Consider the following 57,671-nt stretch of genomic DNA (forward strand, 5'->3'; position numbering starts at 1 on the left):
AGTCTTCGAAGCTGTACTGGCCGATGCCGGTCGGATCCGGCGTGATGTTGGTGGAGTACACCGTACCGATCGGCGTTTCCATCGGTAAGCCGCCGGCAAACGGCTTGCCGCCCTTGGCGGTGTGACAGGCCACGCAATCACCGGCTCGCGCCAGGTATTCGCCCTTTTTGACAAGCGCGTCGTCGTCGGCTGCCAGCACGCACGTACTGGCGCTGAACAGCACAGAGGCGATCAACAGTGTTTTCATGCTCATCGCTCCTTAAGCCTGCACCAGCGGGCCGGGGTTTTTCAGGTACTGCTCGCGGATCGCCCGGGCAGACCAGTACGTCAGCGCCGCCACCAGGCCAGTCGGGTTGTAACCCAGGCCTTGCGGGAACGCGGAAGCGCCCGGCACGAACACGTTGTGCACGTCCCAGCATTGCAGGTAGCGGTTCAGCGCACTGGTCGTCGGATCGGTGCCCATGATCGCGCCGCCGTTGAGGTGGGTGGTCTGATAGTTCGCCGTGTTGAAGTGCTCCTTGACCTTCTTGCCAAGCACCGCAATGGTTTTCGGATTCATGGCCTGAGCCACCTTGGTCAGCTTCTCGACCATGAACTGATTCATCTTGATGTCGTTTTCCTGCCAGTCGAACGTCATGCGCAGGAGAGGCTGGCCATACGCGTCGCGATAGGTCGGATCGAGGTCCAGGTAATTGCCGCGGTAGGACTGATGCGCGCCATGGGCGTCCATCGACAATTGATGGGTGTAATAGTCGATGGTCGCTTTCTTCCAGCCGCTGCCCCAGGTCGGGGTGCCGGGCGGGTTGGCGACACCGGCGATAGGACGACTGCCGGCCTGGTTGACCCACATCGGCGAACCGCCGACGAAGCCGTGGGGGCCATGATCGAAGTTGTCCGCGTTGAAGTCGTCGATCGCAACGCCGTTGCCGCCCGCGCCGATGAAGTTGTTGGTGTAGGTGTCCTTGTCGAAGAACGCCTTGACGGTGCCCATGTTCTGGTAAGCAAAGTTGCGGCCCACGACGCCTTCGTTCTTGATCGGGTCATAAGGCTTGCCGATGCCCGACAGCAGCATCAGACGGACGTTGTTGAACTGGAACGCGGCGAGGATCACCAGATCGGCCGGCTGCACGACTTCGCGCCCTTGGGCATCGATGTAGGTGACGCCGGTGGCCTTGCGCCGGGTGTCGTCCAGATTGACCCGCAGCACGTGGGCGTTGGTGCGCAGCTCGAAATTCGGCACCTGGCGCAGCGCGGGCAGGATGTTGACGTTCGGCGAGGCCTTGGAATACATGTAGCAGACATAGCCGCTGCAGAACCCGCAAAAGTTGCACGGCCCCATCTGCGCGCCATACGGATTGGTGTAGGGCCCCGAGGTGTTGGCCGACGGCAGGTTGTAAGGCTTGTAGCCCAGTTCGGTGGTGGCCTTCTGGAAGATCTGCGCGGAAACCACGTTTTTCTGCGACGGCAGCGGGAACGGATTGGAGCGGTCGGGCGCGTAAGGATTGCCGCCCTTGCCCTCGCCGACGACCTGGCCGTTGACGGTCCAGGCCTGGCCCGAAGTGCCGAAGACCTTTTCCGCGAAATCGAAATACGGCTCCAGCTCTTCGTAGCTGACACCGAAGTCCTGGATGGTCATGCCTTCGGGTATGAATTTCTTGCCGTACCGTTCCTCGTAGTGGCTGCGCATGCGCAGTTCGATCGGATCGACACGAAAATGCACGCCCGACCAATGCAGACCTGCGCCGCCCACGCCCTTGCCAGGCAGGAAAGCACCCAGTTGGCGGTTGGGCAGGGCCACATCATTGACGCTGTGGCGGATGGTTACGGTTTCCTTCGAGACGTCGACGAACAGTTTCTTGCGCACGCTGTAAGTCAGCTCATCGATGACCTGCGGGTAGTTGCCGTCTGGATAGGTGTCCTGCATGGGACCGCGTTCGAGGGCGACAACCTGCAAGCCGGCTTCAGTAAGCTCTTTGGCCATGATCGCGCCAGCCCAGCCAAATCCGACGATCACCGCGTCCACTTTCTTCATTTCATTGGCCACGACTCAAGCCCTCTCGCCACGGATGGACACGGGAGGGAAGGGATACGCTTCGTTGCGCTCTACCCAGTCCATGAAGTCGGCGCGCGCGCCGGGAAAACCGATCTGTCGCCAACCGACCATGTCCTTGTTGCCGCCGTGAACCGGATCGCAGAAGAACCCTTCGCGGGTGTTCTGCACCAGCAGGCTGAAGAACGCTTTGGCCGGGAGCTCATCGAAATGCAGCTCTCCTGCTTCGATCTTGCCGAGAATCTGGTCTCGGGTAGCGCTGTCTTGCGCGGCGAAATTTTTTTTCATCTGCGTCAGGCACCACGCATCTGTCGCGGCGATGCCGAGGCGATAGATCTGTTGCGGGTTCAATTGCAGCTGATAACCCATTTCGGCGGGCGCATCGGTCACGAACGGGCCTTGCATGTACCACTGCGCACCGGTGGCGTAGGGCGTGTTCATCTGGCGATCAATGTACTCCGCTGCGCCGGCTTCCAGCGCTCCCGGGCCGTGTTCGTCGGCCGGGATGATCCTGGACACCGCAGCCTGCAGAAACGCCCATTCCTCGGCGGTGAAGAATGCCGGGTGATAATCGCCAGACGCGGGCGTCGCGGGCACATGAGCGTTGGCGGGGGCCGGAGCTGTCGGCGCAGCCATGAGTTGTTGGGCTGTGACGCCAAGCCCTGTACTGGCCAGGGTCACCGCCGGAATCATCGTCAGGCCTTTGCGCAGAAAGTCCCGGCGGCCTCCGTCGGGGATGGAGTGGCTGTCGTCCATTTGATCCTCACAGGTCATCGTATTGAAGTGAAATGCTGGTCGTGGAGCGGCATCCCGCTGCACGTCACGGCTTGAATCGATCGGGGAAATACGGGTTCTGCCGATTGCAGGGACGATATTATGACTGAATGTGAAACCGGTTTCAGGGCTATTGGTCAGCCGTGCTGATTCTTGAAGTATGAGTACGCATAGAGGGCGATAATCCGCGCGTCGGTCACCCCATTGTCCTGTTAATGGAACGATCTATCGCAGTTTCGCTGACTAATCAGCCATTGACTTGCAAGGTAGGATGATCGCCATTCAGTCGCCCCGTCGCGATTCTTCACTTGGGAAGCACGTTATGAAACTGTTGCACATTGATTCCAGCATCCTTGGCGATCACTCCGCTTCGCGTCAGCTGAGCCGCAGCGTGGTCCAGTCGTTCACCGCAACGACGCCTGACACTCAGGTGGTCTACCGTGACCTGGCCAACGACGCACTGAGCCACTTCTCCGGCGCCACACTGGCCGCTGCCGGCACGCCGGCAGAAGGTCGCGACGCGGCGCAGAAGCTGGAAGTGGAAACCAATGAAGCCACGCTGGAAGAATTCCTGTCGGCGGACGTCGTCGTCATCGGCGCACCGATGTACAACTTCACCATCCCGAGCCAGTTGAAAGCCTGGATCGATCGCATCACCGTTGCAGGCCGCACGTTCCGCTACACCGAAGCCGGTCCGGAAGGCCTGTGCAAAGGCAAGAAAGTGGTGATCGTGTCCACCGCCGGCGGCCTGCATGTCGGTCAGCCCACCAGCGTCGGTCACGAAGACCTGCTCAAGGTGCTGTTCGGTTTCATCGGCGTGACTGACCTGCAGTTCGTGTTCGCCCACGGCCTGGCCTACGGCGACGAGCCACGTGTCGCAGCCATGGCCGCCGCGCAGAAACACATCGACGAAACACTGTTCGCCTGATGCCGTGAGACGTGCCGCTGATCGGCACGCTTGAGCGCGAGCCAGACTGTAAGCCCCGTCATCCAGGCCCCAAGCCCCGGTTGACGGGGCTTTCGTCGTTTAGGCAATGCGTCTTTCGGTTTGCCGTCGATGTGTTCAGTCAAGCGACAGACTTTGCGATTTCTTTGCGAGTAACCTTGCTCCCAGGGCAGTAAAATCGCCGCCGATCCTGCCGGCAAAGTGACAAGCCCGGCCGACGCGCCCGTTTTTCTGAGCTTGGCCCGCCTTGTGCACTATTGATCTAACAACGTTTCTGAATGTTATCGATGCCGCTCGGTCAGATAGCCACAGACACCGTTTTATAGGGAACTCAGACCCGCTGCGTCTGATTCGACAAGCACGGATTGATAAGGTGAGGGGCATTGCAATGATGCGTCTTTGTGCAGTGATGATAATCAGCCTGTTCAGCGGCATGATTTCGGTGCAAGCCGCAGAGTCGGACGCGTGGAGCGTGGGCTTCCACGAGCTGACCTTTCTGGATCCGCTGGATTCCCGGCCCATGCATGCCTTCGCCTTTTATCCGTCGACCGACGAAGAACACGTGACCCGCGTTCAGGGGTATCCGATTGAGGCCACCGAAGACGCCCGCATCGCCATGGGCCGTTTTCCGCTGCTGATGCTTTCCCATGGCAATACCGGCACGCCGCTGGCCCAGCATGATCTGGCGACGTCGCTGGCGCGCAAGGGGTTTGTCGTGGTGGCGGTTTTTCACCCCGGTGACAACTACCTCGATCACAGCCGGCTGGGCAGCCTGAGCAATCTCTACGGCCGGCCGCTGCAGATTTCCGAAGCGATCAGCGCGGCGCTGCTCGATCCCATGCTGTCGCCTTACATCAGTGCCCGCCGCGTCGGTGTCATCGGTTATTCGGCGGGTGGCGAGACCGCATTGATCCTCGCGGGTGCTCAGCCGGATCTGCAGCGGTTACGCCATTACTGCATGGAACGCCCGCAGGACAGAGACGCCTGCAAAACCCAGGGTGAACTGCTCGCCGATCGCGATGACCTGCACGCTCAGGCCGATCCACGGGTCGGCGCGCTGATGCTGATGGCGCCGCTGGGGCTGATGTTCGGTCGTCACACGCTGTCCGACGTGCATGTGCCGGTGTTGCTGTACAGCGGCGATGGCGATGAATTGCTGGCCATCGACAAGAACGCAGAGGCGCTGGCGCGCAAGCTGCCCGAAGTCTCGGATTTCAAATTACTGGCCGGGGCCGGGCATTTTGTCTTCATGGCGCCGTGCGATGACGAACAGCGCGCCACTCAGCCGGGTCTGTGCACTGATGCACTGGGCGTCGACCGCGAGGATATTCACCGCAACCTCAGTGCCGAGGCAGTGGAATTCTTCGGCAGCACGCTCGGCGCGCCAATGAGCACGGCAGGCATGCAGACCGCGGTGCATCAACAATAAGCGCCTGACGTCAGGCATTACCCTTGATGACCTTGCCGCGGCGCTCGCCGATCTGCTTTGCCTGACCATCCCGTTGCTTGCCGGTGCGCGCTTCACTGATAAGCGCCGGGATCAACGGACCTTCGGGCAGGTTTTTCCAGAACCGTGTTGGCAGATGGCCTTGCATGACTTTGGGATTGAGTCGCGCAGGGTTGAAGATGTGGCTGTAATACGTCAGCCACAGTTGCCCGTGTGGGTCCTCGGCGTTACGCGCCAGGGCTTGCCAGGCCGGCGGGCATTCACGCTGATGGATCAACCGCTGCCCGTCGTAGAAGACGCCGTCTTTGGGGGTCGCGATCATCCAGCGGTGTCGGCCCATGCGGCCGATGAAGTGCTCGCTGGCGCTGCGCAGAATGTCGTGGGCCGGTTCGTGCCAGGCCACGTATTCGGGCAGCGTTTCCATTTCCAGCAACGCGGCCTTCGCCGCCAGGTCTTCGGCTTCCTCGCTGACCGGCAGGGCGACGAAACGCAGAAACGCATGAAGATGATGCGCTTCACGGCTGACTTGCTTGAGCCGTCGATGCAACTCGCTGCCGAGTTTGTCACCCGCCAGCATGGCGGTCCGGTCACCGTGACTCACGCGCCAGAGCACTTCATACAACAGGCTCCAGCGCTGATCGCCGCAATATTGCCCGGCGTTCTGCAGCAGCTCCAGCAGCGCCAGAGGAATACGCGCCTGAAACGGACCGGCTTGCTCGGGATAATGCGTGTCGCTGGCGAAGAGATCGGCGTCCTGCGCCACGCTCCAACTGACCTGATCCGGATCGATCTGATGACTGAGCAACCAGCGCGCCTGCTGTCGCCAGGTGTCGAAGCGGTCCTCGCAATCGAGAATGATCATGCCCAGAGCGCCATCTGCTGTGGTTGCGGACGGTCGCGCAACTGTTCGCGCAGGGCCACGCTGGAAGTTTCTGCCTGACGAGGGTGGTAGTCGCTGGTGATGATGAACGGACGTGCCTTGGCCAGCACGCAGCGCAGGCGCGTCAGGTCTTCATAACGGATGCGCCGCTGACGGCGCAGCTCGATCAGGCGTTTGGTGGTGCGAATGCCGATCCCCGGAATGCGCGCGATCATCGCCGGTTCCGCGCGATTGAGGTCAAGCGGGAAAACCTCTCGATGCTCCAGCGCCCAGGCCAGTTTCGGATCGATGTCCAGCGCCAGATCGCCGGGACCTTGAAGCAGCTCGGTTGCACGATAGCCATACCCGCGCAGGAGAAAGTCTGCCTGATACAGGCGATGCTCGCGCAGCAGCGGCGGGGCGGCGAGTGGCACGCTTTTCGGACTGTTGGGGATCGGGCTGAACGCCGAGTAGTAAACCCGCTTCAGGCGGAAGTCGCCGTACAGCGACTCGGCAGTGTGCAACAGCGTGCTGTCGTCGGTGGCATCGGCGCCTACGATCATCTGCGTACTTTGCCCGGCAGGCGTGAAGCGCGGCGCCTTGGGTTCATTGAGAATGGTCTGCTGACCGGTGTAAATGGTCTGCATGGCCTGTCTGATCGAACCCATTTCTTTCTCGGGGGCCAGGGTCTGCAAGCCTGCCTGCGTCGGCAATTCGATATTGACGCTGAGGCGGTCAGCGTATCGGCCAGCTTCCTCGATCAGCGCCGGGTCGGCTTCGGGGATGGTCTTGAGGTGAATGTAGCCGCGAAATTCGTGCTCTTCGCGCAGCAGTCGGGCGACACGCACCAGTTGTTCCATGGTGTAGTCGGCCGAGCGAATGATGCCGGAGCTGAGGAAAAGCCCGCTGACGCAGTTACGGCGATAGAAATCCAGAGTCAGCGTGACCACTTCTTCAGGGCTGAAACGCGCTCTCGGCACATCGCTGGAGCGTCGGTTGACGCAATACTGGCAGTCGTACAGACAGAAGTTGGTGAGCAGAATTTTCAGCAACGACACACAGCGGCCGTCAGGTGTGTAGCTGTGGCAGATTCCCATGCCGGTGCTCGATCCGATGCCGGACTTGCCTTCGGAGCTGCGTTTAGGCGCTGCGCTGCTGGCGCAGGAGGCGTCGTATTTGGCCGCGTCAGCGAGGATGCTCAGCTTGTCGATCAGCTGCATGGATTTTCTCGATACTGTTTTTATGTACAGTATCGAGTTCCGGGGCGGCGAACAAGCGCCGTATGAGTGGAAGTTCGCGCGCGGTCATGCCAGATGCGCGGAATGACGACTGGAACGAAGAAGACCCGGCGTTCAGACCGGTCGGGTGCTCAACTGATGCGCTGCACCAGATCCTTCAACTCACCGAAATCTTTCACCGGATGAAAGTTGGCGTGACCGAGAAACGCCGAAAAGTCGGTGTCGCCATAGCCTGCGACCTGAGCGCCCGCGCCCAGCCCGGCCTGTACACCCGGAATGCTGTCTTCGACCAGCAGGCATTCAGCTGCACAGAGCCCGAGCAGCCCGGCAGCGTGCTCGATCAGAACGGGCGAGGGCTTCCACGCTTCAACCTCATACGCACTGACAATCAAACCATGGAACACGTCCAGCAGGCCTACCGTGCTCAGACAGGTTTCGATTTTACTGCGCGGGCCGTTGGAGGCCACGCACTTGGGCAGCGTCAGCCCGCGCACGAACTCCACGGCGCCCGGCATTTCTTCAAGTTGATCCTGCAGCAGCGGCAGCGTGCGGGCGCGGAAGGCGTTGACGATCTCGATGTTGGGCAGCCACGGATAATCGCGGCACAGGCCTTCCATGCACAACGCGAACTGCACGCCACGAAAGCGCTGCAGTACCTCATCGAGGGTCAGGGAGACTTCATGCTCCAGCAGAATGTCCCGCAGAAGCCCGGCCGCGAGGCGTTCGCTGTCCACCAGGGTTCCGTCGCAGTCGAAAATGACGCCGGCAATATTCAAACAGGGCTCTCCCGTAAAGCGTGATCGTGTTCGGGGCGGTTGGACCGGCATTATCCGGAAAAGTTGAGAAGGGGGTGTGAAGACTGACCTACGGTCGTGTTACAGAAGGCCGTTGTGAGCGCAAAGGATGACATGAGATCCAGTCAATCTGCCGACCGGCAACGAAGCGCACACCGTTGCCGTCGACAGGCTGAATTGTTGCAACGTGGCTTACAGCGAAACGGGTGTCACCAGCGAGCCGTCGGCGAAGAAGGCGCTGATGTTGGCAAACACCAGATCGGCCATGGCCTGGCGTGTTTCGTAAGTGCCCGAACCAATGTGCGGGGTCAGCACCACGCTGTCCAGCGAGAGCAGTTCGGCGGGCACGTTCGGTTCGTCTTCGAACACGTCCAGGCCCGCGCCGGCGATTTCCGACTCCAGCAGCGACGCCACCAACGCCTGCTCGTCAACCACCGAGCCCCGTGCGACGTTGATCAGGTAGGACGACGGGCCGAGCGCCTTGAGAACGTCGCGGTTGATCAGATGCTGGGTGTCCGGGCCGCCCGGCACGATCACGATGAGGTAGTCCGACGCCTTCGCGAGCGCTTGCAGGTCGGCGTAATGTGTGTAGGAAACGTCGGGATACGCCTTGCCGCGTCGATAGTAGGCGATGTTCATCTCGAACGCTGCCGCGCGCTTGGCGATGGTCTTGCCGATCTTGCCCAGGCCGACGATGCCGCAGGTTTTGCCACACAAGTCATTGCCCAGCGGGAATTTGCCGGACGGCCATTTGCCTGCCCGTATGAAGCGTTCGGCTTCGCTGATGCGCCGCGACACGCACAGCATCAGCGCCATGGCAGTTTCCGCGACGGCGTTGTTCAGCACGTCCGGCGTGTTGCTCAACTGAATGCCGCGACGCGCGAGATATTCGGTATCGACGGCGTCGTAGCCCACGCCAAAGCTGTTGACCACTTGCAGATTGGGTAAGCGGTCCAGAATCGCGTTGTCGGTGCCGTACACACCACTGGTGATCACGCCGCGCACCTTGTCGCCATGCTCGGCCGCCCAGGCGTCGAGGTCCTTGATCTCCCAGCGGTTGTGCACCGCGAAATCGCGATCCAGATTCTGCGTCAATGCCGCATGCATCGGGCCCCAGACCAGAACATCGGCTTTCTTGTCGCTCATTGTTTCCTCCTTGCGCTGCGGCTCCGTCGACCGGGCCGCAGCCTGATTGCACGTGCGGATGACGTCTTCAGCCGTTCTTGTTTAACACAGGTTGCGCCTCGGAGCGGCCCGATTTGAGCAACTCGGCGATGGCCATGGTCAGCAGTGGCGCGAACAGGGCGAAGTACGAACTGTCGATGCCGTAAGGGTTGCCGGCCAGGAACCAGCCGATCGTAGAGATCACCGAGAGGATCACACCCGCCAGTGCGCCGCCTCCGGTGCCGAACTTTGGCGCGTAGAAGCACATCAGCACGATCACCGCGAGGGTGGCGCGCAAGGCTTTGCCGAGGAAAGCGATCAGCAGGATCTTGTCGGCGTACAGCGCCAGGATCAGGGGCAGGAAGCCGATCACAACGATCGCCAGGCGAATGAAAATCACCGATTTCCGATCGCTCTTTTCCTTGTTGAAGAAGGGGTCGTAGAAGTCTTTCATCGCCAAAGTGGCAGACGCGAGGGTGTTGGCCGAAATGCCGCCGAACAGCGCGCCGGCCAGGCCGATGACCACAAGGCTCGCCGAGAAGGTCGGCATGTGGGCGATCAGGGCAGGGAAGGCGTCAATGGATTTGATTCCCGGATACAGGTAGGCGCTGCACATGCCGATGCCAGCGGCCATGATGCCAAATGGAATCATCAGCGAGGACACATAGAAGCAGGCGCGCTTGGCGGTTTTCTCGTCTTTGGTGCTGACCAGCGCCTGAATCACGTATTGGGTCGCGAAGATCGAGCCGACACCGCCGATCATCCACGCGAAGATCTGGCCCCAGCCCACGCCTGTGAAGTCAAACATGGTTGCCGGAAGCTTCGCTTGCAGCGCACCGATGCCGCCGCTGGCGTTGAGCGCGAAAGCGAGGGCCAGGACGATGCCGATGTACTTGATCACCGCGTGCACGAAATTGGTGTAGACCACCGAGCGCATGCCGCCGACGCTGACGTAAAAGACCGTGATGACGCCGACCAGCAGGATCGCCAGGGTTTTGTCGATATTGAGCACGGCTGCAAGGACCGCGCCGCCGCTGGCGTACAAGGCCACCGACACAATACTCAGCGCGCAGATGGTGAGGACCGATGCGGCGTAGCGTGTGCCTTGGCCGTAGTTCTGCGCCAGGATCCCGGAGATGGTGTTGAGGCCAGTGTCGCGGTATTTCTTGGCCAGCACCAAAGCGAGCAACAGGAAGCCCAACGACAGCGCCACCAGGTTCCAGGCCGCCGAGATTCCGGCTTCGAAACCTTTCTGCGCGGTGCCGATGCTGACCGAGCTGCCGATGAACTCCGACAGCAGCAGGGCGCCGATCAGAAAGGGAGGAAAACTGCGTCCGCCGCCGGTGAAGCCATCGCTGCTTTTAGCGTGTTTGCGCACGCTGTAGCCGATGTAGGACATGACGATGAAGTAGCCGGCGGTCAGGCAAAGGATGATTGTTATTCTTGGGTCCATGGTCTCTCCGTCCCCTGATGGCAGGGTGCGTGGAATGGTGGCGCGAGCGCGAAGGCCCGAGCGTGGGACTGAGTTGTCAGACGACGTTTGAAATCAGACAGCGGCGAGGCATGGGCATGGGCTGCCAGGCATCACAATCTTGTCGTGCGAAGGCGTCTTAAAGCGGCTGGAAAATCGGGAGGGGTTGATGCAAAGGCATGTACAGCGCGGGGGAGTGTGTGTCTTTTCATTTTTATTAGAGGCTCGTGATGAATGTTGAAAGGCAACTCAATACGAAGCATTTGTTATACGTCATCGTACAACGTCACGCAATCGTACTCTTTCAGGAGGACGAATCAAGGGCCGCTGATCGTGATCGAAGGTGCCACGGCTGCGCTGCACAGGAATCAGGGCGACGCTGTTGAAGCCGTTCGTTCCGAGGTTGGAGGCAGTCAGCCTCGCTGCAGAACGGAAGAGGCGGTCCGTTTCCAGGCTGCTTGGGCTGTCAGGGCTTAACAGACTCAGCGCTCGACTGAGCCGCAAATGAGTCACTTATCGCGCCACGCTGTCCATATCCCGCCACCCACTTGAGCGAACAGCGAGGACTCATGCCCGCGAAAGGATTCTTCCGACACATTCCCGCCGCGAGCAGCCTGATCATGGTCACGCTGCTGGCGGGTTGCAGCTCGCGGCCCGATCAAGCGCCGCCGCCGGCGCCCGAGGTGGTGCGCAGCGAGATCGTCCGGTTATTGCCTGCCAGCGTGCCCGACCGCCAGGGCTGGGCCACCGATATCTATCGCGCGTTCGAAGCGCAGAACATCGACCCCACCGTCGAAAACCTGTGTTCGGTGCTGGCCGTGACCGAACAGGAATCCAACTTTCAGGTCGACCCTGCGGTACCTGGCATGGGCAAGATCGCGCAGGACGAAATCGATCGCCGGGCGAGCAAGCTGCACATTCCCAACCTGATTGTGCGCAGTGCGCTGGACATTCGCTCGTCCACTGGCAAGACCTACAACCAGCGTCTGGCGGCGGCCCGTACCGAAAAAGACCTGAGCATGATCTTCGACGATTTCATCGGGCTGGTGCCGTTGGGCCGTACGTTGTTCGGCAACCTCAATCCGGTGCACACCGCAGGGCCGATGCAGGTCAGCATCGAATTCGCCGAGCATCAGGCACAGGATTACCCGTACCCCGTCGAAAGCTCGATCCGCCATGAAGTGTTCAGCCGTCGCGGCGGCATGTACTTCGGGATCGCCCATTTGCTGGGCTACCCGGTGAGTTACGACAAACCGCTTTATCGCTTCGCCGACTTCAATGCCGGCTGGTACGCCAGCCGCAACGCTGCCTTTCAAAGCGCAGTGGCACGGCTTTCGGGCAAGCGTCTGGCGCTGGACGGCGACCTGATCAGCTACGGCTTCACCCCGTCGCTGGGGCAAACGGAACTGGCGGTGCGCAGCCTTCATGAACAGTTGAACATGCGCAATCCGACCATTCGCAGCCAGTTGGAGAAGGGTGAAACCTTGGAGTTCGAGGAGACCGATCTGTACCGAAAGGTCTTCGCGCTGGCCGACAAGGCTGCAGGCAAGCCGCTGCCGCGGGCGATCCTGCCGGGGATCGTGCTTGAAAGCCCGAAAATCACCCGCAAGCTGACCACCGCTTGGTTCGCCCAGCGTGTTGACGAGCGTCGGGTGCGCTGCATGGGGCGCGCATCCGGAAGGCTCAAATAGATGAAGCCGGACGCCGTCCGTCCATTTTTCCGCACGCCTTCGCCTTAAGTGCCTCAAAGCTGCAACGCCCGGATTTTCCGGGTTCGTCCCGAGGAGGTGTTTATGCCAGTCGATCCTGCCATGCCCGTGGATGTTCCACCGGTTACGCCATCGTCCCCTGCCGAAGCCGATCTGGATCCGGATGCGCTTGAAGACGAGGATTACCGCGAAGAACTCAGGGAGCATGAACAGCACAAGGACCAGCGACCTGATGACTGGAACGAGCCGCCGTCGGCACAGGCGCCCAAGCCAGACCAGCCGACACCGCTGTCGGACGATCTGCGTTGATTTCACCGTTTCTGCGCCGGGCCGGAAATGAGATCCGGTCCGGCGCTGCTTATCTAACGCTCAGGAGCCTCAGGTTTTGATTGGTGATTCCCCCGCATCCAATATCATCACGAGCAGTACCCCTGTTTCCGACAGCCAGACCGCTGACGCGCTTTTGTTTGGCTCGCCAAAAGATCGCCTGGATTTCTATCGAAAGGAAATCCAGTACGAAACCGCGATCCTCTCCAATCGCACCAACGCCTATCTGTCAGCTCAATCGTTTCTGGTCATTGCCTTCGCGTCATCGATGGCAAACCTGAATCCCGAGTGGGGCAAGCTGTTCACGCTGGTGGTCCCGCCGTTTCTGACGTTGCTTGGGCTGATCAGCTCGATGCATGCCTGGCCCGGTATCCGCGCGGCGTACGAGATCATCGATCATTGGCACTTCAAGCAGAGCCAATTGCTGCGCAGCCAGCCGGCAATGGGGTTGGCCTATGACGATTCACCGTTGTTTTCGGAGCACGAGTCAAGCGAGAAAGGCTATCGCAAGTCGCTGCTGTTCTCTATGCGCACGCCCTGGCTGTTCAGTGCGTTCTGGTTTCTGCTTGGCGCGTTTTCGATCTACGCCCAGGTCACAGACAGTCTTTTGTGACGCAGCGCACAGCGTGATCGCCTGGGCGTCCCGACATCTCACCGCCCACCTTCACTCAGCCATCGGCCTGCGCACTTTGACGGTCCGCCGACTTCGATCACAAGGAGGGGATTCGATGCTGCTCACCCCAGAGCTGCGCAGGACGCTGGAGAGCAATTTCTGCCGCTGGCCTGTGAGTGAACGGTCAAGCCCAACGGGAAGCCGATGCTGAAAATCTTCGACCGTAGCACCGGGCCTGTCGCGGTGCCGGTCGACGATCAGTCCATCGCGGACTTGACGACCGTGCGCACCGTCGCTGAACTGATTGCGCAATTGCATTGCATCGGTGCCTTTTTCGATGTCGCTCGGATCTCCGACTATAGTTCCCGCGAACACCTCGCGCCCTCACAGTGACGACGGCCTGAAATTGTTCCGTTGATCGGGAGGAATAATGGAACCATTCCCGTCGGGTGATGTTACCTTGACACCAAGTCGGCGACCGCGTATTTCGTCACGCCTGTTCGCGCCCGCGAAAATGCTTTGCATTTAATGGTTTAGAACCCCGATCTGGACGCATCCGGATCGACTTCCCCGTACTTTCGTAGGTCCGCTGTTGTCGATCAGAGCCATCGACGCGCAATCATCTGGAGCCAACCTCATGGCAGCACTGCAACAAACCACCGTGGACTCTCTCAAACGTTCCGAGTCGCAATTGGCCTCTCACTGGCAAGCGGACCTGGAAGCGAGCGGTGCAACGCGCAATCTTAAAGCGGACGACATTCGTCAGCAGACAACCGAATTCTTGCGATTGCTTATTTCAGTTCTGGAAAAACGCAGCACGCATAACATCACCACCGCCGAATGGGATGAAATCCGTCAGTTCCTCGAAAAGCTTTCGCAGCAGCGCGCCATCGCGGGTCAGGACTCCCAGCAGACCGCGAGTTTCATCTTTGCCCTCAAAGGTCCGGTATTCGCTCAGTTGCAGGCGCAATACGCCGACCAGCCTGCGTTGCTCGCCGAGCAGCTGTGGGAAATCTCGCAACTGCTGGACGTGCTCGGCATGCACACCATCCGCACGTACCAGAAATCCCGCGAAGCGGTGATCAAGCGCCAGCAGGAAGAGCTGCTGGAGCTGTCCACGCCGGTGGTGAAGCTGTGGGAAGGCGTGCTGGCGCTGCCGATGATCGGCACCCTGGATTCCCAGCGCACGCAGGTGGTGATGGAGTCGCTGTTGCAGCGCATCGTCGACACTGGCTCGGAAATCGCCATCATCGACATTACTGGCGTGCCAACCGTCGACACCCTGGTCGCTCAGCACCTGCTCAAGACCGTGACGGCGATTCGCCTGATGGGTGCCGATTGCATCATCAGCGGCGTGCGCCCACAGATCGCCCAGACCATCGTCCATCTGGGTCTGGATCTGCAAGGCGTGGTGACGAAAGCCAACCTGGCCGATGCGCTTGCACTGGCCTTGCGCCGTCTGGGCGTGACCGTCACCAAGGCGGTATGAGCCAATGGAGCGAATTCCTATTCTGCAGATGGGTGACTTTCTGCTGGTCACGATTCAGGTCGATATGCATGACCAGTTGGCGCTGACGCTGCAGGACGACCTGTCCGAGCGCATCAGCCGGACTTCGGCACGCGGCGTGTTGATCGACATCTCCGCACTGGACATGGTCGACTCGTTCATCGGCCGCATGATCGGCATGATTTCGGGCCTCTCCCGGATCATGGACGCCGAAACCGTGCTGGTCGGGATGCAGCCGGCGGTGGCAATCACCCTGGTCGAACTGGGCATGACGCTGCCGGGTGTCAGCACCGCGTTGAACGTCGAACGCGGCATGAAACTGCTGCGCGAGCGGGCCTGTTCCCAATGAACGTGCGCAGCAGCGGCACTCAGAGCATTCAGATCGAACAGGACGTCGTGCTTGCCCGGCAAACGGCACGCAAGCTGGCGCAGGACTGTGGCATGCGCCTGATCGACCTGACCAAGCTGGTGACAGCGGTCAGCGAGCTGGCACGCAACACGATGGTCTACGGCGGCGGCGGTGACATGGACTGGCAGATCGTCGAGGAAGGCACGCGCACGGGTCTGCGCCTGACCTTTCGCGACGAAGGGCCCGGCATTCCCGACCTCAAGCTGGCCATGACCGATGGCTGGACGTCGGGCGGAGGGCTGGGCCTGGGGCTGACCGGCGCCAAGCGTCTGGTCGATGACTTTGAACTGGACACGGCGCCGGGCGAAGGCACTCGTGTGACGATCTGTAAATGGACTTGAACCTGCACAGCAGCCTGACGCTTGTATTGCCGATTGAAGACAGCAGCCAGGTAGGACACGCACGGCGAACCGCGCAAAAACTGGCCGAGCAGCAGGGTTTCGATGCCACCGACGCCGGTCGCGTGGCATTGGTCGTCACCGAACTGGCCAGCAATATCCTCAAGCATGCCAGCAATGGCGAGCTGCACCTCCGGACGCTGCCGGGTTCAGCCCCGGGCGTTGAGGTCATTGCCATCGATCGGGGGCAGGGTTTCGATCTGCAGGACTGCCTGGCCGATGGCTTTTCTACCCGCGGCACGCAAGGTATCGGCCTGGGTTCGATCCTGCGTCAGGCGCAGGTGTTCGACGTGCACACCGACAGCCGCGGGACCGTCCTGCTGACCCGGTTCTATCCCCGCGCCGCGCGCTTCAATGACCTGCGTCTGGGCATCACCCAGCATTCGTTGCACGACGATCCTGCCTGCGGAGATGTGTGGGAAGTCGCGATGGCGGGTCGGCGTGTCAGTGTGCTGATGATCGACGGCCTGGGTCACGGCCCTGAAGCCGAAGATGCGGCAATGGCGGGCGCCAGGGCGTTCAACCGGGAGCCGTTCGCCGATCCCGGCGTGCTGCTCGACGACATTCACCATGACATGCGCGGCAGCCGTGGTGGTGCCGTTGCACTGGCGCAGTTCGACGGTGAGGCAGACAGACTGCGCTTCATCGGCATTGGCAACATCGGCGCGACGCTGCTTGGCGAGGACCGCCCGCGCGGCCTGCCATCGCACCCGGGCATCGTCGGCCTGCAATACCGGAAGGTGGCTGCGGTGGACTATCCCCAGTGCGCGGGGCAGTTGTTGATCATGTACAGCGATGGCCTGCAATCGCGTTGGAATCTTCGCGACTATCCGGGTCTGATGTACCGACACCCCGCGATTATCGCAGCAGTGCTGCACCGCGATTATTGTCGGGGCAGGGATGATGTAACGGTATTGGTGATGGTTCTGGAGACGCTCGATGACTGACAACCCCGCCCGCAACGCTCCCGAAACGTCGGCCGAGCTTTCACGGCTGCGTGCAGAGGCTGATGCGCTGCGCGCCGAACTGGATGAAACCAACCAGGGCGTTCTGGCCTTGTATGCCGAACTGGACATGCAGGCCGACCAGTTGCGCCAGGCCTCGGACCTGAAGAGCCGTTTCCTGTCTTACATGAGCCACGAGTTCCGCACGCCGCTGGGCTCGATCCTCAGCATCGCCAGCCTGCTGTCGGATGAACTCGACGGCCCGTTGAGTCCTGAGCAGCACAAGCAGGTGTCGTTCGTCAGCACCGCGGCGCGCGAGTTGAGCGACATGGTCGACGACCTGCTGGACCTGGCCAAGATCGAAGCCGGGCGGATCAGCATTTCGCCTGCCTGGTTCGACATGTTCGACCTGTTTTCGGCGTTGCGCGGCATGTTCAGGCCCATCGTCGACACGTCCGCCGTGGACCTGATTTTCGAAGAGCCGGTCGGCCTGCCGAGGTTGTATACCGATGACAAAAAGCTCGCGCAGATCCTGCGCAATTTTATTTCCAACTCCCTGAAGTTCACCCAGCGGGGTGAAGTCCGGGTGTCGGCGCGACTGGAAAATGAGCAGGCGATCAGATTCGCAGTGAGTGACACCGGCATCGGCATCCCGGAAGAACTGCACGGCGCGCTGTTCGAAGATTTTGTCCAGGTCGATTCGCCGCTGCAGAAACGCCTGCGCGGAACCGGACTGGGGCTGTCACTGTGCAAGCGCTTCGGCGAACTGTTGGGCGGCCGTGTGGGCGTCGAGAGTCAGCCTGGCGTCGGTTCGACATTCTACGTGGTCATCCCGCTGGCGCTGGCTCAGGAGCACATTGATGAAAGCTGAGACACGGCTGCTGATCGTCGATGACAACGCTGCGACCCGCTACGCGCTGCGCAGGCGCATGGAGCGTCAAGGCTTCACTGTGCTGGAAGCGGGGACAGGTACCGAGGGGCTTGCACTGATCGCTGCGCGGATTCCCGATGCGTTGATCCTGGACGTCAATCTGCCGGACATGAGCGGCTTCGACATCGTTCGCCAGCTGCGCACCGAACCGCGGACCGCGCTGTTGCCAGTCGTACACGTCTCGGCAGCATCGATTCAGACCGGCGATATCGTGACCGGTCTGGAAGCCGGCGCCGACGCCTATCTGGTCCATCCGGTCGATCCTGATGTGCTGCTGGCAACGTTGCGCACGCTGCTGCGCGTGCGCGACACGGAATTCGCGTTGCGCGAAAGCGAGGAGCGTTTTCGCGAGATTTTCGTCAACGTCTCTGCGCCGATTGCGGTCATGGACGGCGATTTTGCGGTCCACGAATGCAACCACGCGTTCGCTCAGTTGATCAGTCAGGGCCCTGAAGAACACAGCCTGATGCAGTGTTTCAGCGAGGATCAGGAGGCAGTTCTCGCCGGCCTTCGCGAAGCGCTGGTCGCGGGCGAACGCTGGAAAGGCACGCTGAGCATGCGCGTCAAGGGCGACGTGCGGGAAACCGAGTGGCAAGTGTCGCCTTACCGTGCCACCGGGCTGAGCCTGGTGTTCATCGAAGACGTCACCGAGCATCGGCGTCGCGAACAGTCGCATCTGCGTCAGCTCGATTCAGTCAACAGTCAATTGGCCCATGAAGTCGCCGAGCGCGCCAGGACCGAAGAACAGCTGCTGCAGGCGCAGAAAATGGACGCCATCGGCAAACTGACCGGCGGCATCGCTCACGACTTCAACAACTTGCTGACCGGCATCGTCACCGGACTTGAGCTGATCAAGAAACGCACCGAAGACGCCCGCCCGGAAAAAGTGCTGACTTACGCCGATGCAGCGCTGGCGTCAGCCAGAAGTGCCTCGGCGTTGACTCAACGGTTGCTGGCCTTCGCTCGTCAGCAGCCGCTTGACACGCAACCTACCGACATCAATCAGCACGTGCGCTCATTGGAGGATCTGCTGAGCCGGACCATCGGCAAGCGTATCGGCCTGACCCTCGAACTGACCTCACGCAGCGCGATTGCGATGGTCGATTCCGGGCAACTGGAAAGTGCCGTGCTTAACCTGGTGATCAACGCGCGCGACGCGCTGCCCGAGGGCGGCAATATCTGGATCAGCACGTTCGAAGCCTACTCCCAGGGCCACTCGCGCATGGAAGACGGCGCCTACATCGCCCTCACGGTGCGCGACGATGGCGTGGGCATCGAACATCACCTGATCGATAAAGTGTTCGACCCGTTCTTTACCACCAAGCCAATTGGCGAGGGCACCGGGCTGGGACTCTCGACCATCTATGGATTCGCCCGTCAGTCCGGCGGCGACGTGAACATTCGCAGCGTCGTTGGCCACGGCACTGAAGTGACCCTGATGCTGCCGGCCGCCGTCGAGCAGAGCGTGCCGCCGCAGCTCGCGCCCGTCCCGGCCGAGCTGGGCGCCGGGGAGCATATCCTGATCGTCGAGGACACTGCTTCGGTGCGCATGTTCGTCAATGAAGTGCTTACCGATGCCGGGTATCGTTGCACGCAGGCCGCGGACGTCAATACCGCGCTGTCGATCATGGAGCAGGATCGGTCGATCGACCTGTTACTTACCGACGTCGGCATGCCGCAGATGAATGGCCGCGAGATGGCCCGCCTGGTGCGTGGCTGGCGTCCGGAACTGCCTGTGCTGTTCATGACGGGCTACGCCGAAAACGCCCTGAACCGGCAACACTTTCTCGGCGAAGGGATGGACATGATCATCAAACCTTTCCAGCTGGTCGAGTTCTTGTGCAAGGTGCGGGCAATGCTCGATGGTGGGGCCGCCCACTAGAAATTTTCTTCCGCCAACGGGCATCCGGGTGTACTGGTAGGCGCCTGTTTTTGTTACCGTATATGCCAATTCATTCAGTGCCGTCCCCCTTGGGCACACACCGCTGATGCCTGAAGATGCTGAAAGGGCGCGGTGAAGGAGATCTAGTTTTGACCCTCAGCCAGGAACTCCATCAGAGCGCGATCGATAATTGCGCACGAGAGCCGATCCAGATTCCCGGCAGCATTCAGCCGCAGGGCTTCCTGCTGGTGATCGATGAGGCGGCGATGAACGTCGTCCAGGTCAGTGTCAACGTGCAAAACTGGCTCGGCCTGGATCCGCAGGTGCTGATCGGTGCGGCATTGAGCACGGTATTCGCGGACTGCGAGCTGCTGTTCAAACGCCTGCAGGCATTGCCCGAAGACGACCAGAATCCGTTTCACGTGGGTGACGTGCGCTTCCTCGAAGGGTCGCGCGCCGGCCTGCCGATGGCGATGATGGTGCACCGTCACGACAAGGTCCTGATCGCCGAATTCGAACCGGCCGGTGACATGAGCTCGGCTTACAACAATGTGTATCCGCTGATGCGCGGGTTCATCAGTCAGATGAACGAGCACGAAACCATCGAGGCGCTGTGTCAGCGCTCGGCGGCGGAGGTCAAGCGCATCACCGGGTTCGGCCGGGTCAAGGCCTATCAGTTCGACGCCGATGGCAACGGGCTGGTCAACGCTGAGGTGGCCGATGAGGGATACGCGAGTTTCCTGGGCCTGAGTTTTCCGGCGACCGACATTCCCAGGCAGGCGCGTGCCTTGTATGTCGCGAACCGTATCCGCGTCATCGAAGACGCCAACTACCAGCCCTCGCCGCTGGTGCCGGTCAACAATCCGCTGACGGGCGCGCCCCTGGATCTGAGTTTCGCCACCCTGCGCAGCGTCTCCCCGGTGCACCTGCAATACATGCGCAACATGCAGACGCTGGCCTCAATGTCGATCTCGATCGTGGTGCGCGGTGAGCTTTGGGGCTTGATCTCCTGCCATCATGCCTCGCCAAGGCCGGTCAGTTTTCAGACCCGCACGGCCTGCGAACTCCTTGGCAGCGTGCTGTCCCTGCAGATCGAGACCAAGGAGGCCCAGGTCAAGACGCAGCGCATGCTGAGCCTGCGTCGCCAGATCGTGCAGATGCTCGCGGCGATGGCGGATCTGGACAGCGTGGTGGGCGGCTTGCGCTCGGTGCCCGAGGTCTTGCTGGCCTTCGTGGAAGCCAGCGGTGCGGCGGTGATTTCCGAATCCACTATCGACACCTATGGCGATACGCCGGATCACGAGCAGATCAAGGCATTGACCCAATGGCTGAGCCAGCGCGGCAGTCACGAGGTCTTCCAGTCCGATAACGTCGGCCGGGACATTGCGCAACTGCCCGAACTGGCATCGTCGGTCAGTGGCGTGCTGGCAATGGCGATCTCTGAGTTGCATTCGAACTACATCATCTGGTTCCGCCCCGAGCAGACGCGCGTGGTGAAGTGGGCGGGCAAGCCGGATAAAAGCGTGGGGGAGGCCGGCGCGCTGAATCCTCGCAACAGTTTCGAAATGTGGCAGCAGACCGTCAGCGGCTTCTCGCGCCCATGGGACGAGCTGGATTGTGAAGGCGTCATCGAATTGCGCGCGGCCGTGCTGGGCATTGTCCTGCGCAAGGCCGAGGAAATGGCGTCGCTGGCCGAAGAGCTGAAGAAGTCCAACAAAGAACTCGAAGCCTTCTCCTACAGTGTCTCTCACGACCTGCGTGCGCCGTTGCGGCACATCGCCGGGTACGCTGAATTGCTCAGCGACATCGAGGGCAGCAAACTGTCCGATCGCGGCGTGCGCTTTCTGGAAAACATCGGTGAGTCGGCGCGCTTCGCCGGCACGCTGGTGGACAATCTGCTGAGCTTCTCGCAGATGGGCCGCTCGGCCATGCGTTATTCGGAAGTCGACCTCAATGCCATGGTCGAGGCGATCCGTCGGGAAATGCTTCCCGATTATGAAGGTCGGGATTTGCAATGGCGGATTTCCGAGCCGTTACCGGTAGTGATTGCCGACGCGGCGTTTCTGCATTTGGCGATGCGCAATCTGCTGTCCAACGCTATTAAATACAGCCGCACGCAAAGCGCTGCGGTGATCGAAATCGGCAGCTATGAAGAAGACGGCAAGGTCGTGGTGTACATCCGCGACAACGGCGTGGGCTTCGACATGGAATACGCCGGCAAGCTGTTTGGCGTGTTCCAGCGCTTGCATCGCATGGAGGAATTCGAAGGAACGGGGATCGGCCTTGCCAGCGTGCGCCGGATCATCGAGCGTCATGACGGCTCGGTCTGGGCGCAAAGCCAACTGGGGCAGGGCGCCACCTTTTATTTTGCGCTTCCAAAGCGCAGTCTCACAGTAACCCTTTGAGTGTCCGAGGAGACGCCCAATGCTCAAACCCATTCTTCTGGTGGAAGACAATCCGAACGACCTCGAGCTGACGCTGGTCGCGCTGGAGCGTAGCCAGTTGGCCAACGAGGTGATCGTGCTGCGCGATGGCGCCGAAGCGCTGGATTACCTGCTGCGGCGAAACCAGTTCCATGACCGCGTGGCAGGTAATCCTGCGGTGTTGCTGCTGGACCTGAAACTGCCGAAACTGGACGGCCTTGAGGTACTCAAAGTCATCCGTGAAACGGACGAGTTGCGCAGTATTCCAGTGGTCATGCTGACGTCGTCGCGCGAGGAACCGGATCTTCAACGCGCCTACGCCCTCGGAGTGAACGCTTACGTGGTCAAACCGGTCGAATTCAAGGAATTCGTCTCGGCTATCTCCGATCTGGGGATCTTCTGGGCCGTACTCAACGAGCCACCACCGGGTTCATTGCGACTGTCACGCCGTCCGGGCTCCTGACCCCTACGACTTTCGGCCTGCGTCGTCATGCACACTGCTGGCGGCACAGGCCTTCGAAACAATCGACGATTATTCATGCCGCTATCGCTGCTCAAGTTGCTCCTGGTTGAAGACAGTTCGCACGACGCCGAGCTGACCCTGCTTACGCTGGAAAACAGCGGGCTGAAAATCGACGCCACCCTGGTCTACAACCATCAGGATGTGGAGCGCGAGCTTTCAGCCTCACGTTTTGATCTGATCCTCAGCGATTACCTGCTGCCCGGGTCCTCCGGCGCCGATGTCCTGAACTGCGCGTTACGGCTCGCGCCACAGACCCCGTTCATTTTCCTGTCCGGCATTTTCGGCGAGCAGCATGCGGTCGAGATGATGCGCATGGGCGCCATCGACTACGTTCTTAAACAGAACTTGAAAATGCTGCCCAAGGCCGTCATGCGCGCCGTGTCCGAAGTGCACGAGCGGGAAAAGCGCCTGCACGCCGAGCAGACGCTGCAAGATGCGGAAGTGCGGGCGCACCTGGCGATCGAGGCGGCGGACATGGGCGTCTGGACCTACGACCCGCGTACCGACACGCTGCTCTGGGACGAGCGATGCAAGGCGCTTTATGGCGTCGCGGCCGATGCTCAGGTCAGCATGGCCTTCATGTTCTCGCGCTGCCATCCGGACGATCGCGACCTGTTGCAAAGCCGGGTCAAGTCTGCACTTGAAGCCGACACCGGCTTCCAGATCGAGCATCGCCTGCTGACCGATGACGACAGCGAACGCTGGGTGTTTTCCAACGGTCGTTCGTTGTTCGAGGACGGCAAGTGCGTGCGCTTCACCGGTGTCATGCAGGACATCAGCGAGCGCAAACAGGCGACTCAGGCGCTGCATCAGCTCAATGAAATCCTCGGCGAACGCGTCGTGCAGCGTACCCGCGAGCGCGACCGGACCTGGGAGCTGTCCCGCGAATTGCTCGGCGTGCTGCGTTTCGACCTGACCCCGATCGCCCTCAACCCTGCGTGGGAGGCGACGCTGGGCTGGGCGCGAGGCGATCTGAACGAACGGCCGTTGGGCGCGTTGATCCATCCTGACGATCTGGATGCGACGCTGCACGAGACGGCCAGCGTCGCCAAGGGCAACGTCTCGACGCGCTTCGTCAATCGCATGCGCCACGCCGACGGCGGCTATCGCTGGTTGTCCTGGACCATCGTTCCCGACGAGGGGCTGATGTACGCGGCGGTCCGCGACATCACCAGTGAGCGGGCAGTGGTCGATGAGCTGGCGGCGACCAACAAGCGGTTGCGCGACCAGATCCGGGAACGTGAGCGCGTCGAAGCGGCGTTGCAGCAGATGCAGCGTCTTGAAGTGGTCGGCCAGCTCACCGCTGGCGTCGCCCATGACTTCAACAACCTGCTGACGGTCATCCTCACCAGCGCCAATTTCCTTTCTCGCGACCTCGAAAAGGGTGTTTTCACCAAGTCGCCGCAGCGCTTGCAGAACATCCGGGAGGCCGGTGAACGCGGCGCCAAACTGACCAGCCAGTTGCTGTCTTTCTCACGGCGTCAGCGTCTGGAGCCGGTGGCGCTGAACCTCAATGACACCATTGCAGGGATGCGCGAGCTGCTCGGTCGTGCGCTGGGTGGCAGTGTCTGGGTGGAGACGCAGTTAGCCGACGATTTGTGGAGCGCGCTGGTTGACCCGACCCAGACTGAAATGATCATCCTGAACCTTGCGATCAACGCTCGCGATGCGATGGCGCAGGGTGGGCAATTGCGCCTGAGCACCTGGAACGAGATGGTCTACCGCCTGCCGCAACGGCCCGAGGATCCGGACCCGGGCGCGTACGTCGTGCTGTCGGTCAGCGATTCGGGCTGCGGCATGAGCGAAGAAGTACTGGCAAAAGCGTTCGAACCGTTTTTCACCACCAAGGCGGTGGGCAAGGGCTCGGGGCTGGGACTTGCGCAGGTTTTCGGCTTCGCCAAACAGTCGGGCGGCGGGGTGAGCATCGACACCGCCGAAAACGCCGGCACGACGATCCGGGTGTACTTGCCCAGCGTTGCACGGAGCGCCACCCCGGTGGTCAGCGTGTCGGACATGCCGGGTGATGCCAACGCCGATGACCTGCACCGCACCATCCTGCTGGTTGACGATGATCCGGATGTGCGCTCGGTGACGTCGATGATGCTCGGGTCGCTGGGTTATTCCGTGGTCGAGGCGGAGAGCGGTGACGATGCGCTGAAGAAGATCGACACCGGGATCGAGCTGGTTCTGACTGACTTTGCGATGCCGAACATGACCGGCGCTGAACTCGCTGAAATCATCAAGCGCAATTACCCGGAGCTGCCGGTGATGTTCATCACCGGATTCGCCGACATCGATATCCTCGACGTCGACCAGCAACTGATCGTGCAGAAGCCCTACAAGGAAGAAGAGCTCGCGCGCAAGCTGGCAAACGTGCTGATGAAAAACGGCATGGGCGTCGCCTCCTGATCAGCCTTTCGCCGAAAGTCTTCGGCGAGAGGCTGCTGGTTTCGGTTTCGCGAGCAAGCTCGCTCCCACAGGGCTTGTGGCCTGTTCCTGGTACCCACTTGACCCTGTACGAGCGCGCTTGCTCTGGGCCGCACTCGGACGATCGGCTGCGCAGCAGTCGTAAAACCGGCCGCCGCGTTGTGCCTGTCACACCACATGCACCGGATTTGCTGCCAATCCCCGGCACTGCGGCGTCAAGACAGACTCCCGGTAGCTTTTTACCCATCAACCACCGCTGATCTCAACCAGCACCGTTCCCTCACTGACCATGTCGCCCTCTGCGCAATACAGCGCGGCGACGGTTCCAGCCTGGCTGGCGCGGATGCTGTGCTCCATTTTCATGGCTTCCAGTACCACCAGCGGTGTCCCGCTGTCGACCGTGTCGCCGACGTTCACCAGCACCCGCACGATGCTGCCGTTCATGGGCGCGTTGAGCCCGCCTTGCTGGACATGACTGGCGGCGGCGTCCGCGATCGGGTCAACCCGTTGAACCGCGTGCAACTCGCCGTGCCAGCGCACATACAACGTGTCGCCACGACGCAGGGCCAGAGTCTGCCTGCGCACCCCTTGCTGTTCCACCGTCAGTTGCTCGCCCTGCAAGGCAACGGCATGGTCAAGGCCGCGTAACCGCACGCTGCGGATCTGGCCCGCGCATTGAAGATGAACGTCCACTTCGCTCGGTGCACCCAGGCGCAGGCCATCGACGCGGGACCATGGCGAGTACGGATCATCCTCACGCACCCGGTTCGCTGTGCTTTGCTGCCAGGCGAGCGCAGCGGCGTTCCAGAAGTCATCAGGAAAAGATTCGGCCTGCGGCAACAGGTCTGCCTGATAGCGCGGGATGAAATCGGTGTCCAGTTCGGCCCTGGCGAAGGCGGGGTGGGCGATGATCCGGCGAAGAAACGCAAGGTTCGTGCGCACGCCGCCGACGGCAAACTCGTCGAGCATGGCCAGCATTCTCAGTCGTGCCTGTTCGCGATCCTCGCCCCAGGCAATCAGTTTGCCGAGCATCGGGTCGTAGAACGGCGACACTGCATCGCCCTCGGCCACACCGCTGTCGATGCGGCGCCCGGCGCTTGTGCTGGATTCCCTGTACACCTGCAGCGTGCCGGTTGCCGGGAGGAAATCATTGGCCGGGTCCTCAGCGTACAGCCGCACTTCGATGGCATGGCCCTCGAGCGGCACCTGATCCTGCGTCATCGGCAGCGGTTCGCCCTGGGCCACGCGGATCTGCCAGGCGACCAGATCCAGTCCGGTGATCGCCTCGGTGACCGGGTGTTCGACCTGCAGGCGGGTGTTCATCTCCATGAAGAAAAATTCGCCGCGCGCGTCCAGCAGAAACTCGACCGTGCCGGCGCCCACATAACCGATCGCCTGCGCCGCCCGCACCGCCGCTTCACCCATCGCCCGACGCAGCTGCGCGGTCAATCTCGGCGCAGGGGCTTCCTCGACGACTTTCTGGTGGCGCCGCTGAATCGAACAGTCGCGCTCGTTGAGGTACAGGCAATGGCCGTGTTGATCGGCAAATACCTGAATCTCCACGTGGCGGGGTTTGAGAACGTACTTCTCGACAAGCATGCGTGAATCGCCGAACGATGACTGCGCCTCGCGCTGTGCCGAAGCAAGTGCGTCGGCGAGGTCTTCATCACGCTCGACCACTTTCATGCCTTTGCCGCCGCCCCCGGCGGTCGCCTTGAGCAGCACCGGATAGCCGATCCGCGCGGCGGCTTCGCGAAACGTTGCCGCGTCCTGGGCGTCGCCGTGATAGCCGGGCACCAGCGGGACACCGGCGGCCTCCATCAAGGACTTGGCCGCGGACTTGCTGCCCATGGCCTCGATGGCTGACGCAGGAGGGCCGAGAAATATCAGCCCGGCTTGCGCCACGGCGCGGGCGAAACCGGCGTTTTCCGAGAGGAATCCGTAGCCCGGGTGAACGGCCTCGGCGCCACTGGACTTTGCCGCGGCGATCAGTTTATCGATCTTCAGGTAACTGTCCGCGGCCTTGCTGCCACCCAGCGCGACGGCCATGTCGGCCTCGCGCACATGCCGGGCATCGTGATCGGTGTCGCTGTACACGGCAATGGTGCTCAATCCCATGGCCTTGGCGGTGCGCATGATGCGGCAAGCGATCTCGCCTCGGTTGGCGATGAGTACGGACGTGAGTGAGGTGCCTGACGCGCCGGTCATGATTGAGATTCTCCTGATGGTGTCGGTCCGGCGTCTCGCCAGGCCGGCTCGCGTTTCTGCAGGAACGCCCGCAGGCCCTCCTGCCCCTCGGCGCTGACGCGAATCCGCGCGATGGTGTTCTCGCAGTAGCGGCGCAGCGCAGGGCTGAGCTCGCCGTGGGCGGTTTCGCGCAGCAAATCCTTGCTCACGCGCATGGCCTGCGGGCTGTTGAGCAGCAGATTGGCCACCCACTGCTGCACGTGGGATTCGAGCTCGGCCGCCGGGTAACACTCGGCCAGCAGGCCGATCTCCCGTGCCCGTGTGCCGTTGAAACGCTCGGCGGTGAGGGCGTAGCGGCGGGCATGACGCTCGCCGATTGCTTGCACCACGAACGGGCTGATGACCGCAGGCGCCAGGCCGATCTTCACTTCCGACAGGCAGAACTGCGCGTCGTCGCTGCCGATGGCCATGTCGCAGCAGCTGATCAGCCCCAGCGCGCCACCGTAGGCAGCACCTTGCACGACGGCGAGCGTCGGGCATTTGAGCTTCGCCAGGTTGTACATCAATTCGCCCAGTTCACGGGCGTCACCCAGATTGGTGTTGAAATCCAGGTTGGCCGATTCCTGCATCCACGCCAGGTCCGCGCCCGCGCTGAAATGCCGGCCTCGGCCGCGCAGCAGCACGAAGCGCAGGCTGGCGTCGCTTTGAATCCGGTCCAGGGCGATGATCAGTTCGCGGATCATCTGCGCGTTGAAAGCGTTGTTCTTCTCGGGCCGATCGAGCCAGAGCGTGACGAACCCTCTCGGGTCGCGCTCAAGCTCGAGCGTGGCGAAATCGTTCATGGGGGCAGTCCTCGGTCACATCCGGAACACGCCGAAGCGCGTCGTTTCAATGGCAGCATTGAGCGAAGCGCTGATGGCCAGCGCCAGAATGTCGCGGGTCTGGGCCGGGTCGATCACGCCGTCGTCCCACAGCCGGGCGCTGGAATACCAGGGATGGCCCTGATGTTCGTACTGATCGAGAATCGGCTGCTTGAGTGCGGCCTCTTGCTCGGCGCTGAACCCTTCGCCACTGCGCTGCGCCTGTTCGCGCTTGACCTGGACGAGTACGCCGGCGGCCTGTTCGCCGCCCATCACGCCAATCCTTGCGTTGGGCCACATCCACAGGAAGCGCGGGTCGTAGGCGCGCCCGCACATGCCGTAATTGCCGGCGCCGAAGCTGCCGCCGATGATCACCGTAAATTTCGGCACTTTCGCGCAGGCCACGGCGGTGACCAGCTTGGCGCCGTGTTTGGCGATACCGCCGGCTTCATATTTCTGGCCGACCATGAAGCCTGTGATGTTCTGCAGAAACAGCAACGGGATGCCGCGCTGACACGCCAGCTCGATGAAGTGCGCGCCTTTCTGCGCGGCTTCGGCGAACAAGATGCCGTTGTTGGCCAGAATGGCGACCGGGTAGCCGTGCAGGTGCGCGAAGCCGCAGACCAGCGTGGTGCCGAACAGCGCCTTGAACTCGTCGAACACCGAGCCGTCGACCAGCCGCGCGATGACTTCGCGCACGTCGAAAGGCTGCTTGGCGTCAGCCGGAATCACGCCGTACAGCTCATCGCTTGAATACAGTGGCGCAGCAGGCTGCCGTACCTGCAACTGGCCGTGCTTGCGCCAGTTCAGATGAGCGATGCTGCGCCGCGCCAGTTCCAGCGCGTGAGCGTCGCTGTCGGCGTAATGATCGGCTACACCTGAGACCTTGCAATGCACATCGGCACCGCCCAGGTCCTCGGCGCTGACCACTTCACCGGTCGCCGCCTTGACCAGCGGTGGGCCAGCAAGAAAAATCGTGGCCTGTTCGCGAACCATGATGGTCTCGTCCGCCATCGCCGGTACGTAGGCGCCGCCCGCGGTGCACGAGCCCATGACCACCGCGATCTGCGGCACGCCTTCAGCGCTCAGGTTGGCCTGGTTGAAGAAAATGCGACCGAAGTGCTCGCGGTCCGGAAACACCTCATCCTGGCGGGGCAGGTTGGCACCGCCCGAATCCACCAGATAAATACACGGAAGGCGGTTTTGTTGCGCAATGGTCTGCGCACGCAGGTGTTTCTTCACTGTCAGCGGATAATACGTGCCGCCTTTCACCGTCGCATCGTTGGCGATGATCATGCATTCCACGCCCTCGACGCGCCCGATGCCGGCGACGATGCCCGCCGCTGGCACGTCTTCGCCATACACCTGATAGGCCGCCAACGGGCTGATTTCCAAAAGCGCCGAGCCGGTGTCGAGCAGGCGATTGATACGCTCGCGGGGCAGCAGCTTGCCCCTCGACGTGTGGCGCTCCTGCGCCTTGATACCGCCGCCTTGCTGAACCTGGGCGAGGAGGGTGGAGAGCGCATCCAACTGACCCCGCATGGCCTGGCTGTTGATCGCGAACTCCGGCGAGCGCGGGTTGATATGAGTCGTCAAAATGGCCATTCGAGCCTTACTCCTGAGGGCGTCCATTCTCCGAAACGTCGGCGTGGGAATGTCGCCAGTGCCTGACACTCGTTGTGCGCGAGGGCGTCATTTCGTTTCGTTGAACAGTTCGCGGCCGATCAGCATCCGGCGGATTTCGCTGGTGCCGGCGCCGATCTCGTAGAGCTTGGCGTCACGCAACAGCCGGCCTGCGGGAAATTCGTTGATGTAGCCGTTGCCGCCAAGAATCTGGATGGTGTCGAGGGCCATCTGCGTGGCCCGTTCGGCGCTGTAAAGGATGACGCCGGCCGCGTCCTTGCGCGTCGTCTCACCGCGTTCGCATGCCTGAGCGACGGCGTACAGATACGCGCGGCTGGCGTTGAGCTGGGTGTACATGTCGGCGACTTTGCCTTGAATCAGCTGAAACTCGCCGATGCTCTGGCCGAATTGTTTGCGGTCGTGGATGTAAGGCAGCACGAGGTCCATGCAGGCCTGCATGATGCCGGTCGGACCTCCCGAGAGCACGACGCGCTCGTAATCCAGCCCGCTCATCAACACCTTGACGCCGCCATTGAGCGTGCCCAGCAGGTTTTCCTCGGGGACCTCAACGTCATCGAAAAACAACTCGCAGGTGTTCGAGCCGCGCATGCCCAGCTTGTCGAACTTGTTGCCGCGCGAAAAACCCTTCCAGTCGCGCTCGACGATAAAAGCGCTGATGCCGTGAGGTCCTTTTTCCAGATCGGTCTTGGCATAGATCACGTAGGTGTGAGCGTCCGGCCCGTTGGTGATCCAGGTCTTGCTGCCATTGAGGACAAAGCGATCGCCGCGTCGGTCGGCCCGCAGTTTCATCGACACCACATCGGAGCCTGCGTTGGGCTCGCTCATGGCCAGGGCGCCGATGTGTTCGCCACTGATCAAGCTGGGCAGGTAGCGCGCTTTCTGCTCGGGATTGCCGTTGCGATTGATCTGGTTGACGCAGAGATTGGAGTGAGCGCCGTAGGACAACGCCACTGACGCCGAGCCGCGGCTGATTTCTTCCATGGCCACGACATGCGCCAGATAGCCCAGCCCGGCACCACCGTATTGCTCATCGACCGTGATGCCGAGCAGGCCCATCTCGCCGAACTTGCGCCACATGTCGGCCGGGAAAAGGTTGTCTTTGTCGATCTGCGCGGCGCGGGGCGCCAGTTCTGCCGAGACGAAGGCCCGAACCTGATCGCGCAGCATGTCGATGGTTTCACCGAGGCCGAAATTGAGCGTGGGGTAATTCATGAGACTGCGTTCCCTTATTGTTTTTGGAGGAGCTGTCAGGGGTCATAAAATGTATCACCTTTACGTTAACGTAAACCTGCGACCACAGGCCTGTCAACGGAGGATTCATCGACGCAGGCGGGGGTTGCAGGTTGACTCAGTGTCCAAGCGATACTGCATTCAGCGCCAGCCCGATCGATCGGGGGCACATCGTTGAAGGCGGGAGAGGCGGGTGGTTGAACGGCAGATAGCACGAAGGGGAGCCTGGGCTCCCCTTCAAGTTCAGTTGCATGCTCTTTTTTGTTTTCAGGTGGCCTGTTGTTGTTTTTGGCAGCCATACCTTTCTGGTTTTCCGAGCGACCCCCATCCGGGATCCAAGAGCAAACGTATTTTTTTGAGCGCTGATACAGCTTCGATCTGTCGATCCAACCGGTCGGGTCGCTGCCTGAAGGCAGTTTTATTGTTCTCTGTCCGGTCGTGGGGCCTGAGCCTCACAAAGCAATCCACTCCAAAAAAATCAGTTAGCTGCGCCTCTGTCCGTGTTGTTCTTGTTATGTCAGAGCCGATACGTCTTGTTTTTATTGGGTTGCTGCATTTTGTTATTTTTGTTGTACGTAAGACATAGCAGAAGCCATGCCAATTTTTTAGAAGTGCCGGAATCCGGGGCTTTAAGGGATATCCACGTGCTGACGAGTCCTGCGATTCGTTGCCAAGTGTTTCCGTGTTACCCGTTTCCATCACCACAATGCCGAGCAGGGTAACACTGTGTGACAACATGTCGCACATCAGGCCGACAAACGTGCCCTTGCCACCCGCGAACCATTGCTGCGGCCGACGGCTTCGCTGATCCGTTGGCCCGCGGCAATCAGCTTGTCCAGGTCGATCGACGTGGCGATGCCCAGCCCATTGAGCATGTAGAGCACGTCTTCGCTGGCGACGTTGCCGGTCGCGCCCTTGGCGTATGGGCAGCCGCCCAGGCCTGCGACGGAGCTGTCGAACACTTGGATGCCTTCCAGAAGCCCTGCGTAAATATTCGCCAGCGCCTGACCATAAGTGTCGTGAAAGTGCCCGGCGAGCTTGCCGCGCGGGATCTGTCCGGCGACCACGTCGAACAGCCGGCGGGTCGCGCCAGGCGTGCCGATACCGATGGTGTCGCCGAGGGACACCTCATAACAGCCCATCGCATAAAGCTCATTGGCCACGGCGGCGACCTGTTGCGGCGAGACATCGCCTTCATAAGGGCAGCCCAACACGCAAGACACATAACCGCGCACCTGCACACCGTGCAGACGCGCGGCCTCCATGATCGGCAGGAACCGGTCCAGGCTCTCACTGATCGAGCAGTTGATATTGCGTTGGGAAAAAGACTCGGAGGCCGCCGCGAACACCGCGACCTCTTTAACGCCTGCGGCCAGTGCATCCTCGAATCCGCGAAGATTGGGGGCAAGGGCGGCATAGGTGACCCCGTCCTTGCGCTGAATGTTGGCGAACAGCTGGGCAGAACCGGCCATCTGCGGGACCCACTTGGGAGACACGAAACTGCCGACTTCGATGTAGCCGACGCCTGCGTCGGTGAGATCGTTCACCAGCCGCACCTTGTCTTCCAGACTCACAGGCCGGGCCTCGTTTTGCAGGCCGTCACGCGGGCCGACTTCTACCAGACGTACACGTTGAGGGAGCAGCATGGCAGGGGATATCCTGAATAAGCCTATAAAAGACATGAACAAAAAACGCTAAACAGCTGACTTCACGCAGTTTTTTCCAGCGCCGCTCGACAGCGTTCCTCAGCAGTGTCCAGCTCGAGTTGCATCTGTTGAATGTCCAGCAACTGCTGATCGAGTTGCGCGCGGCGCTCGACAATTTTCTCCAGCATCGTATTCAGTTGCTTCTGATTGCCGCCGGATGGGTCGTACAGGCCGATCAGATCACGGCACTCGGCCAGGGAGAAGCCGATGCGTTTGCCTCGCAGAATCAGCTTGAGCGTGACTTTGTCGCGGGCCGAGTAGATGCGCTCAAGGCCGCGTCGCTCGGGGCTCAGCATGCCTTGTTCTTCGTAAAAGCGGATGGTGCGGGTGGTGATGTCCAGCTCACGGGCCAGATCGGAAATGCTGTAGGTCGGGTTGCTCATGAGGAAGCTCGAACGAGGAAGGCGTCGAGCTAACCTACGGCGACCTTGACGTAAACGTCAAGCAGGCTTATCGAATGGCTTCTTCCAGTTCTTTCTCCAGCTTGCGCTCATGGGCGGTGACCAGTTGGCACAGCTCGATGATCTGCTCGCGCATCCAGCGGTTGGCCGGGTCTTGGTCGGTGCTTTCGTGCCAGTACAAATGGGTCTCCACAGTGGGCACGTCGTGCACCGGCAGGTAGACGAAATGCAGATCGTTGCGGCGGGCGAAGCGCTCTGGAACGGTCATGACCATGTCGGTCTGCTGCAGCACCTGCGAGGCCATCAGATAATGCTGCGAACGCAGCGCAATCTTACGCTGAATGCCCATTTTGCCCAGCGCCAGGTCCACATAGCCCAATCCGCTGCGTCGGCTCGAGATATGGATGTGGGCGACGCCCAGGTAATCGTCCAGGGTGATGGATGACTTGTGCGCGAGCGGGTGCCCCTTGCGCATGGCGCACACGTAGTTGTCTTCCATCAGCTTGACGTGACGCACCTGCGGGTCGGTATTGAGTGGCGCGTCGACGGCGAAATCCAGACGCCCGGCGGCCAGTTCCTTGGTGGTTTCGCGACGCTTGGACAGGAAGCTCTCGATGGTGACCGCCGGCGCCAGGCGACGCAGGCGCTGAAACAGCGCCGGCAGAATCACGGCTTCAGTGAGGTCGGTCATGCTGATGCGGTAATTCTTGCTCGCCTGCAGCGGGTTGAAGATACGGCTTTCCTGCACCGACACGCGAAGCAATGAGAGCGCGTTGCGCACCGGGCCGATGATGTTCTGGGCCATGGGCGTCGGCACCATGCCCTGCGCGGTACGCACGAACAGCGGGTCGTTGAAGGTCTCGCGCAGACGGGCCAGTGCGTTGGACACAGCGGGCTGGGTGATCCCGACGATCTGGCCGGCGCGGGTCAGGTTGGCCTCGGTATAGATGGCGTCAAACACAATAAAGAGATTGAGATCGACCTTGCTCAGGTTCATTGCTGTGCGCCTCGTGCTGTTTTTTTTGTTCGGGGTGCGCCGATCATATATCGGTTATGAATGTTTATACACGCTGAGAATAGGTTAGATAAATGAAAGGCACTGTTCTAGCATCGGTTCACGCCTTAACAACACCTCATAGAAGGTAGTCGCCCGATGGATTTCGCTTATTCTCCGAAGGTTCAGGAACTGCGCGAGCGCGTTACCGCGTTCATGGATGCCCATGTGTATCCGGCTGAACCGGTGTTCGAACGCCAGGTTGCCGAAGGCGATCGATGGCAGCCGACCGCGATCATGGAAACGCTCAAGGTCCGCGCCAAGGCGGAGGGGTTGTGGAACCTGTTTCTCCCCGAATCCGAACTGGGTGCAGGCTTGACCAACCTCGAGTACGCGCCGTTGGCGGAAATCATGGGCAGGTCACTGCTGGGGCCTGAGCCCTTCAACTGCTCCGCCCCTGACACCGGCAACATGGAAGTCCTGGTCCGCTACGCCAGCGAGGCGCAGAAGCAGCAATGGCTGGAGCCGTTACTGCGCGGCGAGATCCGCTCCGCATTCGCCATGACCGAACCGGACGTGGCGTCGTCGGACGCCACCAATATGGCCGCCACCGCTACTCGCGAAGGTGATGAGTGGGTGATCAACGGGCGTAAATGGTGGACATCGGGCGCGTGCGACCCGCGCTGCAAGATCATGATTTTCATGGGGTTGAGCAATCCGGAAGGGCCGCGCCACCAGCAGCACTCGATGATCCTTGTCCCCACCGATACACCGGGCGTCAGGATCGTGCGCCCGTTGCCGGTCTTCGGCTACGACGATGCGCCCCACGGCCACGCCGAAGTGCAGTTCGACAACGTGCGCGTGCCATACGAAAACGTCCTGTTGGGTGAAGGACGCGGCTTCGAAATCGCTCAAGGCCGCCTGGGCCCGGGGCGGATTCATCACTGCATGCGTTCGATCGGCATGGCTGAGCGTGCGCTGAAATTGATGTGCAGACGCTCGGTGCAGCGCACCGCGTTCGGCCGCCCGCTGGCGCGGCTGGGCGGCAACATCGACAAGATCGCCGACTCGCGCATGGAGATCGACATGGCGCGGCTGCTGACCCTCAAGGCTGCGTACATGATGGACACCGTCGGCAATAAAGTGGCGAAGAGCGAAATTGCGCAGATCAAGGTCGTCGCGCCCAATGTCGCGCTGCGCGTGATCGACCGGGCGATCCAGATTCACGGCGGAGCAGGCGTGTCGGGCGACTTCCCGTTGGCCTACATGTACGCCATGCAGCGGACCTTGCGCCTGGCTGACGGCCCGGACGAGGTGCATCGGGCGGCCATCGGCAAATACGAGGTGGGCAAATACGTGCCTGAAGAGCTGCTGCGCAGCGAGCATCGCTGATTCGCCAACAGCGACCGGCATCGTTCATGGGCGTGACGTTCACCCGCGGTTGGTGCATCCAGAGCCTGTTCACAGGATGCACCTAGGCTCTGGCGGACTCGCGCTCGAACGCCGTCGTTTTAACGATCACGCCGATTTGCGAAGACCCTATTCCACCCACACCTCGACACGCCGGTTCTTGATTCGGCCTTCGTCGCCATCGTTGGTCGCTACCGGCATTTCGTCGCCGAAACCGCGCACATCGCGCAGGATCACCTGACGTTTCATCAATTCCCGGCGAACAGCCATCGCTCGCAGCCTGGACAGCAATTGCGCGCGGGCCGAATCGCTTTTGGCGTCGCCGAATCCCACCAGCGTCACTTTCCGATCCAGCTTGTCATGGGCTTTCAGGTAATCCGCCACCCGCTTGAGGTCGAGCCTGGCTTTGTTGTCCAGCGTCGCGCTGCCTTGGGCGAAGCGAAAGTTCACCGAGAGACGTTCCGCCTGCCGCGCCAGATTCTGGTAGTCGGCCGGCATCTGCGAGGTCGCGTGCACTTTGACCGCATGAACGGTCTGCGCCACAAAGCCGCTCTGCGCAACGATCGACTGACCTTGCGGGCTTTGGGCGAATCGCACCAGCGCCTTGGCCCAGCGCTGTTCGGTGCCCGGCGGCAGGTAAAAATACAGGCGGCGTGACAGCGGGTAGTCCTCGGTGGCGATGAGGCTGGTGCTCGGCAGCATGGGTTTGGAGTCGCCGTCGATGATCGCGACGGCTTTCGCGTTGTGTACGTAGGGCAAGCCGATGAAGCCGATGCCCTGACGATCCTGGCTCACTTCATCGGAGAGCGTTTCGCTGGCCTCGAAGCGCTTCGCAGCCGAGGCCAGTGTTTTTCCGGCTTTGGTCAGCACTAGCTCGTTGAACGTGTCGAAGGTGCCCGATTGCTGGTCTCGCGCATATAAATGAATGGCGCCTGCCGGGCCGCCCAGTTGTTCCCAGTCGTGGATGTCGCCGGAAAACACCTTCGCCAACTGGTCAGTGCTCAGTTCGCGCAATGGATTGCCCGGATGAATGATCACCGCGACGCCATCGATGGCAATCACCTGCTCGGCCTCGGCGCTGTGCAAGTCGCCCAGCGCCGTCAGCTCGCTGGCTTCGCCGGGTTTGATGGGTCGGGATGACGCGGCGAGATCGGCTTGTCCGGTTTGCAGCGCAGAGAAACCGGTGCTGGAGCCATGTGCGGCGATATCGACGCTGACGGTTTGTCCGGTAGGTAGCTGGCCGACGATGCGGGTTTCGTTGGGCCGCGCGCCGGCGTGTTGGGTGATGGCTTGAGCGCCTTGCTGCTCGAGCAGGCCTTTTACCAGCGCCGGGCCCAGCTGCGCGCCGATGGTGTTGGAGCCTTGAATGCGTAACACAGGGCTGCCGTCGGGTGAGGCGGGCAGTGCGCTCGCAGCCGAACACAGCGAGCAGAACAGCGCCGCGAAAGCAACAAACATGAGCTGAAAGAGGCGGGTGCGCTGCATGGCGACATCTTCTTATGGCCGGAAGTCGCCGGAGAATAAGACAGATGAATGACAGTCATGTGACGGGCACGGGCTCGCTGAGACCGGTTCAACGCCTCAGCTCATCGGCGGCAGCATTCCGGGCCCGCCACTGCCGAAGAGCCGTGTTGATGCAGTCAGCCTGCTTATTCGAGTTCGAGCCAGATGGGCGCGTGGTCCGATGGTTTTTCCATCGCACGCAGGTCGTAATCGACACCGGCCGCCTTGATGCGCGGTTGCAGTCCGTGGGAGGCCAGAATCAGGTCGATGCGCAGCCCGCGCTTGGGCTCGTCCTCGAAACCGCGGCTGCGGTAGTCGAACCAGCTGAACTGATCGATCACTTCCGGGTACAAGTGGCGGAAGCTGTCAACCAGCCCCCAGTTTTTGAGCTTGGCCATCCACTCGCGCTCTTCCGGCAGGAAACTGCACTTGCCGGTTTTCAGCCAGCGTTTGGCGTTGTCCGGACCGATGCCGATGTCGCTGTCCTCGGGAGAAATGTTCACGTCACCCATGACCACCAGTGGCTGGTCGTTGCTGAAACGGGTTTCCAGCAACTGCTGCAGGTCGGCATAAAAGCGTAGCTTGGCGGGAAACTTGGTAGGGTGGTCGCGGCTTTCACCCTGCGGAAAATATCCGTTCATCACGGTGACCGGCAGGCCGTTGCGGTCGGCGAACGTGCCCCAGATAAAACGCCGCTGGGCTTCCTCATCGTCCGTGTCGAAACCCTTGTGCAACGAGATCGGCGGCTGGCGCGACAGCAAAGCGACGCCGTAGTGGCCTTTCTGGCCGTGGAAGTGCACGTGATAGCCCAGCGCTTCGATTTCTGCCTGCGGAAACTGATCATCCGAGACCTTGGTTTCCTGCAGGCCGATGACGTCGGGCTGGTGTTTTTCGATCAGCGCCGCCAGCTGATGCGGACGGGCACGCAGACCGTTGATGTTAAAAGACACAATTTTCATAGGCGGCAGTCCTGGCAAAAACAAAAAGCGATGCTAGCCGACCTGCCTGCCAACGGCCAGCGCCAACGTACACCGATGCCGCTGGCGCCGGCTGCTACGCTCTGGAAACGGGGTGAAAACTCATGGGAACTGCGCTGGCGGGCCGCCACTCGAACGCTGTACAGCATGATCCCGAGCGGCCGCACCGGGGCGTATCTGAAGGGACCATTCCATGCCTGAATCCATGCCTCATTCTTCCAGCGTCACGGCTGAAATCCGCCAGCTCGACAGTGGTTATTCCCGCGAAGCACGTTCGTTGCTCTACCACGCCTACCGGCAGGAGCCGAGTTTTGGCTACCTGTTCGAGTCTGGACGCTCGGGCTACGAGCATCGGGTTCGGGCGACGATACGCGAACTGGTCAAACAGCATTTTCTGCAGGACATGCCGGCCTTGGGTCTGTTCGTCGAGGACCGCCTGATCGGCGTTGCCCTCATTGCGCCACCTCAGCGGCGGCTGGGCATTACCGAGAGTTGGGCCTGGCGTCTGCGCATGGTGATGAGCACCGGCCTGCGCTGCACTCAGCGCTATCTGGATTACTACCATTCGGTGCTCGCCTGCCTGCCGTCCGAAGCGGTGCATGTGTTGCCGTTGATGGGCGTGCACCCCGATTATCAGGGTCAGCACTTCGGCGAGCAGCTGCTGAAAGCGTTGCACGACTGGTGTGCCGTCGACGAGCACTCACAGGGCATCGTGCTCGACACGGGAAATGGCCATTATCTCGAGTTCTACAAACGACACGGTTACGAGGAAATCGGTGAAGTCGCTGTAGGACCTATCCGAGAGCACGTTTTTTTCCACCCAAATCCTCAGGTTTCACTGGGTTCGATGGCTTGACCTGCGCACGTTTCCCTCCATCCGCGGGCTGCAGCCGTTCCCGCAGCTCGTGTTAGCATCCGCGCCTATGACGTTTTTCCATCGATTTACCAGTGGTTTTCTCCTGATGTTCTCCAGCTGCGCAGCGTTCGCCGATGCCCAGCTGGATGTGCGGATCAAGCCTGCCAATGCGGCGCTCAAATCCAATATCGAAGGGTATGTGGGCACGTTGGGCGAGCGCGACGAGCAGGCCCTCGAGCGCTTCAGTGTCGGCGCCGTCGAGCAGGCGCAAAAGGCCGCCCAGGCATTGGGTTACTACCAGGCCCGGATTGACAGCGAAGTCACCCACGCCGACAAAAACCTGCACCTGGTTCTCAACGTTCAGGCTGGCGAACCCGTTCACTTGCGTAACGTCGTCGTGCGCATCGAGGGGCCTGCCAGTCAGCTCAAGGCTTTCCGCGTGCCCAGGAGCGATGTGCTCAGACCCGGCGCGGTGCTCAATCATGGCCACTACGAGGACGCCAAGCACCTGATCCAGAATCAGGCCGCGCGCTACGGCTTTTTCAAGGGACGTTTCGTCACTCAGCGGCTGTCGGTCGACCCCCGCGCCGGTGTCGCCGATATCGAACTGATCTACGACAGCGGTCCGCGTTTTTCGCTGGGCAAAGTGTCGTTCAGTGGCGACGCGCCGTTCGACGAGGACCTGCTGCAGCGCATGGTGCCGTTCAAACAGGACACGCCTTACGATTCCGAGCTGATTGCCGAGCTCAACCAGGCAATGCAGTCCAGCGGGTATTTCGAAGGCGTGCGGGTGAATGCCTCGCCCACCGATGCGCAGGGTCAGGTCATCCCGGTGGACGTTCAGTTGCAGACACGCAAACCCCGCACCATGGGGCTCGGTGTCGGCTACTCCACTGACGTGGGGCCCAGGGTCAAGGCCAACTGGACGCGACACTGGGTCAATCCGCAGGGTCACAGTTACGGCGCCGAGGCCGAGGTTTCAGCGCCACGGCAGAACGTCGGGCTGTTCTATGACATCCCGCTCGATCCGCCGCTGACTGACAAACTGCGCTTCGCCGGCGGCTATCAATATGAAGAAATTGCCGACACCGACAGCCTGAGCAAATTGCTGACGGTCGGCCCTGAATGGCACAGCAAGCTGCCCAGCGGCTGGGAGCGGGTCATCTCCCTGAAGTGGCAACGAGAGGAATACCGGCTGGGCGATGATTCGGGTCTGAGCACCTTGCTCATGCCCGGCATCAGTTACGCCTACCTGCGCAGCGACAACCGTATCGATCCGCACAACGGCTATCGCCTGCAGTTCGATACGCAAGTGGCCAAGGAGGGACTTGGCTCCGACGCCAACATCGTGCACAGCACGGCACTGGTCAAAGGCCTGACTACGCTGGCGCAGAACCATCGTCTTCTGGGCCGTCTTCAGGTGGGAGGCACCGCCACCAACGGTTACAAATCCATTCCGCCGTCACTGCGATTTTTTGCCGGTGGGGACCAGAGCGTGCGCGGCTATGACTATCAATCGCTGTCGCCGGAGAACTCCGACGGTGACAAGATCGGCGGCCGTTACATGATCGCCGGAAGCGCTGAATACCAGTATTCGATCGCCGAGAAATGGCGCGTCGCGGCCTTCGTCGATCAGGGCAATTCCTTCAATTCGCTGGATTTCCCGAGCCTTAAGACCGGCGTCGGCATTGGTGTTCGCTGGGTTTCTCCGGTCGGGCCGCTGCGCCTGGACCTGGCCCATGCGCTGGATGATGAGGGCGGCATTCGTCTGCATTTCTCGATGGGACCTGAATTGTGACGAACAAGGTTTTGGCAAAACGTATCGCCGTCATCGTGGCAGCGACTTTACTGACCCTGCTGCTGCTGATCACGCTGGCGCTGGGGTTACTGCTGGGTACCCAGTCAGGCAGTCGCTGGGCATTGGGCCTGGTGCCGGGCCTCGAACTCGAAAACTTCGCCGGGCACCTCGGCGGCCAGTGGCAAGCTGACCGGCTGATCTGGCAGCAGGGGGAGAGTCGGGTCGAAGTCGATGCGCCGGTGTTCGACTGGTCGCCGTCCTGCCTGACCCGCATGACGCTGTGCATCGACACCTTGCAGGCTGGCGATGTCCGTCTGCATTTCGCGCCCTCCAGCGCTGAGCAGAGCAGTGGGCCCATCACATTGCCGGATCTGAAACTGCCGCTGGCCATCGAACTGGGGCGTGTACAGGTCGGCAGCCTGTACCTGGAGGATTCCGAGCAGGTCCGTGACCTGCAATTGGTCGCGCACTGGACGGCTGACGGGCTGAAGATCGATACGCTGCACGCGCAACGTGACGACATCGTGCTGGACCTGGCAGGACTGCTCAAACCTGGCGGCGACTGGCCGCTGACGGCGCAGGGGCAAGTGAAGCTGCCCGATATCAGTGGTCAGCCGCTGTCCCTGGCACTGAACATCGAGGGCGATCTGCTCAAGACCTTGCAACTGAATGCCCGCAGCAGCGGCTATCTCGACGCCACGCTGGTAGGGCAATTGCAGCCGTTGGTGACCGACCTGCCGGCTGAAGTGACGATTTCCAGCGACGGGTTCAAGCCGGCACCCGACCTGCCCGACACGCTGCAACTCAACCACTTGACGCTCAACGCCAAGGGCGACCTGGCCAGCGGCTATTCAATTCTTGGCAACGCCAGCCTGCCCGCCGAGCAAGGGCCGATTGCCCTGACATTACAAGGTCGGGTTGACGGCAAAGGCGCGCAGATCAAAGCGCTGGACCTGACCGCCAGCGCCGACCAGCTTCTCGAGCTCAGTGCGGATGTTGACTGGCAGACGGGCCTGACCGCCAACGCCCGTGTCGACTGGCTGGATTTCCCTTGGCACCGTCTGTATCCGGTGATCGACGAGCCGCAAGTGAGCATTCATACCTTCAAAGGTGAAGTGTCCTACACCGATGGCAAATACCTGGGCAATTTTGCCGGTGACTTCAAAGGACCTGCTGGCCCTTTTACCCTGCAAAGCCCGTTCAGCGGCGACTTGCAACAGGTGTTTCTGCCCCAGCTGGAACTGGCGGCCGGGCAGGGCAAAGCCAGCGGTTTTCTGAAACTGCAGTTCGCGGACGGTGTTGCCTGGGACACCGCGCTCGACCTCAGCGCCATCGATCCGGCGTTCTGGCTGGCCGAGCTGCCGGGGTCACTGGCCGGTCCGTTGCGCAGTCAGGGCGCCTTCAGGAATGAGCAGTTGAGCCTGAACGCCGATCTGAACCTCAAGGGCCGCTTGCGAGGCCAGCCCGCCGTGCTGCAGGCCAAAGCGGACGGGGCGGCGGACAAATGGAATGTCACTGCGCTGGACATTCGTCTGGGCGACAACCGCATCAACGGTTCGGGCACCCTGCAACAGAAGTTGCTTGGGCAACTGGACCTGAATCTGCCGCGTCTCGGACAGCTCTGGCCGGGCCTGCAAGGGCAGGTCAAAGGTGGCCTGGATCTGGCCGGCACGCTTCAGGCGCCGCAAGGGCAACTGAATCTGCAGGGCGCTCGACTGGCTTATGAGACCCATCAGTTACAGAGCCTGAACCTTGCCGCCAGGCTGGACAGCGCCCAGCGTGGCAACCTGGATCTGAACGTCCGGGGCATCCAGACGGGCGACACCGCGCTGGGCAACCTGAACGTCGATGGCTCGGGCGATATCAAGCGTCAGCAAGTCCAACTGGATCTTCAAGGCCCGCTGCTGAAACTGGCGCTGGCCCTCGACGGAAATCTGGACAAAGGCAATTGGCGAGGCCGTCTCGCCAGCGGCGACATTCAGAGCGGTGGTCAGAACTGGAGGCTCCAGCAGCCGGCGAAACTGGAGCGGCTGGCCGATGGCAAGGTCAATTTCGGTGCGCACTGCTGGACCTCCGGCCCTGCCAGTCTGTGCGGCGAAGATCAACGGCTGATGCCGGATCCGCGCCTGCGTTATCACCTCAAGCAATTTCCGCTGGACAGCCTCGCGCAGTGGCTGCCCAAGGATTTCGCCTGGAAAGGCGCGCTCAATGCCGATGTTCAGCTCGACTTGCCTGCCTCGGGGCCCAACGGGCAGATCGTCATCGATGCCAGCGGTGGCACGCTGCGGGTGAAGGACAAAACCCAATGGGTCGACTTCCCCTACGACACGCTCAAGCTGAGCAGCACCCTGACGCCGAAAAAGGTCGACAGCAGCCTCGATTTTCGTGGCGGCAAGCTGGGGCAGTTGTTGGCGCGTCTGAGCATTGATCCCGTCGCCAAGGCTAAACCGGTCAGCGGCACGTTCAATCTGAGTGGCCTGGATGTGTCGGTGGCGCGTCCGTTCGTGCCCATGGTGGAAAAACTCAACGGCAAGCTCAACGGCGACGGGCGCATCTCCGGCACGCTGCTGGCGCCCCAGATCAACGGCAACGTGGTCCTGAGCGAGGGCGAAGTGTCGGGCCCGGAGTTGCCGGTCAGTCTGGAGAAGCTCAATCTGCAGGCGCTGATCGATGGCGAAAGCGTGCAGCTTAAGGGCAACTGGACCAGCGGGCCGACCGGGCAGGGCAGTCTGGCGGGTCAGGTGGCATGGGGGCAGGCGCTGGATGTGGACGTCCGTTTGCAGGGCTCCAGGCTGCCGATCACGGTGGAGCCCTACGCCAAGCTGGAAGCAGCGCCGGACCTGAAAATCACCCTGCAGGGCGATCGTCTGGCAGTGTCGGGCAAAGTGCTGATTCCCAAAGGCGATATCACCGTGCGGCAGTTGCCGCCCTCCACGGTCAAGGTGTCGGATGACACGGTTATCGTCGGCGAGCAGACGAAACAGGGCCAGCCGCCCATGGCGATCGCGATGGACGTCAACGTGGAAGTGGGCCAGGACAAGCTCGGTTTCAGCGGCTTCGGCCTGACCGCCAATCTGGCAGGGCACGTGCACATCGGCGATAACCTCGACACCCGCGGCGAACTCAACCTTAACGATGGGCGCTACCGGGCCTACGGTCAGCGTCTGACGATCCGCAAGGCGCGGCTGCTGTTCGCCGGGCCTATCGATCAGCCGTATCTGGACATCGAGGCGATCCGCCAGACCGACGACATCATCGCCGGCATCCGCCTGAGCGGCAGCGCCGAGCAGCCGACCACCACAGTGTTTTCGGAACCGGCCATGAGTCAGGAGCAGGCGCTTTCGTACCTGGTGCTGGGGCGACCGTTGAGCACCACCGGCGAGGACAACAACATGATGGCGCAGGCGGCATTGGCGCTGGGGCTGGCCGGCGGGTCGTCGACCGCCGGCAAACTCGCGTCGGACCTGGGGATCAAAGACTTCGAGCTGGACACGTCGGGCAGCGGCGACAAGACCGCGGTCGTCGCCAGCGGCAAGATCACCGACAAGCTCAGCTTGCGGTATGGCGTAGGCGTATTCGAGCCCGCCAATACCATCGCGCTGCGTTACCTGTTGAGCAAGAAGGTGTACCTGGAAGCGGCGAGCGGCGTCGCCAGTTCGCTGGATATTTTCTACAAGCGAGATTTTTAGCAGCGGTATACGGCAGTGGGGGCACAGGCCCATGCGTGTCTGCGCAGCTGCCGGTCGGTCATGCTCACTGATCGAACCGGTCGCTGCGCGGACACGCGCGTGCCAGCTGCAGGTTAATGCGCGGGGGTTATCCGTTGACCAGTTTCAGGCCCGATTCCGGGTATCGACCACCGGCAACGGCGGCCACCGGGAACAGGTCTCTCAACGCCTTCAGCTCCGCCGGGCTGAGTGTGACTTGCAGTGCCGCGACATTCTCCTGCAGGTATTTACGCTGCTTGGTGCCCGGGATCGGGATGACATCGCTGCCTTGCGCCAACACCCACGCCAGCGCCAGTTGCCCGGCGGTGATGCCTTTGTCGGCCGCCAGTTGCTGAACCTTCTCCACCAGCAACAGGTTCTTGCCGAAGTTTTCCCCCTGAAAGCGTGGGCTGCTGCGGCGGTAGTCATCGGCGGCGAAGTCATCGGGGCTCTTCAGCGTCCCGGTCAGGAAGCCACGTCCCAAAGGGCTGTAAGGCACGAAAGCGATGCCCAGACGACGGCAGGTTTCCAGCGCGCCGTTTTCCTCTGGCTCACGGCTCCAGAGGGAATACTCGGTCTGTAACGCGGCGATCGGGTGGACTTTGTGCGCGCGCTCAAGCGTCGCGGCCGAAGCCTCACTCAGGCCCAGATAACGCACCTTGCCGGCCTTGACCAGTTCGGCCATGGCACCGACTGACTCTTCGATAGCGATATTGGGGTCGATGCGGTGCTGGTAATACAGGTCGAGAGTATCGATCTTCAGCCGCTGCAAGGTGCCATCGATGGCCGCCCTGATGTACTCGGGGCTGCCGTTGACGCCACGCGCACCCGCATCGCCGGGAGTGCGGACGATGCCGAACTTGCTGGCGATGAAGGCCTGATCGCGTTTGCCGGCCAGGGCCTCGCCGAGCAACTGTTCGTTGGTATGGGGACCGTACATGTCGGCGGTGTCGAACAGCGTGACGCCCAGCTCCAGCGCCTGGTGCACCGTCGCGATGGCCTCTTTGGTATCGCCGCCGGTGGTGTAAAAGTCGGTCATGCCCATGCAGCCGAGGCCGAGTGCGGAGACCTGCGGTCCATTCTTGCCCAGTTGACGCGTCTGCATAATGGATTTCCTTGTGGTATTGAGAAGAACACTATTCTTGCCGCTCGACAGCAGGGTGATAAACCGGCTAAAAGTGCTTTCACTATTGGCAATATCTAAATAATCAGGACCAATGGCACGGTTATGGATAAATTCAACGCCATGCGCGCCTTCACGCGCATCGTCGAGCTGGGCGGCTTCGCCCGAGCGGCGGACAGCCTGCACATGCCACGCGCCTCGGTGACCATCCTCATCAAACAACTGGAAGCGCACTTGGGCGTTCAATTGCTGATGCGCACCACCCGACAGGTCACGCCGACGCTCGATGGTCAGGCGTATTACCAGCGCTGCGTCAGCCTGCTCAACGACCTGGACGACGCCGAGTCGGTCTTCTCCACGGTCGCCAAGGCTCCCGAAGGTGTGCTGCGTGTCGATATGCCCGCCGGGTTCGGTCGGCTGATCATCATGCCGATGTTGCCTGAGTTCACCGAGCGCTACCCAAGGCTGGAGCTCGAAGTGGGGATGTCGGACCGCCCGGTGGACCTGATTCGCGAGGGCTTCGATTGCGTGGTGCGCGGCGGACAGCCACTGGATCACTCGCTGGTGGCTCGGCCGCTGGCGCAGATGCGTCAGGTGGTGTGCGCCAGCCCTGCGTATCTGCAGCGCCGTGGCACGCCCCGAACGCTGGACGACCTCGGCGAGCACACCGTCATCGAGTACTTTTCAGCCACCACGAACAAGCGCTATGGTCTGGAATTCGTCGTCAACGGCAAGAACCAGGAACTGGAGCTGCCGAAAAGTCTGGCGACCAACAGTGCCGATGGTTATCTGGCGGCATGCAGTGCCGGCTATGGCCTGGTGCAGACCCCGTACTACCATGCCGCCGACGCACTGCGCCGCCAGGAACTGATCGAAGTGCTGGGCGACTACCCGCAACCGCTGCTGCCGTTGACCGCGCTGTATCCGGCTCATCGCCAGATGTCGCGCAGGGTGCGGGTGTTCGTCGACTGGCTGGTGGAACTGTGCGCGCGGCCCGGTTTGCTCGACAAACGCGGGGGCGAGCGCTGAACCTGACAACTAATTCATGTATACCCGTAGGTCGCTAACCGCTTTCGTGGTTAACTTCCGGCTTTCCCGCAACCTCAGAATAAGGACTCAGCTCATGGCTCAAGTGACTCGTAGAGGCTCCCCGGTACAAATCAGTGGCGAGCTGCCAACCGTCGGCAGCAAGGCGCCGGCGTTCAAACTGGTCGGCGGCGATCTGGCGGACGTGACCCTGGAAAGCTTTGCCGGCAAGCGCAAAGTGTTGAACATCTTCCCAAGCGTCGACACCCCGACGTGCGCCACTTCCGTGCGCAAATTCAACGCCCAGGCCAATGACCTGAACAACGCGGTCGTGCTGTGCATCTCCGCCGACCTGCCGTTCGCCCAGGCACGTTTCTGCGGTGCCGAAGGCCTGGAGAACGTGAAGAACCTGTCGACCATGCGCGGCGCCGAGTTCATGGAAAACTACGGTGTGGCCATTGCGGATGGCCCGATGGTCGGTCTGACGACCCGCGCGGTGGTCGTGCTGGATGAAAACGACAACGTGCTGCACGCTGAACTCGTGCCGGAGATTGGTCAGGAGCCAAACTACGACGCAGCACTGGCGGTATTGAAGTAAGTTGTCCTCTGCGTATCGCCGTTAAACCCGGCAATACCCGGCAACATTTAAGCGGCCTGACTCGTTCAGGCCGTTTTTCATTTGCACGTCAGCACCTTATCCAAAGTAAGCACTCGGTAAATTGCCGGTAAAGGCTCTTTGCTTGGCACGTAACTATGCTTATTGTTCAGCCTCCCGAAGACGCTCACGCGCACACTGGTTGACTTATTCATGCAATCGTCTGGTTCTCGTAATTCCCGTCGCTGGCTGATCAGCCTGTTGGTCCTGTTGATTGTCGCTGCCCTGTGCTGGCATTTCTGGCCCGGTTCCACCGCGCCTTCGGACGCTTCAGCGCAAAAAAGCGAACAGGCCCACAAAGGCGCCAGCCGCAGCGGCGGTGCCGGGAAAGTCGTTTCTCAGCGGCCCGGCTTTGGCGGCTCGACCGGTCCTGTGCCGGTACGCGTGGCGACCGCCACCACCGGTGATTTCCCGATCTATTACAAAGCGCTCGGCACCGTCACGGCGTTGAACACCATCAACGTGCGCAGCCGCGTGGCGGGCGAACTGGTCAAGATCAACTTCCAGGAAGGGCAGCAGGTCAAGGCTGGCGACCTGCTGGCAGTCATCGACCCGCGCAGCTACCAGATCGCCCTGCAACAGGCCGAAGGCACGCTGATGCAGAACCAGGCGCTGCTCAAGAATGCGCAGATCGACGTACAGCGTTATCGGGACCTGTACAAAGAAGACAGCATCGCCAAACAGACCCTGGACACCGCCGAGTCGCTGGTGGGTCAGTATCAGGGCACCATCAAGAGCAATCAGGCAGCGGTCGGCGATGCCCGACTGAACCTGGATTTCACCAAAATCCGCGCGCCGATCTCCGGGCGCATCGGCCTGCGCCAGCTGGACGTCGGCAACCTCGTGGCCGCCAACGACACGACCGCGCTCGCCGTGATCACCCAGACCAAGCCGATCACGGTCAACTTCACGCTGCCGGAAAAGGACCTCGCCGATGTCATTGGCCGCTACCGAAGCGGCGCCAGGCTGCCGGTCGAAGCCTGGGACCGTGGCGATGTGAAGCTGCAGGCCAACGGTGTTCTGGCGAGCATCGACAACCAGATCGACATCACCACCGGAACACTGAAGTTCAAGGCGCGGTTCGACAACGACGACGAAACCCTGTTTCCCAACCAGTTCGTCAACGCGCGTCTGCTGGCCAATACGCTCAAGGGCGTGGTGCTGGTGCCGACGGCTGCCGTGCAGTTCGGTGTCGATGGCACCTTCGTTTACGTGATGGACGGCGACAAGACAGTGCGCATCCGCTCGCTCAAGACCGGCCCGGGTGACGAAAACTCGACGGTGATCACCCAAGGCCTTGCCGCGGGCGACCGCGTTGTGCTGGAGGGCACGGACCGTCTCAAGGACGGCAGCGCCGTTGAAGTGGTCAACGACAGCAAGGACGTGCCGACTACCCCGGGTGGCAAACTGCAGGGCCAGCCGGCCAAAGACAAGGAGTCCGGTGAGTCGGCGGACGCCGCCACCGCGCAGAAAGGCAACGTATGAACCTGTCACGGCTGTTCATCCTTCGGCCTGTCGCCACCACGCTCAGCATGCTCGCCATCGTCCTGGCGGGCCTGATCGCCTACAGCCTGCTGCCGGTGTCGGCCTTGCCTCAGGTGGATTACCCGACCATCCGGGTGATGACGCTGTACCCCGGCGCCAGCCCGCAAGTGATGACCAGTGCCGTGACCGCGCCGCTGGAGCGGCAGTTCGGGCAGATGCCGGGCCTGACGCAGATGGCGTCCACCAGTTCGGGCGGTGCCTCGGTCATCACCCTGCGTTTCAGCCTGGACATCAACATGGATGTCGCCGAGCAGGAAGTCCAGGCCGCGATCAATGGCGCGACGAACCTGCTGCCCACCGATCTGCCCGCTCCGCCGACGTACAACAAGGTCAACCCGGCCGATACGCCGGTGCTGACGCTGGCGATCACCTCGAAAACCATGTTGTTGCCCAAACTCAACGACCTGGTCGACACGCGCATGGCGCAGAAGATCGCGCAGATCAGCGGCGTCGGCATGGTCACCATCGCGGGCGGGCAGCGTCAGGCGGTGCGGATTAAAGTCAATCCGGATGCGCTGGCCGCCAACGGCCTGAATCTGTCGGATGTGCGCACGCTGGTCAGCAATTCCAACGTCAACACGCCCAAGGGTAACTTCGACGGTCCGACCCGGGTGTCGATGCTCGATGCCAACGACCAGCTCAAATCCCCCGAGGAGTACGCCAATCTGATTCTGGCATACAACAATGGCGGTCCGCTGCGGCTCAAGGATGTCGCGCAGATCGTCGATGGCGCGGAGAACGAACGCCTTGCCGCCTGGGCCAATGAGAACCAGGCCGTGCTGCTCAACATTCAGCGTCAGCCGGGTGCCAACGTCATCGAGGTGGTCGACCGCATCAAGGCGCTGCTGCCGAGCATCACCGACAACCTGCCGGCAGGGCTGGATGTGGTGGTGCTGACCGACCGCACGCAGACGATCCGCGCATCGGTCAGCGATGTGCAGCATGAATTGCTGATTTCCATCGTGCTGGTGGTGCTGGTGACGTTCCTGTTCCTGCGCCGTTTCAGCGCCACGATCATTCCGTCGGTCGCGGTGCCGCTGTCGCTGATCGGCACCTTCGGGGTCATGTACCTGGCCGGGTTCTCGGTCAATAACCTCACGTTGATGGCGATGACCATTGCCACCGGGTTCGTGGTCGACGATGCCATTGTGATGCTGGAGAACATTTCCCGGCATCTGGAGGAGGGCGAAACGCCTTTGCAGGCGGCGCTCAAGGGCGCCAGACAAATCGGTTTCACCTTGATTTCGCTGACCATCTCACTGATCGCGGTGCTGATTCCCTTGCTGTTCATGGCTGACGTGGTGGGCCGCCTGTTCCGCGAATTCGCCATCACTCTGGCTGTCGCGATCCTGATTTCACTGGTCGTGTCGCTGACCCTGACGCCGATGATGTGCGCGCGCCTGCTCAAGCGCGAACCCGAGGAGCACCAGCAGGGCCGCTTCTACCATGCCAGTGGCATCTGGATCGACTGGCTGATCGCTGCATACGGACGCAAGTTGCAGTGGGTGCTCAAACACCAGCCGCTGACCCTGCTGATCGCCATCGCCACGCTGGGCGTCACGGTGTTGTTGTACCTGGCGGTGCCCAAAGGCTTCTTCCCGGTGCAGGACACCGGCGTCATTCAGGGCATTTCCGAGGCGCCGCAGTCGGTTTCGTTCAGCTCGATGAGCGAGCGGCAGCAGGCACTGGCGAAGATCATTCTCGAGGATCCGGCGGTGGCCAGCCTGTCGTCCTACATCGGTGTGGACGGCGACAACGCGACGCTCAATAGCGGTCGCATGCTGATCAACCTCAAGCCTCACAATCAGCGCGATGTCACTGCCACCGAGGTGATCCAGCGCTTGCAACCGGAAGTCGATCAGCTGTCGGACATCCGCCTGTTCATGCAACCGGTGCAGGACCTGACCATCGAGGACCGTGTCAGTCGCACGCAGTACCAGTTCAGCATGTCATCGCCGGATGCCGAGCTGCTCAGCCTGTGGAGCGGCAAACTGGTCGATGCGCTGGCGCAGCGCACGGAACTCACGGACGTCGCCAGCGACCTTCAGGACAAAGGCCTACAAGTGTTCCTGAACATCGACCGTGACGCGGCCAGCCGTCTTGGCGTCACCGTGGCCACGATCACCGATGCGCTGTACGACGCATTCGGCCAGCGGCAGATTTCTACCATCTATACCCAGGCGAGCCAGTACCGCGTGGTGCTTCAGGCCGCGTCGGCCAACGATCTCGGACCTCAGGCGCTGGAGCAGATCCACGTCAAAACCACTGACGGCGGGCAGGTCAAGTTGTCGAGCCTGGCGAAGGTCGAACAGCGTCAGGCGCAGCTGGCGATCGCGCACATCGGCCAGTTTCCGGCGGTGATGATGTCCTTCAACCTGGCACCGGGCGTGGCGCTGGGCAAGGCGGTCGAGGTCATCGAGCAGGTGCAGAAGGATATCGGCATGCCGATTGGCGTGCAGACCCAGTTCCAGGGTGCGGCCGAAGCGTTCCAGGCGTCGTTGTCCAGCACGCTGCTGCTGGTGCTGGCAGCGGTGGTCACCATGTACATCGTGCTCGGCGTGCTCTACGAGAGCTACATCCACCCGATCACCATTCTCTCGACCCTGCCGTCGGCGGCCATCGGCGCATTGCTGGCGCTGATCCTGAGCGGCAACGATCTGGGCATGATCGCGATCATCGGCATCATTCTGTTGATCGGTATCGTCAAGAAGAACGCGATCATGATGATCGACTTCGCCCTGGACGCCGAGCGCAACCGCGGCATCGATCCACAGACCGCCATTTACGAAGCCGCGCTGTTGCGCTTCCGCCCCATCCTGATGACCACACTGGCGGCGCTGTTCGGCGCGATCCCGCTGATGTTCGCCAGTGGGTCCGGGGCCGAACTGCGTCAACCGCTGGGTCTGGTGATGGTCGGCGGCCTGTTGGTCAGCCAGGTGCTGACGCTGTTCACCACGCCGGTCATTTATCTGTATTTCGATCGCATGGGACGCAGGTTTCGCCGTTCGGGCAAAGCCGAGGTGGCGGTGTGATGAACAGCCTCACGCTGCAAGCTTCGCATCCTGTACGCGCTGGTGACGGGGCGTTTTCTCGCGGCGTGTCGGCTGCCGCCTGGAGCTTTCGCCCATGAACCTGTCGGCTCCGTTCATCAAAAGGCCGGTGGCGACCATGCTCCTGAGCCTGGCAATCATGTTGCTGGGTGTCATGAGCTTCGGGCTGTTGCCCGTCTCGCCGTTGCCGAACATGGACTTCCCGGTGATCGTGGTCAGTGCGTCCTTGCCCGGCGCCAGCCCGGAAATCATGGCGTCCAGCGTGGCGACGCCGCTCGAGCGGTCGCTGGGCACCATTGCCGGCGTCAACACCATGAGCAGCCGGTCCAGCCAGGGTTCGACACGGATCATTCTGCAGTTCGACCTGGATCGCGACATCAATGGTGCCGCCCGTGAAGTGCAGGCCGCCATCAACGCCTCGCGCAGCCTGCTGCCCAGCGGGATGCGCAGCATGCCGACCTACAAGAAGGTCAACCCGTCGCAGGCGCCGATCATGGTGCTGTCGCTGACCTCCGACGTGCTGGAAAAGGGTCAGCTGTACGACATGGCCTCGACGATTCTGTCGCAGAGCCTGTCCCAGGTGAACGGCGTGGGAGAGGTGCAGATCGGCGGCAGTTCGCTGCCGGCGGTGCGTGTTGAACTGGAGCCCAAGCTGCTCGACCAATACGGTGTCTCGCTGGACGACGTGCGCACAACGATTTCCGGCTCCAACGTGCGCCGGCCCAAGGGCTCCGTGGAAAACAGCGAACATAACTGGCAGGTTCAGGCCAACGACCAGCTGGAAAAGGCCAAAGATTACGAGCCCCTGATCATTCGCTACCAGAACGGCGCCGCGCTGCGCCTCAAGGATGTCGCCACGGTCAAGGACTCGGTGGAGGACCGCTACAACAGTGGATTCTTCAATGACAAGGCGGCGGTGTTGCTGGTGATCAACCGGCAGGCCGGCGCCAACATCATCGAAACCGTGGCGGCGATCAAGGCACAACTGCCGGCCCTGCAGGCGGTGCTTCCGGCCAGCGTCAAACTGGATTTGGCGATGGATCGCTCACCGGTGATCAAGGCGACCTTGCATGAGGCGGAGATGACGCTGTTGATCGCAGTGGTGCTGGTGATCATGGTGGTGTTTCTGTTTCTCGGGAATTTCCGTGCGTCGCTGATTCCCACCCTCGCTGTGCCGGTTTCGCTGGTGGGCACGTTCGCCATCATGTACCTGTACGGCTTTTCCCTGAACAACCTGTCGCTGATGGCGCTGATTCTCGCGACCGGGCTGGTGGTGGACGACGCCATCGTCGTGCTCGAAAACATTTCGCGCCACATCGATGAAGGCGTCGCGCCGATGCAGGCCGCCTACCTGGGCGCCAAGGAAGTCGGCTTTACCCTGTTGTCGATGAACGTGTCGCTGGTGGCGGTGTTCATCTCGATTCTGTTCATGGGCGGGCTAGTGGAAAGCCTGTTCCGCGAGTTCTCGATCACCTTGTCGGTGTCGATCATCGTGTCGCTGGTGGTCTCGCTGACATTGACGCCGATGCTCTGCGCGCGCTGGCTGAAGCCTCATGTTCCGGGCAACGAAAACCGCCTCCAGCGCTGGAGCGCACGCGTCAACGACCGCATGGTCGCCGGCTATGATCGCAGTCTGGTCTGGGTGCTGCGTCATCGTCGGCTGACGCTGCTCACGCTGCTCATCACCATCGGCGTGAATATCGCGCTGTATGTCGTGGTGCCCAAAACTTTCCTGCCGCAGCAGGACACCGGGCAGTTGATGGGCTTCGTGCGCGGCGATGACGGCCTGTCGTTTTCGGTGATGCAGCCGAAAATGGACATCTACCGCACCGCGCTGCTCAAGGACCCGGCGGTGGACAGCGTTGCCGGTTTCATCGGCGGCAACGGCGGCACCGGCAACGCCTTCATCATCGTGCGGCTCAAGCCCATTCAGGAGCGCAAGATCGGCGCGGCGCAAGTGGTCGAGCGGCTGCGCAAGGAAATGCCTCAGGTGCCGGGTGGACGTCTGTTCCTGCAACCCGATCAGGACCTGCAACTGGGCGGCGGTCGTGAGCAGACCACGTCGCAGTATCAGTACATTCTGCAGAGCGGCGATCTGGAAAGCCTTCGCCTGTGGTACCCCAAGGTGGTCGCCGCGCTCAAGTCGCTCAAGGAGCTGACCGCCATCGATGCCAACGATGGCGGCGGCACGCAGCAGGTGACACTGGTGGTGGACCGCGACGCGGCCAAGCGTCTGGGCATCGACATGAACATGGTTACCACGGTGCTGAACAATGCGTACAGCCAGCGGCAGGTGTCGACTATTTATGACCCGCTGAACCAGTATCAGGTGGTGATGGAGGTCAATCCCAAGTACGCCCTGGACCCGGTCACGCTGGAGCAGGTGCAGGTGATCACTGCCGATGGCGCGCGGGTGCCGCTGTCGACCATCGCTCACTATGAGCGCACGCTGGAAGACGACCGGGTGACCCACGATGGCCAGTTCGCGTCGGACAACGTCTCGTTCGACCTAGCCGACGGCGTGACCCTTGATCAAGCCACGGTGGCCATCGAACGCGCGGTGGCAGCGGTCGGCCTGCCCGAGGACGTCATTGCCAAGATGGCCGGCACCGCCGACGCCTTCGCGGCCACGCAGAAGAGCCAGCCGTGGATGATTCTCGGCGCCCTCGTTGCGGTCTATCTGGTGCTGGGCATTCTCTATGAAAGCTACATTCATCCGCTGACGATTCTGTCCACGCTGCCGTCGGCGGGCGTCGGCGCGCTGCTGAGCATCTACCTCACCGGTGGGCAGTTCAGCCTGATCTCGCTGCTGGGGTTGTTTCTGCTCATCGGCGTGGTGAAGAAGAACGCGATCCTGATGATCGACCTGGCGCTGCAACTGGAGCGGGTCGGCGGCATGACCCCGGTCGAGTCGATCCGCAACGCCTGTCTGCAACGCCTGCGTCCGATCCTCATGACCACGCTGGCAGCGATTCTCGGCGCCGTGCCGTTGTTGCTGAGCAGCGCCGAGGGCGCCGAAATGCGCCGCCCGCTGGGCCTGACGATCATCGGCGGCTTGGTGCTGAGCCAGATCCTTACGTTATACACAACCCCTGTGGTTTACCTTTATCTTGACCGTCTGCGCCACCGCTTCAATACCTGGCGCGGTGTGCAGACGGATGCCGCCCTGGAAACTCCGCTATGACCGACCGCATCAACGCTCCCGTACCACAGCGCACGCTGCCTTTTCGCCGTACGTTCGGCATTGGCTTCTGCGCGCTGCTGCTGAGTGCCTGCGCGGTCGGCCCGGATTACCAGCGGCCGGACATGCCCACGCCAGCGCACTTCAAGCAGGCCGAAGGCTGGACGCAGGCCAACCCCAGCGACGCGATCGCCCGGGGCGCCTGGTGGGAAATTTATGGCGATCCGCAGCTCAACACGCTGGTGGAGAAACTCAACACGTCCAACCAGACCGTCGCCCAATATGAAGCCCAGTACCGACAGGCCGCCGCACTGGTGCGCAGCGCCCGGGGCGCATTTTTTCCGACGCTGGACCTGACCACCAGCAAGAACCGTTCGAGCCAGGGCACCGGCAGCAGCAGTTCGAGCCTGAGCAGTTCCAGCAGCGGGATCCGCGACACCTACAACGCGCAACTGGGCGTGAGCTGGGAAGCTGACATCTGGGGCAAGCTGCGCCGGGGCCTGGAGGCCGATAAGGCCAACGCCCAGGCCAGCCTTGCCGACCTTGCGTCGATGCAGCTGAGCCTGCAGTCACAGCTCGTCCAGAACTACCTGCAACTGCGCGTCATCGATGAGCAGAAGCGCCTGCTGGAAAAGACCGTCGACACCTATCAGCGCTCGCTGACCATGACGCAGAACCAGTACCGCGCCGGCATTTCCGGGCGTGACGCCGTCGCTCAGGCGCAGACCCAGCTCAAGAGCACGCAGGCGGACCTGATCGATCTGGCGTGGCAGCGTGCCCAGTACGAAAGCGCGATTGCCGTACTGATGGGCCAGGCGCCGGCGGATTTCAGCCTGGCGACCAGCGATTCAGTGCCCGCGCTGCCGCAGATCCCGGTGCAACTGCCTTCGCAACTGCTCGAGCGTCGTCCGGACATCGCTGCTGCCGAGCGTTCGGTCATGGCCGCCAACGCCAACATTGGCGTGGCCAAGGCTGCGTATTACCCGGACCTGACCTTGAGCATGAGCGGCGGCTACAGCAGCAGTACCTTCAGCAACTGGATCTCCTTGCCCAACCGTTTCTGGTCGGTCGGCCCGCAACTGGCGATGACCCTCTTCGATGGTGGTCAGCGCGCCGCGGAAGTGGACCGCACCGAGGCCGTCTACGATCAGACCGTGGCGCAATATCGCCAGACCGTGCTCGACGGCTTCAAGGAAGTCGAGGATTACCTGGCGCAATTGCGCGTCTATGAACAGGAGGCCGGCGTGCGCGCCGAGGCGCTGGCATCGGCCCGCGACTCGTTGCGTCTGACCAGTAACCAGTACAAAGCCGGTTTGATTGGCTATCTTGATGTGGTCAACGTTCAAACCACGGCGTTGAGCAACGAACGCAGCGTGCTGACCCTGCTGGAAAGCCGTCTGGTCGCCAGCGTTCAGTTGATTGCTGCACTGGGTGGTGGCTGGGATGCCGAGACCGGCTTGACGCGTGATCCGCAGTTGTCAGGACGTTAGCCAAGGAAAGTGGCGCATTGCCATAATTCTGACGAGACGGCCGCGACATTCTTGCGGATTTCGGTAAAATCGCCACCGAAATTTCAGGCTGAAAAGCCCACCTGTCGAGTCAAGAGCCAGCATGCTGATCGGCCACTACACGTTTTCCCTGGTCCTGATTTCCGTCCTCGTGGCGATTCTGGCGTCCTACACTGCGCTCGATCTGGTCGGCCGCATCGCTACCGCCACCGGCAAGGCGGTGATGATGTGGATCGGCGGCGGCGCGCTGTCCATGGGCATCGGCATCTGGTCGATGCACTTCATCGGCATGCTCGCGTTCCAGTTGCCGATCGATCTGGGCTTCGATCTCGGCCTGACACTTCTGTCCCTGTTGATCAGCATTCTGTCCTCGGGGTTCGCCTTGTGGCTGGTCAGTCACCAGCGCGTTCCGGTCCTGCACATTCTCTGCGGCGCACTGCTGATGGGGCTGGGCATCAGCGCCATGCATTACACCGGTATGGCGGCGTTGCGCATGCAGCCAGGGATCGATTACGACCCGACGCTGTTCGGCGCGTCCCTGCTGATCGCCGTCGGTGCTTCCGCCGCCGCGTTGTGCATCGCCTTGCGCCTGCGCCGGCAAACGCCGTATGTGCGCCTGGCCCGCGGCGGGGCAGCAATCATCATGGGCTTCGCCATCGTTGGCATGCATTACACCGGCATGGCGGCCGCGGGTTTTCCCGAGGGCAGTTTCTGCGGTGCGGCATCGACCGGTCTGCGCACTGACGGCCTGGACAAACTGGTGCTGGTCACCAGTCTTGCGGTGTTGGGCATCACATTGCTCACCTCGGTACTGGATGCGCGCATGGAAGCCCGTACCGCCGCGCTGTCGCAATCGCTGAGCGACGCCAACCGCGAGCTCACGCAACTGGCCCTGCACGACACGCTGACCGGTCTGCCCAACCGAATCCTGCTGGCCGACCGTATCGAACAGGCAATGCGCAAGGTCGACGCCCACGGCGGCATGTTCGCGGTCATGTTCATGGATCTGGACGGCTTCAAACCGGTCAACGACGCGTTCGGTCACCACGTGGGCGATCAATTGTTGCGCGAGGTGGCGCTGCGCATGCGCGAGAATTTCCACCGCCACGACACGCTGGCGCGCATCGGCGGCGACGAGTTCGTGCTGCTGGTGGAACTGGAAGAGCTCGATGACGCGGCGACAGTGGCGGCGCGGCAGGTTTCGCTGGTCGCCAGGCCCTTCAGCGTGCAGGACCATGACCTGCAAGTGACCGTCAGCATCGGCATCAGCCTGTACCCCGGCAATGGCCAGAGCCAGCAGGAGTTGCTGATGAACGCCGACGCCGCGATGTATCACGCCAAGAGCGCGGGCAAGAATGGCTACAGCTTTTTCGACGCCTCGATGAACACTAACGCGCGTAATCAGTTGCAACTGCTGCAGGATTTACGGGCTGGACTGCGTGAAGGGCAGTTCTGTCTGCATTACCAGCCCAAA

At 61.6% G+C, this 57,671-nt stretch carries 44 protein-coding genes (2 of these 44 cut by a window edge); 26 read left to right on the top strand and 18 right to left on the bottom strand.

Annotated elements, in window-relative coordinates:
• The 3 genes in view from BMZ10_RS02400 to BMZ10_RS02410 are tightly spaced (at most 15 nt apart) and all read right to left on the bottom strand, a layout consistent with a single transcriptional unit that may run on beyond the window.
• Window positions 1–247: the beginning of a cytochrome c gene (locus tag BMZ10_RS02400; RefSeq protein WP_093458450.1), read on the bottom strand. It extends 1,052 nt beyond the left edge of the window; 247 of the gene's 1,299 nt are visible here — the first part of the coding sequence; its start codon is at window positions 245–247; its stop codon lies off the left edge, out of view.
• Between the two features lie 12 nt (window positions 248–259).
• Window positions 260–2,032, bottom strand: a complete 1,773-nt coding sequence (locus BMZ10_RS02405) for a GMC family oxidoreductase (protein WP_371265934.1) — start codon at window positions 2,030–2,032, stop codon at window positions 260–262.
• A 15-nt stretch (window positions 2,033–2,047) separates the two neighbouring features.
• Window positions 2,048–2,806, bottom strand: coding sequence for a gluconate 2-dehydrogenase subunit 3 family protein (locus tag BMZ10_RS02410; protein WP_093458452.1), 759 nt, complete (start codon window positions 2,804–2,806; stop codon window positions 2,048–2,050).
• A gap of 340 nt (window positions 2,807–3,146) precedes the next feature.
• Here BMZ10_RS02410 and BMZ10_RS02415 point away from each other — a divergent pair, with 340 nt between their 5' ends.
• Together BMZ10_RS02415 and BMZ10_RS02420 are read left to right on the top strand one after the other, a co-directional pair.
• Window positions 3,147–3,752, top strand: coding sequence for an FMN-dependent NADH-azoreductase (locus tag BMZ10_RS02415; RefSeq protein WP_093458453.1), 606 nt, complete (start codon window positions 3,147–3,149; stop codon window positions 3,750–3,752).
• 406 nt (window positions 3,753–4,158) lie between these two features.
• Window positions 4,159–5,199 carry an alpha/beta hydrolase family protein gene (locus BMZ10_RS02420; RefSeq protein ID WP_093458454.1) on the top strand — a complete coding sequence of 347 codons (1,041 nt, stop codon included), beginning with the start codon at window positions 4,159–4,161 and terminating at the stop codon, window positions 5,197–5,199.
• A 10-nt stretch (window positions 5,200–5,209) separates the two neighbouring features.
• On the opposite strand, the gene BMZ10_RS02425 is transcribed toward BMZ10_RS02420, so the two are convergent.
• The 5 genes from BMZ10_RS02425 to BMZ10_RS02445 all read right to left on the bottom strand — a co-directional run bounded on the left by BMZ10_RS02425 (window position 5,210) and on the right by BMZ10_RS02445 (window position 10,725).
• Window positions 5,210–6,079: a TIGR03915 family putative DNA repair protein gene (locus BMZ10_RS02425; RefSeq protein WP_093458455.1), complete on the bottom strand. Its 870-nt coding sequence runs from the start codon at window positions 6,077–6,079 to the stop codon at window positions 5,210–5,212.
• Window positions 6,076–7,296 (bottom strand): putative DNA modification/repair radical SAM protein, encoded by a 1,221-nt coding sequence (locus BMZ10_RS02430; protein WP_093458456.1) that lies wholly within the window; start codon window positions 7,294–7,296, stop codon window positions 6,076–6,078. Before BMZ10_RS02430 ends, BMZ10_RS02425 begins: the two co-directional genes overlap by 4 nt.
• Window positions 7,297–7,445: 149 nt before the next feature.
• Complete coding sequence (locus BMZ10_RS02435; RefSeq protein WP_093458457.1) at window positions 7,446–8,090, bottom strand: HAD family hydrolase; 645 nt, start codon at window positions 8,088–8,090, stop codon at window positions 7,446–7,448.
• 210 nt (window positions 8,091–8,300) lie between these two features.
• Window positions 8,301–9,254: a 2-hydroxyacid dehydrogenase gene (locus BMZ10_RS02440; protein WP_093458458.1), complete on the bottom strand. Its 954-nt coding sequence runs from the start codon at window positions 9,252–9,254 to the stop codon at window positions 8,301–8,303.
• A gap of 67 nt (window positions 9,255–9,321) precedes the next feature.
• Complete coding sequence (locus tag BMZ10_RS02445) at window positions 9,322–10,725, bottom strand: sodium:solute symporter family protein (protein ID WP_093458459.1); 1,404 nt, start codon at window positions 10,723–10,725, stop codon at window positions 9,322–9,324.
• Window positions 10,726–11,312: 587 nt separating this feature from the next.
• Between BMZ10_RS02445 and BMZ10_RS02450 the strand changes: the two genes are divergently transcribed.
• From BMZ10_RS02450 to BMZ10_RS02510, 13 genes are all read left to right on the top strand, one after another.
• A complete protein-coding gene (locus BMZ10_RS02450; RefSeq protein WP_093458460.1) occupies window positions 11,313–12,434 on the top strand; it encodes a DUF1615 domain-containing protein in 1,122 nt (373 codons plus the stop codon).
• Between the two features lie 102 nt (window positions 12,435–12,536).
• Window positions 12,537–12,761: a hypothetical protein gene (locus tag BMZ10_RS02455; RefSeq protein ID WP_093458461.1), complete on the top strand. Its 225-nt coding sequence runs from the start codon at window positions 12,537–12,539 to the stop codon at window positions 12,759–12,761.
• Between the two features lie 103 nt (window positions 12,762–12,864).
• Window positions 12,865–13,392 carry a hypothetical protein gene (locus tag BMZ10_RS02460; RefSeq protein ID WP_093459912.1) on the top strand — a complete coding sequence of 176 codons (528 nt, stop codon included), beginning with the start codon at window positions 12,865–12,867 and terminating at the stop codon, window positions 13,390–13,392.
• A 204-nt stretch (window positions 13,393–13,596) separates the two neighbouring features.
• Window positions 13,597–13,785: a DUF1652 domain-containing protein gene (locus BMZ10_RS02465; protein WP_093458462.1), complete on the top strand. Its 189-nt coding sequence runs from the start codon at window positions 13,597–13,599 to the stop codon at window positions 13,783–13,785.
• A gap of 244 nt (window positions 13,786–14,029) precedes the next feature.
• Window positions 14,030–14,881, top strand: a complete 852-nt coding sequence (locus BMZ10_RS02470) for an STAS domain-containing protein (protein WP_093458463.1) — start codon at window positions 14,030–14,032, stop codon at window positions 14,879–14,881.
• A 4-nt stretch (window positions 14,882–14,885) separates the two neighbouring features.
• On the top strand, window positions 14,886–15,248 hold the full coding sequence (locus tag BMZ10_RS02475; protein WP_093458464.1) for an STAS domain-containing protein: 363 nt from the start codon (window positions 14,886–14,888) through the stop codon (window positions 15,246–15,248).
• Window positions 15,245–15,649 carry an anti-sigma regulatory factor gene (locus BMZ10_RS02480; RefSeq protein WP_093458465.1) on the top strand — a complete coding sequence of 135 codons (405 nt, stop codon included), beginning with the start codon at window positions 15,245–15,247 and terminating at the stop codon, window positions 15,647–15,649. The genes BMZ10_RS02475 and BMZ10_RS02480 overlap by 4 nt, the downstream gene beginning before the upstream one ends.
• Complete coding sequence (locus BMZ10_RS02485; protein ID WP_177182028.1) at window positions 15,640–16,653, top strand: ATP-binding protein; 1,014 nt, start codon at window positions 15,640–15,642, stop codon at window positions 16,651–16,653. Before BMZ10_RS02480 ends, BMZ10_RS02485 begins: the two co-directional genes overlap by 10 nt.
• Window positions 16,646–17,521 carry a sensor histidine kinase gene (locus BMZ10_RS02490; protein ID WP_093458466.1) on the top strand — a complete coding sequence of 292 codons (876 nt, stop codon included), beginning with the start codon at window positions 16,646–16,648 and terminating at the stop codon, window positions 17,519–17,521. The genes BMZ10_RS02485 and BMZ10_RS02490 overlap by 8 nt, the downstream gene beginning before the upstream one ends.
• Complete coding sequence (locus BMZ10_RS02495) at window positions 17,511–19,463, top strand: response regulator (RefSeq protein WP_093458467.1); 1,953 nt, start codon at window positions 17,511–17,513, stop codon at window positions 19,461–19,463. The genes BMZ10_RS02490 and BMZ10_RS02495 overlap by 11 nt, the downstream gene beginning before the upstream one ends.
• Window positions 19,464–19,579: 116 nt before the next feature.
• Window positions 19,580–21,868 (top strand): ATP-binding protein, encoded by a 2,289-nt coding sequence (locus tag BMZ10_RS02500; RefSeq protein ID WP_093458468.1) that lies wholly within the window; start codon window positions 19,580–19,582, stop codon window positions 21,866–21,868.
• A 19-nt stretch (window positions 21,869–21,887) separates the two neighbouring features.
• A complete protein-coding gene (locus BMZ10_RS02505; protein ID WP_093458469.1) occupies window positions 21,888–22,349 on the top strand; it encodes a response regulator in 462 nt (153 codons plus the stop codon).
• Between the two features lie 75 nt (window positions 22,350–22,424).
• The gene (locus BMZ10_RS02510; protein WP_093458470.1) at window positions 22,425–24,818 is read left to right on the top strand and encodes a hybrid sensor histidine kinase/response regulator; all 2,394 of its coding nucleotides are present in this window, start codon (window positions 22,425–22,427) and stop codon (window positions 24,816–24,818) included.
• Between the two features lie 264 nt (window positions 24,819–25,082).
• Here the strand turns inward: BMZ10_RS02510 and BMZ10_RS02515 are convergent, their stop codons facing one another.
• From BMZ10_RS02515 to BMZ10_RS02545, 7 genes are all read right to left on the bottom strand, one after another.
• On the bottom strand, window positions 25,083–27,044 hold the full coding sequence (locus tag BMZ10_RS02515) for an acetyl/propionyl/methylcrotonyl-CoA carboxylase subunit alpha (protein WP_093458471.1): 1,962 nt from the start codon (window positions 27,042–27,044) through the stop codon (window positions 25,083–25,085).
• On the bottom strand, window positions 27,041–27,865 hold the full coding sequence (locus tag BMZ10_RS02520; RefSeq protein ID WP_093458472.1) for a gamma-carboxygeranoyl-CoA hydratase: 825 nt from the start codon (window positions 27,863–27,865) through the stop codon (window positions 27,041–27,043). The genes BMZ10_RS02515 and BMZ10_RS02520 overlap by 4 nt, the downstream gene beginning before the upstream one ends.
• A 15-nt stretch (window positions 27,866–27,880) precedes the next feature.
• Window positions 27,881–29,488 carry a carboxyl transferase domain-containing protein gene (locus tag BMZ10_RS02525; RefSeq protein WP_093458473.1) on the bottom strand — a complete coding sequence of 536 codons (1,608 nt, stop codon included), beginning with the start codon at window positions 29,486–29,488 and terminating at the stop codon, window positions 27,881–27,883.
• 87 nt (window positions 29,489–29,575) lie between these two features.
• On the bottom strand, window positions 29,576–30,739 hold the full coding sequence (locus BMZ10_RS02530; protein ID WP_093458474.1) for an isovaleryl-CoA dehydrogenase: 1,164 nt from the start codon (window positions 30,737–30,739) through the stop codon (window positions 29,576–29,578).
• Between the two features lie 764 nt (window positions 30,740–31,503).
• Window positions 31,504–32,403: a hydroxymethylglutaryl-CoA lyase gene (locus tag BMZ10_RS02535; RefSeq protein WP_093458475.1), complete on the bottom strand. Its 900-nt coding sequence runs from the start codon at window positions 32,401–32,403 to the stop codon at window positions 31,504–31,506.
• A gap of 62 nt (window positions 32,404–32,465) precedes the next feature.
• Window positions 32,466–32,846 carry a MerR family transcriptional regulator gene (locus tag BMZ10_RS02540; RefSeq protein WP_093458476.1) on the bottom strand — a complete coding sequence of 127 codons (381 nt, stop codon included), beginning with the start codon at window positions 32,844–32,846 and terminating at the stop codon, window positions 32,466–32,468.
• A gap of 67 nt (window positions 32,847–32,913) precedes the next feature.
• Window positions 32,914–33,861, bottom strand: coding sequence for a LysR family transcriptional regulator (locus BMZ10_RS02545; RefSeq protein WP_093458477.1), 948 nt, complete (start codon window positions 33,859–33,861; stop codon window positions 32,914–32,916).
• Window positions 33,862–34,017: 156 nt separating this feature from the next.
• Between BMZ10_RS02545 and BMZ10_RS02550 the strand changes: the two genes are divergently transcribed.
• Window positions 34,018–35,250, top strand: coding sequence for an acyl-CoA dehydrogenase (locus tag BMZ10_RS02550; protein ID WP_093458478.1), 1,233 nt, complete (start codon window positions 34,018–34,020; stop codon window positions 35,248–35,250).
• A 147-nt stretch (window positions 35,251–35,397) separates the two neighbouring features.
• Here the strand turns inward: BMZ10_RS02550 and BMZ10_RS02555 are convergent, their stop codons facing one another.
• Together BMZ10_RS02555 and xthA are read right to left on the bottom strand one after the other, a co-directional pair.
• Complete coding sequence (locus BMZ10_RS02555) at window positions 35,398–36,726, bottom strand: substrate-binding domain-containing protein (RefSeq protein ID WP_093459918.1); 1,329 nt, start codon at window positions 36,724–36,726, stop codon at window positions 35,398–35,400.
• A 191-nt stretch (window positions 36,727–36,917) separates the two neighbouring features.
• The gene (xthA, locus tag BMZ10_RS02560; RefSeq protein ID WP_093458479.1) at window positions 36,918–37,730 is read right to left on the bottom strand and encodes an exodeoxyribonuclease III; all 813 of its coding nucleotides are present in this window, start codon (window positions 37,728–37,730) and stop codon (window positions 36,918–36,920) included.
• Window positions 37,731–37,953: 223 nt separating this feature from the next.
• On the opposite strand from xthA, the gene BMZ10_RS02565 reads away from it, so the two are divergent.
• The 3 genes from BMZ10_RS02565 to BMZ10_RS02575 all read left to right on the top strand — a co-directional run bounded on the left by BMZ10_RS02565 (window position 37,954) and on the right by BMZ10_RS02575 (window position 44,091).
• On the top strand, window positions 37,954–38,604 hold the full coding sequence (locus tag BMZ10_RS02565) for a GNAT family N-acetyltransferase (RefSeq protein WP_093459921.1): 651 nt from the start codon (window positions 37,954–37,956) through the stop codon (window positions 38,602–38,604).
• Window positions 38,605–38,671: 67 nt separating this feature from the next.
• Window positions 38,672–40,402 (top strand): autotransporter assembly complex protein TamA, encoded by a 1,731-nt coding sequence (locus tag BMZ10_RS02570; protein WP_093458480.1) that lies wholly within the window; start codon window positions 38,672–38,674, stop codon window positions 40,400–40,402.
• 11 nt (window positions 40,403–40,413) lie between these two features.
• Window positions 40,414–44,091, top strand: coding sequence for a translocation/assembly module TamB domain-containing protein (locus BMZ10_RS02575; protein ID WP_093459924.1), 3,678 nt, complete (start codon window positions 40,414–40,416; stop codon window positions 44,089–44,091).
• A 127-nt stretch (window positions 44,092–44,218) separates the two neighbouring features.
• On the opposite strand, the gene BMZ10_RS02580 is transcribed toward BMZ10_RS02575, so the two are convergent.
• Entirely contained in the window at window positions 44,219–45,214 is a 996-nt protein-coding gene (locus tag BMZ10_RS02580; RefSeq protein WP_093458481.1) for an aldo/keto reductase, read from the bottom strand.
• A gap of 123 nt (window positions 45,215–45,337) precedes the next feature.
• On the opposite strand from BMZ10_RS02580, the gene BMZ10_RS02585 reads away from it, so the two are divergent.
• From BMZ10_RS02585 to BMZ10_RS02615, 7 genes are all read left to right on the top strand, one after another.
• Window positions 45,338–46,261: a LysR family transcriptional regulator gene (locus BMZ10_RS02585; protein ID WP_093458482.1), complete on the top strand. Its 924-nt coding sequence runs from the start codon at window positions 45,338–45,340 to the stop codon at window positions 46,259–46,261.
• A 94-nt stretch (window positions 46,262–46,355) separates the two neighbouring features.
• Entirely contained in the window at window positions 46,356–46,856 is a 501-nt protein-coding gene (gene tpx / locus BMZ10_RS02590) for a thiol peroxidase (protein WP_093458483.1), read from the top strand.
• 195 nt (window positions 46,857–47,051) lie between these two features.
• Window positions 47,052–48,398, top strand: coding sequence for an MdtA/MuxA family multidrug efflux RND transporter periplasmic adaptor subunit (locus BMZ10_RS02595; RefSeq protein ID WP_093459927.1), 1,347 nt, complete (start codon window positions 47,052–47,054; stop codon window positions 48,396–48,398).
• On the top strand, window positions 48,395–51,490 hold the full coding sequence (locus BMZ10_RS02600) for an MdtB/MuxB family multidrug efflux RND transporter permease subunit (protein ID WP_093458484.1): 3,096 nt from the start codon (window positions 48,395–48,397) through the stop codon (window positions 51,488–51,490). Before BMZ10_RS02595 ends, BMZ10_RS02600 begins: the two co-directional genes overlap by 4 nt.
• Window positions 51,491–51,584: 94 nt before the next feature.
• Window positions 51,585–54,692: an efflux RND transporter permease subunit gene (locus BMZ10_RS02605; RefSeq protein WP_093458485.1), complete on the top strand. Its 3,108-nt coding sequence runs from the start codon at window positions 51,585–51,587 to the stop codon at window positions 54,690–54,692.
• Window positions 54,689–56,179, top strand: a complete 1,491-nt coding sequence (locus tag BMZ10_RS02610) for an efflux transporter outer membrane subunit (protein ID WP_093458486.1) — start codon at window positions 54,689–54,691, stop codon at window positions 56,177–56,179. The genes BMZ10_RS02605 and BMZ10_RS02610 overlap by 4 nt, the downstream gene beginning before the upstream one ends.
• Window positions 56,180–56,300: 121 nt before the next feature.
• Window positions 56,301–57,671, top strand: partial view of a putative bifunctional diguanylate cyclase/phosphodiesterase gene (locus BMZ10_RS02615; protein ID WP_093458487.1) — the 5' portion only. The gene runs 720 nt beyond the window's last position; 1,371 of the gene's 2,091 nt are visible here — the first part of the coding sequence; the start codon lies at window positions 56,301–56,303; its stop codon lies off the right edge, out of view.

This window comes from Pseudomonas sp. NFR16, from assembly GCF_900108875.1.
Lineage (GTDB): Bacteria > Pseudomonadota > Gammaproteobacteria > Pseudomonadales > Pseudomonadaceae > Aquipseudomonas.

Bases quoted from the DNA above. Each gene is read 5' to 3' on its own strand.
- BMZ10_RS02405 (WP_371265934.1), bottom strand. From the start codon at position 2,032: ATGAAGAAAGTGGACGCGGTGATCGTCGGATTTGGCTGGGCTGGCGCG.
- BMZ10_RS02410 (WP_093458452.1), bottom strand. From the start codon at position 2,806: ATGGACGACAGCCACTCCATCCCCGACGGAGGCCGCCGGGACTTTCTG.
- BMZ10_RS02415 (WP_093458453.1), top strand. From the start codon at position 3,147: ATGAAACTGTTGCACATTGATTCCAGCATCCTTGGCGATCACTCCGCT.
- BMZ10_RS02420 (WP_093458454.1), top strand. From the start codon at position 4,159: ATGATGCGTCTTTGTGCAGTGATGATAATCAGCCTGTTCAGCGGCATG.
- BMZ10_RS02425 (WP_093458455.1), bottom strand. From the start codon at position 6,079: ATGATCATTCTCGATTGCGAGGACCGCTTCGACACCTGGCGACAGCAG.
- BMZ10_RS02430 (WP_093458456.1), bottom strand. From the start codon at position 7,296: ATGCAGCTGATCGACAAGCTGAGCATCCTCGCTGACGCGGCCAAATAC.
- BMZ10_RS02440 (WP_093458458.1), bottom strand. From the start codon at position 9,254: ATGAGCGACAAGAAAGCCGATGTTCTGGTCTGGGGCCCGATGCATGCG.
- BMZ10_RS02445 (WP_093458459.1), bottom strand. From the start codon at position 10,725: ATGGACCCAAGAATAACAATCATCCTTTGCCTGACCGCCGGCTACTTC.
- BMZ10_RS02450 (WP_093458460.1), top strand. From the start codon at position 11,313: ATGCCCGCGAAAGGATTCTTCCGACACATTCCCGCCGCGAGCAGCCTG.
- BMZ10_RS02455 (WP_093458461.1), top strand. From the start codon at position 12,537: ATGCCAGTCGATCCTGCCATGCCCGTGGATGTTCCACCGGTTACGCCA.
- BMZ10_RS02465 (WP_093458462.1), top strand. From the start codon at position 13,597: ATGCTGAAAATCTTCGACCGTAGCACCGGGCCTGTCGCGGTGCCGGTC.
- BMZ10_RS02470 (WP_093458463.1), top strand. From the start codon at position 14,030: ATGGCAGCACTGCAACAAACCACCGTGGACTCTCTCAAACGTTCCGAG.
- BMZ10_RS02475 (WP_093458464.1), top strand. From the start codon at position 14,886: ATGGAGCGAATTCCTATTCTGCAGATGGGTGACTTTCTGCTGGTCACG.
- BMZ10_RS02480 (WP_093458465.1), top strand. From the start codon at position 15,245: ATGAACGTGCGCAGCAGCGGCACTCAGAGCATTCAGATCGAACAGGAC.
- BMZ10_RS02485 (WP_177182028.1), top strand. From the start codon at position 15,640: ATGGACTTGAACCTGCACAGCAGCCTGACGCTTGTATTGCCGATTGAA.
- BMZ10_RS02490 (WP_093458466.1), top strand. From the start codon at position 16,646: ATGACTGACAACCCCGCCCGCAACGCTCCCGAAACGTCGGCCGAGCTT.
- BMZ10_RS02495 (WP_093458467.1), top strand. From the start codon at position 17,511: ATGAAAGCTGAGACACGGCTGCTGATCGTCGATGACAACGCTGCGACC.
- BMZ10_RS02500 (WP_093458468.1), top strand. From the start codon at position 19,580: ATGCTGAAAGGGCGCGGTGAAGGAGATCTAGTTTTGACCCTCAGCCAG.
- BMZ10_RS02505 (WP_093458469.1), top strand. From the start codon at position 21,888: ATGCTCAAACCCATTCTTCTGGTGGAAGACAATCCGAACGACCTCGAG.
- BMZ10_RS02510 (WP_093458470.1), top strand. From the start codon at position 22,425: ATGCCGCTATCGCTGCTCAAGTTGCTCCTGGTTGAAGACAGTTCGCAC.
- BMZ10_RS02515 (WP_093458471.1), bottom strand. From the start codon at position 27,044: ATGACCGGCGCGTCAGGCACCTCACTCACGTCCGTACTCATCGCCAAC.
- BMZ10_RS02520 (WP_093458472.1), bottom strand. From the start codon at position 27,865: ATGAACGATTTCGCCACGCTCGAGCTTGAGCGCGACCCGAGAGGGTTC.
- BMZ10_RS02525 (WP_093458473.1), bottom strand. From the start codon at position 29,488: ATGGCCATTTTGACGACTCATATCAACCCGCGCTCGCCGGAGTTCGCG.
- BMZ10_RS02530 (WP_093458474.1), bottom strand. From the start codon at position 30,739: ATGAATTACCCCACGCTCAATTTCGGCCTCGGTGAAACCATCGACATG.
- BMZ10_RS02535 (WP_093458475.1), bottom strand. From the start codon at position 32,403: ATGCTGCTCCCTCAACGTGTACGTCTGGTAGAAGTCGGCCCGCGTGAC.
- BMZ10_RS02540 (WP_093458476.1), bottom strand. From the start codon at position 32,846: ATGAGCAACCCGACCTACAGCATTTCCGATCTGGCCCGTGAGCTGGAC.
- BMZ10_RS02545 (WP_093458477.1), bottom strand. From the start codon at position 33,861: ATGAACCTGAGCAAGGTCGATCTCAATCTCTTTATTGTGTTTGACGCC.
- BMZ10_RS02550 (WP_093458478.1), top strand. From the start codon at position 34,018: ATGGATTTCGCTTATTCTCCGAAGGTTCAGGAACTGCGCGAGCGCGTT.
- BMZ10_RS02555 (WP_093459918.1), bottom strand. From the start codon at position 36,726: ATGTTTGTTGCTTTCGCGGCGCTGTTCTGCTCGCTGTGTTCGGCTGCG.
- xthA (WP_093458479.1), bottom strand. From the start codon at position 37,730: ATGAAAATTGTGTCTTTTAACATCAACGGTCTGCGTGCCCGTCCGCAT.
- BMZ10_RS02565 (WP_093459921.1), top strand. From the start codon at position 37,954: ATGCCTCATTCTTCCAGCGTCACGGCTGAAATCCGCCAGCTCGACAGT.
- BMZ10_RS02570 (WP_093458480.1), top strand. From the start codon at position 38,672: ATGACGTTTTTCCATCGATTTACCAGTGGTTTTCTCCTGATGTTCTCC.
- BMZ10_RS02580 (WP_093458481.1), bottom strand. From the start codon at position 45,214: ATGCAGACGCGTCAACTGGGCAAGAATGGACCGCAGGTCTCCGCACTC.
- BMZ10_RS02585 (WP_093458482.1), top strand. From the start codon at position 45,338: ATGGATAAATTCAACGCCATGCGCGCCTTCACGCGCATCGTCGAGCTG.
- tpx (WP_093458483.1), top strand. From the start codon at position 46,356: ATGGCTCAAGTGACTCGTAGAGGCTCCCCGGTACAAATCAGTGGCGAG.
- BMZ10_RS02600 (WP_093458484.1), top strand. From the start codon at position 48,395: ATGAACCTGTCACGGCTGTTCATCCTTCGGCCTGTCGCCACCACGCTC.
- BMZ10_RS02605 (WP_093458485.1), top strand. From the start codon at position 51,585: ATGAACCTGTCGGCTCCGTTCATCAAAAGGCCGGTGGCGACCATGCTC.
- BMZ10_RS02610 (WP_093458486.1), top strand. From the start codon at position 54,689: ATGACCGACCGCATCAACGCTCCCGTACCACAGCGCACGCTGCCTTTT.